This is a genomic window from Flavobacterium cheonhonense (assembly GCF_035671315.1).
GTDB classification, from domain to species: Bacteria; Bacteroidota; Bacteroidia; order Flavobacteriales; family Flavobacteriaceae; genus Flavobacterium; species Flavobacterium cheonhonense.
This window is the reverse complement of record NZ_JAXAVY010000001.1, coordinates 1,268,773-1,326,443: the sequence shown is the minus strand read 5'-3', so window position 1 is coordinate 1,326,443 and position 57,671 is coordinate 1,268,773. Positions and strand designations below refer to the sequence as shown.

The following is a 57,671-nucleotide window of genomic DNA, read 5'->3' as shown; positions in this document are numbered from 1 at the left end:
GTGTTCAGTTTACATGGAAGCACAACAGAAAAATGGACATTTTAATTCGACTATTGCAGACATTTTAAAGAGAAAAAAACTTCATAATTTTGAGTTTACCGGAAATGACAAAATAGACAAAATAACTTTCGAAAAATACAAGAATAATGTTCATCTAATGATGAAATTGAATGACACAACAAAAGTTATCCGGTTTAAATTTAATAAAACCACAAACTATCAGGACTTTATCAATGTTTTTGATGTATGCTTTGTTGAAGGTGCAGATTACTCATATAATGAAAATGATTTGTGGATAAGCAATAGCTCTAAAAGTTTTGAAAAATCTATTAAATAAAAAGCCTGTTGCTAACAGCGGTTGTAAGCTATAGCTGGTTTTTCTTGAGCTGTACTTATATTTTCACGCAATAACTTTTATCTTAGCAGACAGTACGCAGTTCGCTGGCTTAGCAACAGTCGGTTAGCGGCGAAACGTTGTGTGTCATTATAGAAAACCTGTAACTAAACAAAATTTTACATATTATGAGAAATTTATTCAAAACCACTTTTTATGTATGCGTATTTGCATTAGCTGGAATTTTATTTCAAATAAGTTGCTCAAACAGTGACAATGAATCGACAGCTACAATAGTACAGAGTAAAATATTATACAGTCAATACGACTCAGTCAATGGATATACAATTTGGTATTGCAACCTTGATGGAACTAACCCTACTCAAATCCCATTGACATTACCAACTGGCGTAATGTATCAAAATGCCAATTCAAATGCATATGTAAAATTTTCTCCAGATGGACAAAAAGTTTTGTTTGTTGCAAATGACAGCTCTGGTTCAACTCCTACAAATAAAGTATTTTCATGTAATTTAGATGGAAGTAATCTTCAAGCTGTAATTTCACCAAGTAATTCAGACGTTATATTAATTGGTGATGTAAAATAGAAATGCCTAACAGTAAATTCTAAATAAAAGAAAAAGAAGAACGACACACAACACTTGCTAAAACTCATGGCTAGTTTTTCGGTAGATTTTTTCGATTACTTTTCATAATTTCGCTCGGGCGGTTATGGAAAAAAGCTTTCCATAAGCCACCACAAGCTTTAGCAAGGAAACGTTAACGGCAAACATAAACGAAACCACTTAAACCAAAAATTGCTTCAATGAATAGTCATGAAATCTTAAGCTCTAGAATTCTAAATTCACCGGTAGAAATCGTATATCAAGCTTTTGAAAATCCAAAGCATTTAAAAAATTGGTGGGGACCAGAAGGTTTTACAAACACAATTCACGAGTTTGATCTCAAATCTGGCGGAAATTGGAAGCTTACCATGCATGGACCAGAAAAAGGAAACTATGAAAATTCATCTGTATTCCAAACTGTTATACCAAATAAAATCGTAAGCTGGACGCGAAAATCCCAACCGTTATTTGATATGGAAATAGCATTTGAAAAATTGGATGAAAATAAGACACAAATATCATTTAAAATGATTTTTGAAACCGTTGAAGAATGTGAGAAAATGCGAAAGTTTGTAGAGCCTAAAAACGAAGAAAATTTCGATAGGTTGGAAAGAGAAATTAAAAACATAAAGAATGCCAGCCGTTAACCGCGGTCTCGTCGCAATGTCCGGAATTTATTAGCCTCTACTTCATTTTTCACGAAAATATTATAACTTAGTACACAGTAAGCTGATCGTTAGATTCTCAAAAGCTACTAGCCGCGAAACGTTAGCTATTATTTTATCCGAGCGACATCGAAAATCAAGTGAAACTTAAAAATAGATTTAACTGACTCTAAAAAATGGAAATACTAAAGGCAGACATTGAAGACCATGAGACACTGACATCTATTACAAAAAAATCAAAAGCCTATTGGGGATTTTCGGAAGATATTTTGAAAGAATGGGAACATCTATTGACTGTTACAAAAGACTATATTGCAAAAAATAAAGTATATAAACTTGTCCAAAACAATGAAATTATCGGATATTATTCATACTTCTTTACTGACGAAAAAACTATAAAACTTGATAATATTTTCATTCTTCCAGAATTTATCGGAAAAGGATTTGGTAAGATATTAATGAACGACTTTCTAAAAAAAACCAAACAATTGGATATTGACAAAATAACTCTTGACGCAGAACCAAATGCCGAAATTTTTTATAAAACTTTTGGTTTTGAAACAATTGGGAAACTTGAAAGTTCAATAAAAGATAGATATTTACCAATAATGGAATTACAAATTGATAATAAAAACATCAGCTGAAAGTGGTTAGTGTCACTTGCTGGATTTTCTTGGCTTCTACTCAGTTTTTCACGCAAAACCATTATCTTAGCAAACAGTACGCAATTCGCCGGAAACGCCACAGTCAGATAGCAGCGAAACGTTATGCCTCAGTGTAAAAAACCTATCCAAATGAGAACATTATCAATTATATTAATCTTTTGCTTTTGCATATCTTGTAATAAGAATGATTCGAAAACAGTTGAAAAATTGAATGGTTCTGAAAAGATTGACAAAACAGGTAATAACAATAAAATTAAAGATGATAGTCCGGAAATAAAAATTGATCAAAATGAAGTAATGAAAGAAGAAGACATTCTTTTTAATGGTAAGTTTAAAAGATATTTCTCTTTAACCGAATTTGTAAACGTACTTGGGAAAGCTGACAGTATTAAATTAATGTCGGAATTAGAACCATGTTCATATATTTTTGAAAATGAAGATGGAAGTAAAGATATAGACGATAAGTATCTTTACAAAGATGGTTCGCGATATGAAAACAACAAAGAAAAAGTTGCTGTTGATGAATTCAGATTCACCAAAAATAATTTCATTACTTACAGAGGAAAGAAGCTAAATTCATCTACAACCATAAATGATCTAAAAAAACTCTTCCCAAACGCAATTAAGAACATCAAAACTATTGATGTTCATGGAGAAGGAAATCTCCAAGTCATTCAGTTGAGAGAAGATGAAAACAATGTTTCTGATGGGCATATAAATATGTTTATGAGAAGTGGGAAACTATATTTTATACATTGGTGGTTTCCTTGTTAAAACACCGAACAAATAACAGTGGTCATACGCTATGGCTGGTTTTTCATGAGTTGTACTTCTTTTTTCAGGTAAAAATTTTATCTTAACCAACAGTACGCAGTTCGTTGGCTTCGCAAATGCCACTAGCCGCGAAAAGTTAAATGCTATAGGCTTAGTTAACGTTGATAAAACCTTTAACCCTTTTTGACTCACAATTCTTTTCATAATTAATGTGATGATTTATAAATGGTTTATTCTTTCTTTCATAATATTTTTTTTCGACCTTTACAGAGTTAACTTTTAATACATTGATTATGAGAATTTTTATACCAATTATAATGACACTGATTTTCGTGTTTTATGTATTTTACTTAGCTCTAATAAAAAAAGAATTTAAAAGTAAGTTGAAGACTGAAGTTTTGCCCGGAACACTTTTCATTTTAATTTGGGGCTTGTGCTATTTTGCATTTTTTATATGATTTAGTCTTAAGTAAAATCAATCTACAGCATACAACAGCTGTTCGTCGCTATGGTTGGTTTTCTTGAGTTGTACTTCTTTTTTCACGTAAAACTTTATCCCAGCAAACAGTACTAAGTTCGTTGGCTTCGCAAATGCCACTAGCCGCGAAACGTTAGGCGTCATATTAGAAAACCTCGTAATGAACAAAAAAATAAAATTGATTTACTTACTATTTATATTGACTTTTAACTTTTCTTGCGTTGAAAAGAAATCAACCGAAAAAGAAGTATATAAGTCTGAATCAAAAAAGACTTCAGAAACAGATACCTTAAAATTTACTTCAGGAATTCGTGCTGTCTTTCAGGACAGCAAAGGCAATTATTGGTTTGGAAGTCTTCAAGAGGGAGTAGCTGTTTACAATGGCAAATCATTCAAATACTTCACTGTCAATGATGGGCTAACTGACAACCAAATCCATTCTATTCAAGAGGATAAAGAAGGCCATATTTGGTTCAACACACAAACCGGGGTTAGCAGTTACGATGGTTCAAGAATTACAAACCACACCAAATCAAGCAAAGAGAATTATCCAAATGTTTTACCAAATCAAGACAATGAGTCTATGACAAATAAATGGATGAAATCTGACACAGACTTGTGGTTTGAAGCCGGAAATAAAGCCGGAGTGTACAGATACGATGGACAACGATTACATTATTTAGATTTTCCGCCCCAAAAACTGCTCAACCCCTATGATAATTTATTTGCTGTAACTGATATTTCAATAGGCAAAAATAACAGGATATGGTTTGGCACCTACGCAGGTGTCTTCGGCTATAACGGGAGTAATTTTACGATTATGAATGATGAAACATTGGGTTATGACAGAAAAATTGAACCTTTACACATACGAAGTATTTTAGAAGATTCTAAAGGCAGACTTTGGATTGGAAATAACGGAATTGGCGTATTGCTTAAGGAAGGTGATTCAATTATAAACTTCTCAAGCAAGCAACGTTTGATTCATCCCAACAGTAAACGAAATGGAGAAAAATCTCCTAAAGGTACATTAGAACATGTTTTTACCATTGCTGAAGATAACAAAGGAAACATTTGGTTTGGAGACAGGGATGCCGGAATTTGGAAATATGATGGTCATAATTTAGAAAATTACACTATAAAAGACGGATTGACTAATGATTTCGTCCTATCAATTTATGAAGATAAAAACAGTGAATTATGGTTCGGCATGGCAGATGGAAGTGTCTATAGGTTTAACGGAAATACTTTTGAAAAGCAATTTTAAACTACCAATACGCAAACAGTAGGTATGGAATAACACGCTAGAAATTTTAATCAAAAACTCATTTTTAATAAGACATCAATGATGAAAAAATGCTATCTGCTAATGGTTCTGTTGGCCTTAATCTCATGTCAAGAATCTCAAAAAGAAATAAATGGTTTTGGTGGATTTGACATCGGATCTGATTTATCATCACATGAAAAATTCGCTGCCTTGAGAAACACCATGCCGGATGAATACTATTGCAACTCCATAAAACTCTCAGAGGCTATCGGAGAGGTTTCCAACTTAAGCATAACCACTGAAAACGGAAAAATCATTGAAGTTAAATTCTCATCCAGTGAAAATACAAATATTGACAACATTCAAAAACAACTTAAAACACTTAAAAAAGCAGGGAAAGAGGTAAATTTTAACAATGAATTGAATTTCAAAAGTTACACAACCATTGATAAAAAAATTCTTTTTATGGCTATGGAAAACAAAAATGAATTATTGAAAAACGGAAAACCCAAACAAGAATTCATTTATTCAAACAAAAAAACTGTTGATGATGGCCACTAGCTGATAAAATCAACGAACAACAAAGTACCAACGGTAAAAAGTCATTACCCGGAATTGTTCCATTGATTCTCTTCTAACCTTCTAATCACTTTTCTCAAAAAATACTACCTTAGCAATATGTTTGTTGTAGTAACAAAACAAAAAAAAGCGATTAATCAGGCTAGCAGTAGCAATCATCAAAGAAAATCGAAAAAGTCTAAAACAAGTTTTTACAGTCTAAATACATAGAAAATGAAACGGAACGAAACCCTTGCCGACCGACTCAGAGAAGTTTTACTGGATGGCTATTGGATTGCCAATACCAATTACAAAAAACAAATCCAAAGTATTACTTGGGAAGAAGCTACTCAGAAAATCGGAACTCTGAATACTATAGCAGCACTCACCTTTCATATTAATTATTATTTGGCCGGACTTCTAAGTGCATTCGAAAAAGGAAAATTGGAAATCAGCGACAAGTACAGCTTCGACTTACCACCCATACAATCAGCCTCAGAATGGGACCAAATGGTAACCGAATTTTTAACCAATGCTGAAAAATTTGTTGCAACAGTAGCACAAATGAATGATGCGCATTTCGACGAACCGTTTATTGATGAAAAATACGGCACTTTACTCCGAAATATTGAAGGCGTAATAGAACACAGCTATTATCATTTGGGACAAGTTTCTCTAATTAATAAAATGATACAAGAATCAAAAATCTAAATCTCTTACAACCTATTGTACAATAACAGCAGGATTACTAAAAAATCAAATTATGGCACTCATCAATCCACACATCAACTTTAACGGAAACGCAGAAGAAGCCTTTCTTTTTTACCAATCTGTATTTGGAGGGAATTTTACGAAACTTATGCGCTTTAAAGACTTGTCGAGTCCGGAATTTCCCGTACCGGAACACGAAGCAGAGAAAATAATGCTCATCGCCTTACCTATTGGACCTAACGAATTATTGGCCAATGATGTTCCTGAGATTTTAGGCAAAACAAACGAAAATGAAAACAGAAGCAAAATTTCAGTCAGCACCCAAAGCAAAACAGAAGCCGAAAAACTATTTTATGGTCTTTCCGAAGGAGGTCAAGTTGAGATGCCTATCGCTGATAGCCCATGGGGAACGTACTTCGGCATGTTCCGCGACAAATACGGCATAGAATGGATGATAGAATTCAATAGCGCTAACCTCTAAAAAATGTTATTATTTATGAAAAGAAGCTGGATAATTGTATTCCTGATTTTATGCTGCTTTCACAACGCAAACGCACAAAAAAGCAACGCTGAAAAAATAATCGGTTGTTGGACCTTTAAAACATTTGAATTTGTCAACCCGGATGAATTTTCGAAAGAGATTATCAAAGAAGCGCAAAATACCGAAGTTTGTTTTGACACTAACGGCAAATTTACCTCAACTAAATCCGGTGCAAATGCCTTTACTATTACCGGCGTTTACAGCCTTTCTGAAGACGGAAAAACACTTTCTCAAAAAAGAGATATTGCGACCGATGGCATTGATGAAGATGCTGAAATTGTTGTACTCGACGCGGAAAATCTGACTTTCAAACTCGAGTTCGGAACGATGCTGTTACAACGAAAAAAATAAAATTCGTCAAAATAAAACAATACACTAACAGCCATGAAAACTTCCGAAAAACAACAGCCCGAAACCATTACTTTTATAGGGAAACAAATTTCATTTTGGTCACGATTTTTAAAAAAAATCACCCCGATTGTACTACTATTGGCTTTTTTGGCCTTCCGAATTTATTCAAACGAACGTTATTCGGAAAACAATAAATTCTATTGCTACATTTTTATAGCAGTTTGTTTTTTAGTAGGCCTTTACTATCATGTTCGAGACATCAGAACGGTGGTAACTGAAGTCCGTATTTTTGATGACAAATTTCAAGTATTAGGACAGGATTTCAATAAGAAGTTCAAAGATGTTTTGCTAATAAAAGAGACCTCTATAGAGCTGAAACAAAAAGAGAAAAGCGATAAAATATACCTTGAGATATATTCCAATGACAAATATTATTACATCAACAACTATTCTGATTGGGATAAAGAAACCCTGGTAGCTTTACTGCGAGAATTTAAAAACCGTACAAACAGAACCATATTTGGCATAGCGCTGTTGCCTGAAGTAGATAAAAATCTGTCGCAATACTAAAACGAAGGCATAAAAGTCACATTTTTTTCAGAAAATTAAAAAAACCAACTAATTAAGCTGCTCTTGAAAAATTTCCAATAAAAATTCAGCCGATATCATTTTGGTCGGTGAAACTTCCATCGCTTTCAACACCCGCTTTATGGCATGCGGATTCAAGCCCATATTGATACCGATTTCATGAATCTTGATTTGCTCTCTTTCGTGCAAAACGCCGTCGCAGTGCATCAATAAAGCCAAACGATAAAATTGCTGAATCCGTTCAAACTCCGATTTGATTACTTTGGGATAATTTTCCTCGTGAAATAAACCTTTAAAGTCATCTTGGCTGATTTGCAACTCTTCCGCTATCATTGATAAGAATAAATACTCTCTTTCATGCAAACGACCGTCCACCACGGAAAAAGAAATCATTTCGGCTAATAGGGCTAATTTTTCTTCATATTTGTTCATGTTCCGGATAAGTTTTTGGCTAAAATAAAAATTTTTATAAAACCTTAGTAATTTATTGTGATGCAGGACGACTTAGTTTTTGTTACTTTTACACTTTAAAATAAAAATCATGAAATACCTTAAAACACTGATTATATTGTTTTTATTGGCGTCGGCGAATACTTTTGGCCAATACTATAATGGTCTTGACCGAAGAATTGGTGCCACACCAACCAACCAACAAGGGCCAAAACAACCCACTCCCAAAGAAATTGAAGATAGCAGAAACCAACAAATCGAAAAACAAATGCTTCGTTTAAAAGAAGATTTGAAATTAGACGATCTGCAATACATTGCCATCAAAAACGAAATCCTGAAAAGCTACAAAGAAGTTGATATTTTACTCAAAAAAGAGTTTAGTGACGAAGACAAAAACAATCAAATGAAAGCCATACAGGAAAACACAGAAAAAACGGTTTTGAGCTATCTCAATGCCGATCAAAAAGAAAAGTACATGGCTTTGAAAACAGAAAAGCCAAAGAAAAAAGACGATAAAAAGAAAAAGAAAGAAACTGAAAAAGCCACTGAATCCAACAATTAATCTCTTGAAAACATTTGTATTATTGTTATGCTGCTTGATTCAAAGCTTCACATTCGGTCAAGAAAGTACGGCCGGTAAAAATGTTTCCACTTTTTCTATTGCATCACCTGAACTTAAAACCACCAAAAAAATTTGGGTTTACCTGCCAAAGGGTTACGAAACGTCTGCTCAAAAATACCCGGTCATTTACATGCATGATGCCCAAAACTTATTTGACAGCCAAACTTCTTATGTGGGTGAATGGAATGTAGATGAAACGCTGGACAGTTTAAATGCCAAAGTCATCGTTATCGGAATTGAACACGGTGGTGAAAAACGCATAGACGAACTAACGCCCTTTAAACACGAAAAATACGGTGGTGGCCAAGCTAATGCTTACTTGGACTTTATTGTCAATTCCTTAAAACCTAAGATCGATGCTACTTATCGCACCAAAACCAACGCGAAAAACACCGCTATGATTGGAAGCTCTTTGGGTGGTTTGGTAAGCTTTTACGCCGCTGTTAAATACCCTGAGGTATTCGGTAAAATCGGTTGTTTCTCACCTGCTTTCTGGTTTGGCCGAAAAGAAATGAACGAGCTTTTAAATCAAACCGAAAAGTTTGACACAAAAGTTTATTTTCTGTGCGGAGACAACGAAGGCGATGCCGATGTAATTACCGATTTGGAAAAAATAGAGTATTGGGTAAACACCAAACGTTGTGAGTGCAAAAAAAAGAACAAGAAAGTAATTGTCAAAGGTGGACAACACAACGAAAAATTATGGCGTGAAAGTTTTAAAAAGGCGTACCTTTGGCTCTTCTAATAAACCGAGTAAGCGAGCGCCTATTCACAATAAAAAACCATTAAAAACTTAGTCACTTAGCTACTCAGTGACTCAGCCACTAAAAAAAATGAACAACAACGATATTTTCAAAAAACTCCGTGTCGCTTTACAATTGCGAGACGACCAAATAGAAGACATTTTAAAGTTAGTCGATTTTCGCATGTCGAAAGGTGAAATCGGTAACTTTTTCAGAAATGCCGACCATCCCAAATACGTGGAATGCGGCGATCAGGTATTGCGAAATTTTTTGAATGGCTTAGTCATTCATCTTCGCGGTACGAAAGAAAATCCGAAAAATGCTATGGATGTCATCAAGCAAAACCAAACAGCGGTAAAAAATAAAACCACTGAAAAGCCAAAAACGGAAATAAAACCCAAAATATCCGTAAAGAAAAAGCCTTTTAACCCTAAAGAAAAAAAGGCAACCCCCAAAATACAAGTGGTTGAAAAAGTCCAATATAAGAATGGTAAAAACAAAAAATCCTGAGCATACACTCAGGATTTTTTTATTCCAGCAATAAACGCTTCTGTTCTCTGGCTAATAAGGTATTTTTCAGCAACATGGCAATGGTCATTGGTCCGACACCTCCGGGAACAGGCGTAATAAAAGAAGCTTTCTTAGACACATTTTCAAAGTCGACATCACCGGTAATTTTGTAACCTCTGGGATCAGTCTCATCCGGAACGCGGGTAATACCCACATCAATAACCACCGCATCGTCTTTAATCATCTCTGCTTTTAAATAATTCGGAACGCCCAAGGCCGTAATGATGATATCGGCTTGCGTTGTGATTTGCGCTATGTTTTTGGTGTAACTATGGGTCAAGGTAACGGTAGAATTCCCGGGAAATCCTTTTCTGCCCATCAAAATACTCATTGGGCGACCAACGATATGGCTTCTACCGATAACCACAGTGTGTTTTCCTTTGGTCTCAACATTATAACGTTCGAGCAATTCTAAAATTCCAAACGGTGTAGCCGGAATAAATGTACTCATATCTAAAGCCATTTTACCGAAATTCTCCGGATGAAAACCATCTACATCTTTACTGGGATCGATGGCCATTAACACTCTTTGCGTATCAATTTGTTTAGGTAACGGCAACTGCACAATAAAGCCATCTATGTCATCATTTTCGTTGAGTTCGATAATTTTCTTTAGCAATTCGGTTTCCGATGTAGTGCTTGGCATTTTGATTAAAGTCGACTCAAATCCCACCAATTCACAGGCCTTTACTTTACTGCCAACATAAGTCAAACTCGCACCATCATTCCCTACAATAATGGCCGCCAAATGAGGAACTTTCTCTTTGTTGGCTTTCATCTTGTTGACTTCAGCGGTGATTTCCGTTTTGATGTCGGCTGCTGTTTTTTTTCCGTCTAATAATTCCATAGTTGTTGTTTCGGGTTAAAGTTTCGGGTTTAAAGTTGTTTAAACCTAAAACATAGTAGTTAGTTGTAATCTATTAAAAAAATTAAGGTTCAAAATTTCACACTCGAAATTTTAAACCTTAACTGATTTATCTCATTCCTTTCATGCCGCCCATCATGCGCATCAAGTTTTTCCCGCCACCGCCTTGCATCATTTTCATCATTTTGCTCATTTGGTCAAACTGCTTCAGCAATTGGTTCACTTGCTCGACTTTCGTCCCCGATCCTTTGGCAATACGGGTTTTGCGTTTCATATCAATAATGGCTGGTTTGGTTCTTTCTTGTGGTGTCATCGAATGGATGATGGCTTCTATGTGTTTGAAAGCATCGTCTTCTATCTCCACATCTTTCAATGCTTTTCCGGCACCGGGTATCATTCCAACCAAGTCTTTCATGTTACCCATTTTTTTCACTTGTTGGATTTGCACCAAGAAATCGTCAAATCCAAATTCGTTCTTGGCAATTTTCTTTTGCAATTTTCGGGCTTCTTCTTCATCGTATTGCTCTTGCGCTCTTTCTACCAAGGAAACCACGTCTCCCATTCCCAAAATACGATCGGCCATACGGGAAGGATAGAAAACATCGATGGCTTCCATCTTTTCACCGGTACCGATGAACTTAATCGGTTTATTCACCACCGATTTAATAGAAATGGCAGCACCACCACGCGTATCACCGTCTAATTTGGTTAAAATAACACCGTCAAAATCCAAACGATCGTTGAAGGCTTTAGCCGTATTAACAGCATCTTGACCGGTCATGGAATCGACCACAAACAAAGTTTCGTGAGGTTTGATGGCCGAATGCACATTGGCAATTTCGTTCATCATTTCTTCATCGATAGCCAAACGTCCGGCAGTATCTACTATCACTACATTGTAGCCTTTAGATTTGGCGTACTGCAACGCATTTTGCGCAATTTGAACGGCATTTTTATTTTCAGGTTCGGAATAAACTTCCACCCCGATTTGGTCACCAACCACGTGCAACTGATTGATAGCGGCCGGTCGGTAAATATCACAAGCCACTAAAAGCGGTTTCTTTCCTTTTTTGGTTTTCAGATAATTGGCTAATTTTCCGGAGAAAGTGGTTTTACCTGAACCTTGTAAACCCGACATCAAGATTACTGAAGGTGTTCCGGATAAGTTGATACCAGTAGCATCGCCGCCCATTAATTCGGTCAACTCGTCTTTAACGATTTTCACCATTAATTGGCCCGGCTGTAAAGTTGTCAATACGTTTTCGCCTAAGGCTTTGTCTTTAACTTTAGTGGTAAAATCTTTGGCAATTTTAAAATTCACGTCGGCATCCAACAAGGCGCGACGTACTTCTTTAAGGGTTTCCGCTACATTGACTTCCGTAATCTTCCCATGCCCTTTGAGGATGTGTAATGCTTTATCTAATTTATCACTTAAATTATTGAACATAATGTGGGTTTGTTTTTATGAAGTGCAAATTTAAGAATTTGATTTCGAACTTTCAGCACAGTAGAAATAAAAAAACCATCCTTTTTAAGGATGGCTTCTGTAGTATTTTAAATAAAAATCGAAGTTTAATTTTTGGTAAAGACTAAAGTGTCTGTTCCACCGTTACCACCACTAATATCTATTAAAGAAATAGTTGTATCGGAATAGGTTACGATATCCCAGTCGTCGGTCAAGTCGGCAAAATTAGCCGGAGCCGTGAAACCGATATTGAAATCCAAATCGTTACTCGGGCTATCGTCGTTACTATCATCGTTCAAAACAGACCATGTCCCGGTAACCGTATTTGATCCATTAGTAGCGGTTAAAACACCTCCGTTGCTAAAAGTAAAGTTATAACCGGTGAAGTGATTGGTTTCATCTGTTCCGGAATCAACATAACTGGTTACTCTCCAAGTACCTTGTGTTGCCGCATTAATTACCGGTGTAGGATCTTGAGAGGAAGACGAATTATCGTCTGAGCTGCACATTGATGCTACATTAAGCATAAATAGGCAAAATAACATTGGGATTAAAATTACTTTTTTCATGTTCTTTTTTTAGTTAAAGTTAGTATTCCATTTTAAAAATTGTACCATAAAAAAGATGACTGAAAAAATGAGTATCCATATTATCAATTGATTGATAATATAATTGGGTTTAATTTTTTCTTGTGGTACTAGCGGGTTATTAATTTGTGGGGCGTTTTCTAAAAATTTTCTGTGAAATATTTTCATATAAAACTTAATTAACGCTTAATTTTTCTTGAAGGTCAGATAATCGGTTCTGTCACTATGTTGTTTTTTTAGACGAATAATAGTGGTGTTAAATTCGATTACTTTCCATTCGGTTTCGATATATCCCAATTGAGAACCATCAAAGTGCAAGTCCAACTTTTGGTAGGTTGCCTCGGTTTCCAATTCCCATTCGCCGTTTATAGTTTGGTTATTTTTAACAGCCGTTACTGTTTCATCAGTATTGAAATCGAAATCAAAATCTTCATAATAATACGTTTCATCTTCTTCATCATAATAGCAATACTGAATGAACCAAGTGCCCGAAGTTAAAATGGAAGCCAAAGCAGAACTTCCGGAACCACCTGAGTTGTCGTCATCACAATCGTCTATGGCTTCGTCTATAAAATTTTCCAATTCGCTATTGGAATTAATTGTCACAGTTTGCCCGTAAGAATCAACAGCCGAAATAGGATAATTAATGGCTACGTAAATATTGCTGCTCAGGTTATTCAAGAAATTAAACAAACCGCTGTTACTGGTTATGGTAACAGTATTGGCCAATTGATTATTACTGTCGTAAATATTAATCTGAATAGGATAAACCAAACTGATACAATCAATTTCATCAAAACCATCATCATCGTCACACGAATCCAAAACATCCTCCAAATCATCAGCGTCTGTTAACACTTGCGTTTGAAAATTTTGAAAACGAATCGTAATCGGATACACAAAATTGACTAAATCATCATCATTGGAGTAAGCGTCAATGGCATCTTGAACCAATTGGTAATCGGACGCATCAGCAACCGTGATTTGATTCCCGTTCACTATTACAGTTACCGGTAACTGCACACTAAAACAACTGCTGCTGTCTAGAACATTGTCTAAAGAAGTCGGATTTTGCGACGTTCTGATAAGCAATCCTGCAATAGGAGCGCTTCTTTCAAAACTTTGTGTGGTATCCTGTACTACCGTTTCTTCTTCTTTCTGACAACTGCCGAAAAAGAGAATTGAAATAATAAGGATGGATCTCAAAAAAACGTTCATAATTGTTGTGAATTAATCTGACTTTGAAAGTAAAACATTAGATTTCAAAAATACCCTACTTTAGTCAAAAAAAATAATTATTTTTACCCAAGTTCAAGTAAGCCCATTTATGTCAACAGAGGAAATTTCAGGTATTTGTAAAGAAGCCGTTTTTTCGACCTTTTTTAAAAGCCACGCCAAAGCGTTGAGGAATTACTTATTCTATAAGTTTGGCAATGAAGACCAAGCGGAAGACATTACACAAGATGCCTTTATTAAGTTATGGCAAAACTGTGCGGATGTTCCTGTGGAAAAAGCAAAGTCTTACATATATACAATTGCCAATAACGCTTCGTTGAATGTAATTGCCCACCAAAAAGTAGTGTTGAATTACGCTAAAAACTCGGGGAAAAGTGAATTGACAAATGAGAATCCCGAATTTATACTCGAAGAAGATCAATTTAAAACCAAATTAAACAACGCCATTCAAAACCTAAACGAAACACAACGAGTGGCCTTTTTGATGCACCGCATAGACGGAAAAAAATATGCAGAAATTGCAGCAGAACTCGAAATTTCGGTGAAAGCTGTTGAAAAAAGGATCCACTTGGCTTTGGTAGAATTGCGAAAAGAATTCGACCACTTTAAGTAGGGTTTGATAAAATCAATATGTTTTAGTATCGAAATGCTATAAAATCATGGAAGAAAATTACCCATTAGCAAAATGGCTCAGCGGAGAAATGACCGAGGCGGAATTGAAAGAATTCCAAGCCCAACCTGACTATGCGTTGTACGAAAAAATCAAAAAACACTCTTCATCGTTAGAAGCACCTGCCTTTGACGAAGCTGCAATATTGACTACAGTTTTAAACAGTCCGAAGAAAGAAGTAAAAACAATTTCATTCACCCAACACTGGCTGTTTAGAGTAGCTGCGGTATTGGTAATTAGTTTAGGATTATTTTTTACCTACAATAACTTTTCCGCTGCTACAGAATTTGCCGAAAATGGAAATCAGAAAAACTTCTTTTTACCTGACAATTCTGAAGTAGTATTAAATTCCGGTTCTGAAATTCAGTATAAAAAATGGAATTGGGAGAGCAACAGAACACTGGATTTGGAAGGAGAAGCTTATTTTAAAGTAGCCAAAGGAAAAAAATTCGAAGTGAATACTGCTTTAGGAAAAGTAACAGTTTTAGGAACACAGTTCAACGTAAAACAACGCGACAATCGTTTTGATGTTACTTGTTACGAAGGAAGAGTTAAAGTAAACTATAACCAAACTGAAATTGTCATCACCAAAGGAATGAGCGTGTCTTTTGAAGATGGCAAGATGATAACATTACCGGAAAGTACAGCACAAAATCCGGAGTGGCTTTCACATGAATTGGCCTTCTATCAAGAAGATTTAAAAGCGATTGTAGGTGAAATAGAAAGACATTTTAATGTTACATTAGAGCTCAAAGCAGCTAATAACAATCAACTGTTCACCGGGATTATTCCTGCGAAAGATATTAATATTTCTTTGGAGATATTAGCCACAACTTACCATTTAAAACCTATTAAAGTCGATAGCAATAAATACATTTTAGAAAGCTTGGATGCTCTATAAAAGATGCATTTTTTTACTCTTTTTTTGCCTCTTTTCTTTGTTGGGTATCGCTCAAAAAGACAGGAAGGAGATTCCATTGAAAAATATTTTGGGTCTGATAAGCAAAGACCACCAAGTTCGTTTCAGCTACATTGAAGACGAAATTGTGGTATATGCCTTAACACCGCCGGATAAAAATTGGTCTTTAGAAGAAAAAATAAACTACCTCAAACGCATCACGCGACTACAATTTAAGCGCATCAGCGAAAAATATTTCACTATTTATGATGATAAGAAAGTCGACAAACCCTTGTGCGGATTCCTGATTGATGCCGTTTCAGGAAAAGGAATTGAAAATGCACTAATCAAGATAGAAAAAACAGACTTCACCACATTTACCGAGGCTAATGGTCATTTTACGATTCCGAAAATATCTTCAGAAAAAATCCAAATCCAACACCAAGGCTACCAAACCTTCTCCATTTCACCGGAAGAATTGAATGTTCCTGATTGTCCGAAATTCCGACTGCAGCCTATCTTGCAAAGTTTAGACGAAGTAATAACACATCGCTATTTAACTACTGGAATCAGCAAAAAAAATGACGGCACTATAGTCATCAAACCCAAGAAATTCGGATTGTTACCGGGCTTAATCGAGCCTGATGTATTGCAAACCATGCAACAAATTCCGGGTATCATCAGCATTGATGAAACCATCTCCAACATCAATGTTCGCGGCGGTACTCACGATCAGAATTTATTTTTATGGAATGGCATTCGCATGTTTCAAACCGGGCATTTTTTCGGATTGATTTCGGCTTTTAATCCGTCGCTAGCCCAAAATATTACAATCAGTAAGAACGGAAGTTCTGCTTTTTTTGGCGAAAGCGTATCGAGTTTGATCGACATTTCATCACAAGCCGGCAATACTGAAAACACCAATGCCAGTTTGAGTTCTAATATGATTAGCGCTGAATTTTATTCAAAAATTAAAATCTCAGACAACTCCAATTTTACATTCTCAGCCAGACGATCACTAACCGATATATTTCAATCGCCTACCTATCGCAGCTATAGTAACCGCATCTTTCAAAACACGGTAATCACCGATTTAACAACCAATGCTATCGTGGGTTACAAAAGTAATGTCGACTTTTACTTTTACGATATTACCGCTCAATTTGAACAAAAAATCGGTACTAAACACCAATTCAATATCGATGTAATAGCCATTGAAAACACATTGAAATTCGACCAATCAACCGCTACTTTAAGTAAAAACAGCGCGTTAGAACAAGAAAGTTTTGGCGGAAGTTTGCAATGGAAAACCAATTGGAATGTGAATCACAGCACGGAGTTTAAAGCTTATTTTTCGGCTTACGACTTAAATTCGACGAACCAAACTTTGGAGAGCAATCAAATTTTAGCACAAAAAAATAAAGTAATGGATTATGGGTTTCAAATTAGAAACACCAACCGAATAAACGATCAGTTCACCATCAATACAGGATACCAACTCAATGAAATAGGCGTAACCAATTTTGACGAGATCAATTTACCGCTCTTCTCTCGAACCATAACTAATGTCCTTATTTCGCACGCCGGAATTGCCGAAGGTGTGTATGAAACCGAAAGTAAAAAAACCTTCATTCGAGGCGGACTTAGAGCCAATTATTTTGATAAATTCGGACTGTTTTTGGCCGAACCGAGATTGCAGTTCAGTCAGGCGTTGGGAAACCATTGGCGCTTGGAAATCTTGGGAGAGCAAAAAAGCCAAACATTGTCACAAATAATAGATTTACAACAGGACTTTTTAGGAGTTGAAAAACGACGCTGGACACTAGCCAACGACCAAAGTATACCGGTTCAAAAGAGCAATCAGTTGTCGGTTGGCCTCAGCTTTAAAAAGAACAATTGGTTGATTACTATAGATAATTTTTATAAAAAAATTACCGGAATCACCAGCAGTAGTCAAGGTTTTATGAATCAATTTGAGTTGGAAAGAGCCATCGGCGACTACCAAGTTTTAGGAAGTGAATTTTTAATTCAAAAATCATTCAACCGTTTTTATACTTGGTTGAGTTATGCTTATAACGACAATAAGTACGATTTTAAAACACTCAACAGCACTTCTTTCCCCAACAACTTCGAAGTGACACATGCCGTTTCTTGGGCTGCAATGTATGAGTGGAAAAAGGTCAAACTGGCATTAGGCGCCAAATGGCATACCGGAAGGCCAATCACCACGCCTACCACTTTCACCGTTACAGAAGCCAATCCGACTATTGTTTACAATGCGCCAAACAACGAAAAATTAAAAGACTATTTTCAGGTTAATTTTTCAGCTTCAAAAGAATGGCGTTTGGGCGCTACGACCCGTTTACAAACATCGGCTTCGATTATGAACTTATTAAATACTCGAAACAGTATTAACCGATTTTACAGAGTGAACACTACGGACAATTCGGTGGAAAGTGTAGACACCTACTCGCTTGAAATGACGCCGAACTTGAATGTTAAATTTACATTTTAAAAAAGCGATTGAAACCTCAACCGCTTTTTTAAGATTATAGTTTTTGAAAGGTAAGATAATCAATTGTCCCTGTTTCCAAGTTTTCGTCTTTTAAGCGTAGCTTAGTTGCGGTACTTTCAATAACATACCAATCGTCTGAAATGTTAGTGAACCTAGGCTCAACACTGGTTAAAGCCAAGTTAACAACCAATACCGGATCGCCATCAAAACCTTCATCAACTACACCCCAACTTCCTGCTACCGGAGTAGTTCCTGTATTGGATAATGACACCGTTATAGCGTCAAAGTCGAAAACTATACCATTATAATCCGATGTTTTCAGATTGTTTTGATAGGTAAACTGACTTATTTTCCATGTACCTGAAGTCATCGAATCAATGACTTTAGCTTCATTTAATAAAGGAACATCGATGGATTCGTCACAAGAACCAAAAACCATTACCAATGCCAATAATAAGATAGATTTTATTTTCATATAAATAAGTATTACATTCTTTCCGGAACATCTATTCCTAGAAGTTTGAACGATGATTTTATAGTTTGTCCCACTTTTTGAGAAAGTTGCACTCGGAATACTTTAGTAAGCAAATCTGTTTCGCCTAAAATAGATACCGATTGGTAAAACGAATTGTATTCCTTAACCAAGTCGTAAGTGTAATTAGCAATTAAAGCCGGACTGTGGTTGTGAGCCGCATTTTGGATAACTTCGGGGAATAATTCCAATTGTTTTAGCAATTCCTTTTCTTTTTCGTGCAACACTATTTCGGTGATGTCTTGCATCAAACTAAAATCACTTTTTCTAAGTATCGATTGGATACGAGCATAAGTATATTGAATGAACGGACCGGTATTTCCGGCAAAATCAACCGATTCTTCCGGATTGAAAAGGATTTGTTTTTTTGGGTCAACTTTTAAAATGTAATATTTCAAAGCGCCCAAACCGATCGTTTTGAAAAGTTGGGCTTTTTCGGTCTCGCTATAACCGTCTAACTTACCCAGTTCTGTGGCAATTTTTCCTGCTGTTTCGGTCATTTCAGTCATCAAATCATCGGCATCTACAACCGTTCCTTCGCGAGATTTCATTTTCCCCGATGGCAATTCTACCATACCGTAGGACAAATGGTATAAGTTTTCGGCCCAGTCAAAACCGAGTTTTTTCAGAATCAAAAACAACACTTTAAAGTGGTAATCTTGCTCATTTCCAACCGTGTAAACCATACCGCCAACATTAGGGAAATCTTTAACGCGTTGGATGGCTGTACCAATATCTTGTGTCATATAAACGGCTGTACCGTCGGAACGCAATACAATTTTTCGGTCTAAGCCATCTGCTGTTAAATCAATCCAAACCGAACCGTCGGGATCTTTCTCGAATATGCCTTTTTCCAAACCGAATTGCACAACTTCTTTGCCCAACAAATACGTATTGCTTTCGTAATAGTAACTGTCGAAATCGACACCTAAATTGGTATAGGTTTCGGCAAAACCGTCGTAAACCCATTGGTTCATTTTTTTCCATAGGGCTACTACTTCAGCGTCACCGGCTTCCCATTTGCGGAGCATTTCCTGAGCTTCTAGGATAATCGGCGCTTGTTTTTTGGCATCCTCTTCTGAAAACCCTTTAGCGATTAATTCATGGATTTGAGCTTTGTATTCTTGATCGAATTTTACATAAAAATTCCCAACCAACTTATCGCCTTTTAATTGGGTAGTTTCAGGCGTTTGCCCTTCGCCGAATTTTTGCCAAGCCAACATCGATTTACAAATATGAATACCTCTATCGTTGATGATTTGAGTTTTGTAAACTTTTTTTCCTGAAGCTTTAATGATTTCGGCAACTGAGTAACCCAACAAATTATTTCTCACGTGTCCGAGATGCAATGGTTTGTTAGTATTAGGTGAAGAATACTCCACCATTACAGCTTTTTCAGTAGCAGTAGGTGTGACAAAACCAAAAGTATTGTTGCTTTTAATTTGGTTGAAAAAAGACAAATAATAGTTATCAGATACTACTAAGTTTAAGAAACCCGAAACTACATTAAAACGCACCACTTCCGGAGCATTAGCAACCAAGTAATCCCCGATTTTTGTGCCCATTTCTGCCGGATTGCCTTTGATTTGTTTCAACAACGGAAACAACACCATCGTGATATCTCCCTCAAACTCTTTCCTTGTCAATTGAAATTCTACCCTTTCGATGGCAATTCCGAAAAGTTGTTGTACAGCAGTTTCAATGTGATTGGTTAAAATTTGAGTAAGCTTCATAATATTTCATTTTAGGTTGGCAAAGATAAACATTAGAAAATAATTTCTGAGGCAATGATTTAAATATAAAAAGTAGATTAAAAAAGATATTTTTGTAAGTATAATCACTTATTATTAATTAAATTTGTGCATTTCATCGATTTTTTTTGCATTTAAACGATAATATATTTCATATTTGTTGTGTCAAAATCCCCAAGTCATGAAAAAACTAATACTATTAATCGGAATCTTATTCACAGCCATTGGGTTTTCACAACCCATAAATGTAAGTACCACTAACTACACGGTTCCACAATTGGTTAATGATGTTCTCATCAACACCTCTTGTGTTAATGCTACGAATATTACGTGGAGTACCGGAAGTAATTATGGTTCAACCAACGGAATTGGATTCTTCCAAAACACCAATCCTAACTTCCCTATGCAAAGCGGGGTTATATTAAGTACAGGAAATGTTGCCAACGCACCTGGACCTAACAATACACTACTTAGCGATGGTAGTCCGGCTTGGCCAGGCGATTCGGATTTAGAAAATACACTTGCTGCTGCTGGCGTTAGTTTGGTGTCTAAAAACGCTACTGTATTAGAATTTGATTTCGTTCCTAGTTCCTCTTTCTTTAGCTTTGATTTCATTTTTGCATCAGAGGAGTACGGAAACTTTCAATGTCAATTTTCTGATGCATTTGCTTTTTTATTAACTAATACTACAACAGGAGTTACTACAAACTTAGCCTTGGTACCAAATACCAATTTACCTATTTCTGTAGTAACCATCAGAGATTATTTATACAACTCTTCTTGTCCTTCTGCTAATGCACAGTTTTTCGGATCGTATAATGGAGGTTCTCAAGCCGCTTCATCAGCTATAAACTTTAACGGTCAAACAACTCTTATGACGGCAGCATCAACTTTAGTTCCGGGAGTTCAATACCACATCAAATTGGTTATAGCAGACCGTTTAGATCCACAATCGGATTCGGCTATCTTTATTTCCGCTAACAGCTTAAACATTGGTCAAGATGTTTTAGGACAGGATTTAACAATAGCTAATAATACTGCTTTATGTCATGGTTCTACTCATACTATCAATACAGGATTGAACGCATCAAATTTTACGTTTGAATGGAAAAAAGGCAACACTATTCTTACCAATGAGACAGGACCAAGCTTATTGATAAGCCAACCGGGAAACTATTCGGTGACTTACACCAATATTTTAAGTCCGTGTTTACCAACAACCAATAGCGTGGTGATTGAGTATTACCCTCAAATAAATGCACAAAACCCAACAAATCTTTACAGATGTGATACAGGTAATACCACTTATAACTATAACCTTGATCTTAATACTGCTGTTGTAAAAACCGGATTAAATGCTAACACCATTGTTACCTACCATCCTTCTCAACAAGATGCCGAAAACAACACTAACACATTGCCGCTTAATTACACTGGTACACCGGGACAAACTGTATTTGTGAGAATCCAAATGCCTAATACTAATTGTTACACCGTTAGATCATTTCAGTTACTAACATCTCCGGCACCAGTGGCTTATCAGGCTCCAAATATTACTGCTTGTGCCAGAAGATCAAATTCTGAAAGTGCTTCAATTAACTTGACTCAACAAATTCCAATAATATTAAACGGACAATCAACCACTGCGAACTCAGTGTCATTTTACACATCGCTAAATAATGCCAACAGCGGATCAAATCCAATGACCGGAAATCTAAGCAATATTTTACTTACCAGCACAACAATATATGTTAGAGTACAAAATGTTACTGACACATCTTGTTTTTCAATAACTAGCTTCACAATCACAATTTTACCATTACCAATTGTAGACGTATTACAACCTGTTGTGGTTTGTGATTCTTATACGCTACAACCACTAACTAATGGAAACTATTTCACACAAATGAATGGTCAGGGAACAATGTTGAATGCCGGAGATATAATTGATGAGACGACTACCATTTACATTTTCAATCAACCTAATGGCCCGGGCACATGTGGCAATAACAGTTCGTTTACCATTACTATTATTGATCCAAATTCAATCTCGCCAACAGATGTAACAAGTTGTGGAAGCTACACTCTAGCCCCAAGACAATACGGAAGTTATTTCACTCAACCCGGAGGATTGGGTTCTGAAATTCCGTCTGGAACTGTAATATCAACAACTCAAGTGATTTATTTTTATTTCAAGACAGATATAGCTCCATTTTGTGAAGTAAACACTGATTTTACAGTTACTATCATTCCTTCTGTGGAAGTAGGAACAAGAAATGACATATTCGAATGCACTTCTTATACTTTACCGGAATTAACTGTTGGGAAGTATTATACACAACCTGGAGGAAATGGTACAGAAATCCCTGCAGGAACTGTAATCACTTCTAATCAAACAGTATATGTTTATGCCACTAGTGGCGGTTCTTCGCCTTGTACAGATCAAGATAGCTTTAACATATTTATTGGTATCAACCAACCGGCAGATATCAGTCAGTGTAACGGCTATACTTTACCGGCTTTACCGATTGGGAATTACTTTACTGCACCAATGGGAGGCGGACAAATGATACCGGCTGGTACCGTAATCAACAACAATACTACTATTTATATTTTTGCACAAGTAAGCAGCGACAGTACTAACTGTACTGATAACTTATCGTTTAACATCAGTATTTCTCAACCTGAGGTTGATGAATTAGATGATGTAACGCTTTGTGAAACTTATACTTTACCGGAATTAACCAACGGAGATTACTATACCGGATCAGGGGGGACAGGAACAATGCTTAGTGCTGGAGATGTTATTACCACCTCACAAACTTTGTACATTTTCAAAAGATTAAACGCTGCTTGTTTTAATCAATCTAGCTTTGATATCACTATCAATCCGCTACCTTTAATTGATTCAAGATCCGACATCGATATTTGTGACCAATATGTATTAACACAATTACAAAATGGCAACTATTATACAGGTCCTAACGGAACCGGAACATTATTACCGGCCGGAAGTGTTATTACATCATCACAAAGAATTTACATTTTCGCTATTTCAAACACGACTCCTGCTTGTACTGCCGAAAACAGTTTTCAAGTTAATGTTTTCTCCACTACAGCTGACAGTTCCGCTAATGTAACAGCTTGTGACGCCTATACTTTACCTTCATTATCTGCTGACAACAATTATTACACCCAACCCGGAGGTCCTAATGGTAATGGAACTCAAATTAGTGTCGGAACAGTAATCACAACCTCACAAACAATTTATATCTATAAAGAATCGTTGATTCGTACATCATTCTCTTGTTCTGATGAAAACTCATTTACAGTAACTATCAACCAAACACCGGTTATCCCGGCAGTATTGGATGTGGCTGCATGTAATTCGTATACACTACGTCCGTTAATAGTTGGAAACTACTTTACAGGACCTAACGGAAGCGGAACTATGTTACAAGCGGGAGATGTTGTAACTACTAGTCAAACTATGTACATTTATGCTCACACAAATACAACACCGGATTGTTCAAGCGAAACTAGTTTCAATATAACTATTTTCAATGTTGATGATGCACCTAATGTAAGTATTTGTCACAGCTATACCTTACCGGCTTTGACTATTGGAAATTATTATACAGGACCCAATGCAACCGGAACGCAATTAACTGCCGGTGCTACAATTTTAGCAACACAAACAATTTATGTATATGCTATCTCTCCATATTTACCAAGATGTGCTGACGAGAGCTCGTTTACAGTAACAATCATAGATACTCCGGTAGCTAATCCAACTCCGGTAGCATTGAGAACCGTTTGTGATGAAGACGGAACCAATGATGGTGTAACCAGCTTTGACTTAACTACATTATCTGCTACTATATTAGGAACACAAACCGGAAATGAATTTACCATTGCCTACTATGAAACTGCAGCAGATGCAGCAAACCAAGTTAATGCAATAACCTCAACTACTTTAACCAATGTATTTGTTCGTGTTACTAATACTTTAACAGATAGCTGTTTTGATATCAAACCAATCAGTATCATTGTGAATCGCTTACCGGAACCATCACCGGTTGGAGGCATCATTTGTTTTGATTTAGATACACAAACCTTGCTAAACCCATACACCATGTACAGCGGATTTTCTTCAACTACCCATACTTTTGTTTGGGCTAATGAAGCCGGAGAAACTGTAGGTACTAATGCCAATTACACTGCCATTTTACCGGGAACTTATACCTTAGTGGCTACTAGTAGAGCTACAGGTTGTGCTTCTGAACCAGTGACCGTAGTGGTTACCCCTTCTGAGCCAGCTGAAATTACTTATACAGTAGATGACGAATTCCAAGACTTACAATCCATCACTGTGACTGCTACCGGAGAAGGTGACTACGAATACCAATTGGACAACGGAAACTTCCAAGACAGTCCAACATTTGAAGATGTAACTTCAGGTATGCACTTAATTACCGTAAGAGATAAAAACGGTTGTGGTATAGCTACTTTACCGGCAGTTGTTATCAACTATCCGAAATATTTCACTCCAAATGGAGACGGCTATCACGATAATTGGAACATCAGAGATTTAAGAGACCAACCAAGTGCAGTGGTAACCATTTACGACCGTTACGGAAAAGTACTGACTCAAATCAAACCTAACGGAAACGGTTGGGACGGAACTTACAACGGTAACATGATGCCTTCAGACGATTACTGGTTTAGTGTAACTTATACGGATGAAAATCAAGTAAATCAAGAATTCAGAGCGCACTTCGCCATGAAGCGCTAATCATAAAGCCCCCCTTACCTACTAAAAAACTCTCAAAATACTTTTGAGAGTTTTTTTTATTTCTATTGTAACAAATCGGTTTTTTAAGAGTCTACTTACTCGAATTAAATTAACAACTGTTGAAGTTTAGGGGAAACAAATTAGCTTCAACAAAAAATCATCAAACAAAAACGAAAATGAGACTTAAATTATTAGTACTGTTATTGGTAAGCAACTGCGCCTTTTTAACCGCACAAACCAATGGAAATCAGGGCGTAATTAACGGAAAGGTAATCGACAAAAACACCAAACAACCGGTTCCGTATGTGAACGTGGCTGTGATGGAAGACAACAAAATCGTCACCGGAGGCCTTACACAAGAAAACGGAAACTTTACCATCAAAGGATTGGCTTTGAAAAAATATACTATTGAAATTCAATTTATAGGCTATAAAAAAATCACTCAAGAGGTAACACTCTCTGAAAACAATAAAACAGCTAACTTAAATACTATTGCCATCGAAGAAGAGGCGGTTCAATTGGCCGGTGTAGAAATAGTGAAAGAACGTTCGACCATCGAACAAAAAATCGACCGAAAAGTGGTAAACGTGGGCAAAGACCTCATTGCTTCCGGGAACACTGCTTCGGAAATTTTGAATAATGTCCCAACCGTTAGTGTTGATCCACAAACCAAAGAACTGAGTTTAAGAGGCAATTCTAACGTAAGGGTTTTGATCGACGGGAAGCCATCCAACATCGATGCAGCTCAGTTGTTACAACAAATCCCGTCTTCCTCTATCAAACAAATCGAATTGATTACCAATCCTTCTGCCAAATACAATCCGGAAGGCATGAGCGGTATCATCAACATTATTTTACACAAAAACTCGCAAGAAGGTTTCAACGGAAGCATCAATTCGGGTGTTACCTTTGGCATCACTCCGAAAACCAATTCGGCTTTAAACCTGAACTATAAAGTAGGGAAAGTAAATTTCTACACTAACTATGGTTTGAACCACGGTAAAAATGCCAACGAAGGTTACATCAACAGTTACCGCCCTTTGTTTGAGAACAAACAAGAATTTGGTGGCGACAATCTCAACACTTCACACTTGGTAAAATTGGGTATGGATTATTACATCGATGAAAAAAACACCATTTCATTTTACACCAATCAAAACCTGGTAAACGGGAGTGGCGATGGATATACCAACATCAACTACGATAGTCTTTTACTGAGAGATTCTCAACAATTGTCTTATTCTGAAACAGACAATTACACCCAAACTTACGATTTGGCCTATAAACACGACTTTGCCAAAAAAGGCGAAACCTTAGATTTTCAAGCCAATTTTTCCAATACCGACAGTCCGGAAAACTCCGATTATATCTTCAATCAAGTCAATCCAAACTCAACGCGAGTGACTACCAATGATATTGAAAGAGATACCGATTACCTTCAAATCAATTTAGATTACGTGAACCCTTTATCGGAAACGGTTAAATTGGAAGTGGGTGCCGAAACCCGTATCCAAAAAATCACCAACAACTTCGACGAAACCATCAGCGAGCCTTCGGAAACCTATAACCGTGTTGGAAATTCCAACTTTGTTTTCACCCGAAACATTCATTCCTTCTATACCAATATCGGTAAGCAATGGAAAAAATGGAGCGTACAAGCCGGCGTTCGTTTAGAACAATATGAAATCGATGGCGATTTCGAAAATGTAGTGACTTCCACTACTCCATCAGAAAACATCAACGATCGAAGTAACATTGAAGATGATATTTTTGCGATTTATCCATCATTGTTTTTCAATTACAAAGCGTCTGACAAAGACTCGTTTAACTTTAACTTTTCGCGTCGTGTTGACCGACCAAGTATCGGACAAATCAGTCCTATCCGCGAATGGACTACACCTTTAGTAGAATCCAGAGGAAATCCGACCTTGGAACCGCAATTCACCAACTCGTTTGAGGTTAACTATACCCGTACCACCAAAATCGGTTCGGTAACGGCCGGTGTATTCTACCGTCAAATCAATGATGAAATCGGAAGAGTGATTTACAAAAACCCGGACAATGTGAACCAAGACATCATTTCTTATGACAACTTCGACGACAACAATACAGTTGGTACCGAAATCTCGGCTAATTTAAAACTAGCCACTTGGTGGTCTGTAAATGCAAGCAGCGATGCCTATTTCAGAACCGTGAAAGGAACTGTACAAAATGCGAATACGCAAGCACAAGAAAGAGCGGAAGCCGATGTAGTGGCCTTCAACATTCGTATGAATCACAACTTTGTAGCTACCAAAAAATTACGCTTCAACTTATTCGCCATGTACCGTGGCAGAGATCTAGGCTTACAGTTTGAAAGAGAGCCAATGTACCGCATGGATATCGGTTCTACTTACACCATTTTAAAAGGAAAAGGAAGTATTACAGCGCGTTTTAACGACGTATTTGAAACCATGAACTTTGCCTTCGATGGTAATATTCCGTACCGTCAGACCGGCGCTTTCTATTGGGAAAGTCAAACCTTTTATGTTGGATTCAACTATATGTTTGGCGGCGGCAAAAACAGTGCTATGCAACGCAAACAAAGAGATCAAAATGAAACCCAAGGCAGTGGTGGCCTTTTATAAACACCGCAAATAAATTATAGATTAGTTGTTACAAAAAAGCCAAACAAAAAATGTTTGGCTTTTTTTATAATTAAACTGAATTTCTTACCATTTAATAATAGCACTTGCCCAAGTAAAACCACTACCGAAAGCCGCTAACACTACCGTATCACCTTCTTTAATTTTACCTTGTTCCCAAGCTTCGGTCAATGCAATCGGAATAGATGCTGCCGTGGTATTCCCATACTTTTGAATATTATTGAAAACCTGATCATCCGTCAATTTAAACTTTTGCTGAATGAACTGTGAGATTCTCAAATTCGCCTGATGCGGAATCAACATATCTATATCTGACACCTGTAAATTATTGGCTTGCAAGCCTTCCATAATCACTTCGCTAAAACGAACAACGGCATTTTTAAACACAAATTGTCCGTTCATGTAAGGGAAATAACTCTCGTCATCCGGATTGTTTTCGGCAATGATATCGGTTACCCAACGCTTGCCCATACCCGGAGCAATCACAGTTAACTCTTCTGCATGTTGCCCTTCTGAATGCAAATGAGTGGATAAAATGCCTTTGGTCAAATCTTCCTCTCTGCTCAAAATAGCGGCTCCTGCTCCATCTCCAAAAATCACTGAAACACCTCTACCACGAGTAGTCATATCTAATCCTGTAGAATGCAACTCAGAACCGATAATCAAAATGTTTTTATACATACCGGTTTTAATGTACTGATCTGCCACAGAAAGCGCATATACAAATCCGGAACATTGATTTCTCACATCCAAAGCACCTACTGTACGCAAACCTAAATCGCGTTGCACTAAAACGCCGGGACCCGGAAAATAGTAATCCGGACTCAATGTAGCAAATATGACAAAGTCGATGTCGCTTTTATCAATTTTAGCTCTTTCTATGGCTACTTTGGCAGCTTTAACACCCATTGAAGTGGTGGTATCTTCACCTCTTATAACATGTCTTCTTTCTTGAATGCCGGTTCGCTCCTGAATCCATTCATCATTGGTATCCATTATTTTGGATAAATCATCATTGGTAACAACATTATCCGGAACGTAAAAACCTAAACCTGTGATTTTTGAGTGGTACATATCTTTCGTTATTTAATAAAATCAGAACCGCAAATTTAAGAATCTTATAATTCTAATTACCATTTTTAGATTCTAATTTAGATATCGACAAAAAAACTGCCAATACGAAAAGTTGTCCGTAGCGGTAACTTAAAAAAATGTTCCTATTTATTGTAACCGAAATACCGTAAATTCGACCTACTTTAAAACAATCATAAACTTTAAGCATATGAAATTACGCTTTACTTTTCTGTTCTTACTCGGATTAGGATTTTCAGCATTAGCCCAAGAGAACCTTACCTTTCAAAAACCCTCAGCCGAAATTTTAGCTTTAGCCGATTATGAGCGAGCACCGTCGGTAAGCATGGATTCTAAAAAAGAATACATGTTGCTTAGCTATCGCAATACCTATAAAACGCTGGACGATTTAAGTCAGGAAGAAATGCGTTTGGGCGGTTTGCGCATCAACCCTATTACCAATATTTCGAGTACGGTGACTTACGTTAACAACTTAAAGTTGAGAAAAGTCAGCGATAAAGTCGAAACACAAGTGGCAGGCTTACCGCAAAATGCCCGAATCACTAACATTTCTTGGTCGCAAAACGAGAAGAAAATCGGTTTCACCAATACCACCAATACCGGTGTAGAACTTTGGGTAATTGATGTAGCCACGGCAACCGCAAAAAAAATTACCGAAGCCAACCTCAACGCCAACTTAGGAAGTCCATACAGTTGGATGAAAGACAACGAAACGCTTTTGGTGAAAATGTTACCGAAAAACCGTCCGGCGCTAATAGACAGCAAAAAAGATTTACCGAAAGGACCAACGGTTTCCACCAGCGACGGTTCGAAATCACAAAACAGAACCTATCAGGATTTGTTGAAAAATAAAACCGACGAAGCCAATTTCGATGCCTTAGTAACTTCTGAATTATACAAAGTTTCCTTATCCGGAAAAACCGAATTATTCAAAGAAGCCGACATTTACGCCGGAGAAAGTTTCTCGCCTGACGGGACTTATTTGATGCTAACCACCATCCAAAAACCTTATTCCTACATTGTACCGCTAAGCCGTTTTCCACAAAAATCAGTAGTTTACGACTTGAACGGAAAAGAAATTAAAGTGGTCAACGAAGTGCCGTTAACAGAAGTAATGCCCAAAGGTTTTTCATCTGTTAGAAAAGGCAAAAGAAGTATGAATTGGAGAGCTGATAAACCGGCAACCCTTACTTATGTAGTAGCCTTAGACGAAGGTGATCAAGCGAAGAAAGTAGATTTTAGAGATGAAGTTTTCACTTGGGATGCGCCATTCAACGCCGAAGCCCAATCGGTTTTAAAAACACAACAACGTTTCAGCGGCATTATGTGGGGCAACGAAACTATCGCTATTGCATACGATGATTGGTACGATACCCGAAACCAAAAAGTGTATTTGTTCAATCCTTCTAATTCGAAACAAGCGCCTAAAGTAATTTGGGACCGAAATTCCCAAGACATTTACAGTGATCCGGGAAATTTTGAAACCAAAAAAAACCAATACAACCGTTATGTTTTGGCCATCGAAAATAACAATGCTTACTTAATTGGTGACGGATTTACCAAAGAAGGTCAGTTTCCTTTTATAGACGAATTCAATTTGACTACACTGAAAACGAAACGATTGTACACGTCTAAAATGAAAGACAAAAAAGAAGATTTACAGTCGATAGAAGATTTCAAAAAAGGCGATGTTTTGGTGCAAATCCAATCGAAAAACGACTTCCCGAATTATTACTTCCGCAACATCAAATCGGGTAAACTGACGCCGATTACCAGTTTCAAAAACCCGTTTGAAAGCATTAAAAATGTCTACAAAGAAGTAATTAAATACAAAAGAAAAGACGGCGTGGAATTGTCAGGAACGCTCTATTTACCTGCCGGTTACGACCGAACAAAAAAAACAGAAAAATTACCATTATTGATCTGGGCTTATCCTGAAGAATTCAAGGACAAAAACAGCGCCGGACAAAGCAACAAAAACCCTAATGAATTTACGTTCCCGAATTACGGTTCATTCATTTATTGGGTTACTAAAGGTTATGCCGTATTGGACGATGCTTCATTCCCTATCATAGGCGAAGGCAAAACCGAACCTAACGACACTTTTATGCCGCAGCTGATTGCCAATGCGGAAGCTGCCATTGATGCCGTGGATGGCTTAGGTTACATCAATCGTAAAAAAGTGGCGATTGGAGGCCATTCTTATGGCGCTTTTATGACGGCTAATTTATTGACGCATTCCAATTTATTTGCTTGCGGTATCGCCCGAAGCGGCGCTTACAACAGAACGCTGACTCCTTTTGGTTTCCAAAGCGAACAAAGAAATTATTGGGATGTTCCTGAAATTTACAACGGCATGTCGCCTTTCATGAACGCCGATAAAATGAAAACGCCTTTATTGTTGGTTCACGGCGATGCCGACAACAATCCGGGAACGTTTACCTTGCAATCGGAGCGTTATTTCCAAGCCTTGAAAAACTTAGGTGCGCCGGTAAGATTGGTTTTATTGCCTAAGGAAAGTCACGGCTACGCTGCCAAAGACAATATTTTACACCTGCTTTGGGAACAAGACCAATTCTTGGAAAAATATTTGAAAAACTAAACCGTTAACCCTATTTACTGAAAACCTCAAGGTGAAAGCTTTGAGGTTTTTTTGTAACTACACATTCTCAGTTTTTTTGAAAAAAAATCATTATTTATTGTTTATCAATAAATTTTTATTATTTTTGACTCGTAATTCAAAATCTAAAAAAATGGAAATCAGAATCACTACCAAAATGATGCTTCAAATTTTACATGTATTGTCATGGATAATTTTTATCGGTTTATGCGTTGAAGCCGGCAGTTTTTTGTTCAATGCTATATTCACTGTAGCTTTCAATCCGTTAGCTGCCGATTATTTCAAGCTTACGGAACTGTACCAATACGACTACGGTTTTTTCTTAACCCAACTCTGTTTAGGATTTATAGTGGCCGTTTTGAAAGCCTTATTATTCTTCTTAATTGTCAAAATATTACACGATAAAAAACTGGATTTTTCTAAACCTTTCAGTCAAGCACTTGTTAAGTTTGTTTCTAACTTGGCCTATCTGACAATTTTCATTAGTTTTTTCTCCAATTGGGGCGCTAATTACGCCAAATGGTTAGCCTCTAAAGGCATTAATATGCCGGACATCGCTGATTTAAAATTAGACGGAGCCGATATTTGGCTATTTATGGGCGTCGTCCTTTTAGTCATTGCCCAAATCTTCAAAAAAGGAGTAGAAATACAAACCGAAAACGAACTAACCATCTAAGTTATGGCGATAATTGTTAATGTAGATGTCATGATGGCCAAACGAAAAATGTCGTTGAACGAGCTGTCGGAGAAAGTCGATTTAACCCTATCGAATCTTTCTATTTTAAAAACCGGCAAAGCCAAAGCCATTCGGTTCAGTACGCTCGAAGCCATTTGCAAAGCTTTGGATTGTCAACCGGGCGATATTTTAGAATATGTAGCCGAAGAAAAATAAAGCGTATTTTAAGAAGTAATCGCCAGATAAACAACAGTTCCCGACGGAAACAAATCCGTACTATCGAAGAAGATTTTCTGTCCATCGATTTCAGCTTCCACCAAATAATGACTGCCTTTATAGTAGCAATGGGCAACTGTAGCCGGTAAATCCGATTGGGAAACCACATGTAATTGGTGCGGATAAACATAGCGCTTGCTGCCATTGAATTCAATTTCATTCACATCACCAAAAAGTGAGGCGATGTATTTACTAGTTGGATTTCGATATAAATTTTCAGGCGAATCGGAAGCGATAATCTGCCCGTTCTGCATCACCAGAACTTCATCGCCAAACGATAACACATCAGAACTATCGTGTGTGGCAACTATAGTAGTAATTTGTTTTGCTCTCAGATAAGCAAATAATTTTCGACGCAAACTGTTCTTTCTGAAATTATCAATATGGCTGAACGGTTCGTCTAACAACAATACTTCGGGTTCCAAAGCCAAAACACGAGCCAAAGCCACACGTTGCATTTGACCACCGCTTAAATATTTGGCTTTCGTAGTAGCAAATTCGGTCATTTCGACAATCTCTAACAATTCGGCTATACGAGCTTGTTTGGCATCGGCATAAATGTTCGACAAGTATTTCCCAACGTTTTCTGCTACGGTGATAAAAGGCATTAAATCAAAATCTTGTGCCAAGTATTTCATGTATTCCATCCCGGGAATTAAATGGTATTTTGGTCCGAGCACTTCATTATCGTTCCAAAATATTCGCCCTTCATCCAAGTCATACAAACCATAAACGAGTTTGAGCAAGGTACTTTTCCCGCAACCGCTTTCGCCTATAATGGCAAGATTTTTACCTTTCTCCAACTGAAAAGAAAGATTGCTGATGGTGGTTTGGTCTAAATAGGCAAAGGAAATGTTTTGGACTTGTAGCATGTTGATTTTCTGAAAGGCAAACTTACGAACTTTATTAAAAAGATAAGAGCGACAAAACTCAAACGTGGAGCGTCGCTCTTATCAACCTAACCAATAAATAAACAATTTTTAATGCGGTAAATATTTTTCAAACGACTTAGTGTCGATGCGTGCTTTTAAATCGTGTAACAAATTGTACAAGCCGAAAAAGGTTCGGTTGATGTACAAGAAATGCTTAGAACCTCTATTGCCGTTCATCTTTCGGAGTTGGGTATCTTTAGAAAACTCTTCTCCCATTTGGGCAATTTTCCCAAAGAAATCCTCGTCCGAGAAATCGAACGCATCTCCGTGAAACGGCTGCGTGAACAAGCTTAATAAGTCGTAGAATATTTTGGTAAAATAATCAATTTCTTTTGGGCTGTCGTCGTGGCGCAATATTTCGAGCTCGTATAATTTTTCATTGAACAACTTCGGATTATTGATGACTTCCGGTTTCGCCAATTCGAAATACGGAACATAAAATTCTTCCGGTACGTGTTTGATGCAACCAAAATCTATCGCCACCAATCGGCCTTCGGCATCAATCAGGAAATTCCCGGGATGCGGATCGGCGTGTACTTGCTTCAAATGGTGCATTTGGTACATATAAAAATCCCATAACGCTTGCCCTATTTTGTCGCCTTTGGCTCGATCTTCATTATGTGAAGCAAACTCCGACAAATGCTCACCTTGAATCCATTCCATCGTTAAAATCTTCTCCGAAGAATATTCAGGATAGTATTTCGGGAAACGCAAATTATCAATTTGACCACACCATTCGGACACTTCCAGACTTTGCTTTAATTCTAACACATAATCGGTTTCTTCCAATAATTTGTCTTCCACTTCTTTGAAATACTTATCGGAATCTTTCCCTTTGATGTTAAACATTCTGATGGCAAACGGTTTGACCAAAGCCAAATCAGAACTTATACTTTCCGCCACTCCGGGATATTGGATTTTCACAGCAAAATTTTTCCCATCCTTGGTTGCTTTGTGTACCTGACCGATACTCGCGGCGTTCATGGCGTCCGGAGTGAAGGAATCATATAAGTCTTCAGGGTATTTCCCTAAATATTTTTTGAATGTTTTACGAACCAAGGGCGCAGACAAGGGCGGCACCGAAAACTGCGACAATGAAAACTTTTCTACATAAGCCTGTGGCATGATGCTTTTATCCATACTCAGCATTTGAGCCACTTTCAAAGCACTGCCTTTGAGGTTTTTTAAGCCATCGTAAATGTCTTCGGCGTTGTTTTCGTTCAGCTTGTCTCGGGTTAAAGACGGATTGACCATTTTTTCGCCATAATAGGCTACATAATTGGTTCCGACTTTAAGTCCGGTTTTAACTAACTGTCCTGCCCGCTCAATCTTTCCGGTTGGAATTTTATCTAAGGTTTTCATTTATTGCATTTTTTCTTTCCAAAGAAACTTGCCCAAATCGAACAAACTTTCCAAGGGTTTGGTATTTAATAAATCGACTACCGTGTTTACCGATTTTTCAATCAACACATCCGTCTTTTCAAAACCTTTCGATGTATCGTCCATCCAAAATTTCAATAAGAATAAGAACTGTAGCCATGCGCCTTCAGCGTAAACAGGTTCGGTTACTCTCGCCACTTTCCCGAATGACTCTGAAGGCTCTGACTTAACTTTATCTACGATATATTTTTTAAAATGGTTTCGGAATTCCTTCAATTGTTTCAAATTCTTCAACCCTTCATGGTTTTCTTTTAGTGCATACATCACATAACTTCGGTTCAAGGTTAAAATTTCAAAGAGCGTGAAGTATAGAGTGAGTAATTTATTTTTATCTGTGTAGCTTTCAAAAGCTGCTTCTTTTTCAATAGTTGCCACGGCATTCTCAAAAAACTTCACCCAAATGTCCTGCTTAACCGCCTCTAATGAACCGAAGAAAGCATAAAAATCACTTTCCTCTATATTGTTATTCTTGCAGAAGATATAAGCATTTTTTGGTGCTTCATTGTTTTCCAATACTTCATTCATGTACAACGAAATGATGGCATTGTCATCTACTGTATTCTTTTTTGATTTTGTTTTTTTTGCTGTGGCCATGGTATTCATTTTTAGAACAGTGTAAATTTAATAACGTTTAACTATTTTTAAAAATTATTAAACAAAAAGTTTTGTTAAATGTTGTTCAAAAAAATTGAAATCAAAAGAAAAGCGCTCCTTTTTGAGGAACGCTTTTGACTATTCAGAAACTCAGAAAAACTATTTTCCGGCTTCTCTTTGCGCGTCTTGAACCATTTTTTCGTTGGCAGTGATGGCAAATTCCACACGACGGTTTTTGCTTCTACCATCCGGTGTATCGTTAGTAGCAATCGGATCAGCGATTCCTAAACCGGAAGTCACAAATCGTGAACTTGCCAAGCCTTTTCCAACCAAATATGCCTTAACAGAAGCGGCTCTTTGCTCCGACAATGTCAAGTTATACTCCGGAGTTCCGGTGCTATCCGTATAACCGTAAATTTGAATATTAGTATCCGGATACTGATTGAAAACCGGCACCAATTTATCCAAGTTGGCTTTAGCTGCTGCCGTTAAAGTAGATTTATTGGTGTCGAAACGCACCGCATTTTCTCCTAACACCAAACGAATTCCTTCGCCTACTCTTTCTACTTGAGCGCCCGGTAATGCAGTTTCAATTTCACGGGCTTGTTTGTCCATTTTAGTTCCGATTACACCACCGGCAACACCACCAATAACGCCGCCTAACACAGCACCTAAAGCACCATTTCCGCCTTTACCGATGTTATTCCCTAAAATTCCTCCTAAAACCGCACCACCAACGGCACCGATAGCCACGCCGCGTTGTTGGTTACTCGTATTTTTTACAGTTTCACAACCGGTAAAAACCGTTGATACCATCAATACTGTTCCTAAAATAATAGCTGTTATCTTTCTCATCTTACTTAATTTATTTTGTCAAATTGATACACTACTGCCGTCATTTTACCGGCCACATTGATTTGGTCTACTAACTGAAAGGATTTTTCAGTTTGATTGGCAACTCTTAACACATAACCCGATTTTACGGTTTTGGCTTTGGCTTCGTCTAAAATTTTTAACACAAATTCGCCTTCTTTGTTGATGAACCAAGTAATAGGAGTAGAATAAGCCGTACAACTCGGACTGTTTAAAGTCAAACTTCCTTTGTTACTCATGGAAACGAACTTCCACTTGCTTCCAATAAAACATTTAGAATCCGCTAAATCAAAAGAAGTTACCTTGATAACTTCAGAACCGGGATAGTTTACGGATGAGATTACCCATTCGCCTTTGATGGCAGTTTGAGACTGAGAATCCACCTTAGTACTCGTAGCAGAATTTGTCGATTTACACGACAAAATCAAGACCGATAAAATACTGATTAAAATAATTTTTTTCATACCTAACAAGTTAAAATTTGTTGATTACAAAGATACTGCTCTTTTTGAATGCGGTTTATAAAATTATCCTAATTCATTGTAGAATTCTTTCTACGTCAATTTGTCATATTACTGTGGAATGGTATTGCTTTTGAGTATCTGAAATACAAAATTGTATAACCTAAAATTTTAAATATGACAACAGGAAAAATTAATGTATCAGTAGAAAACATCTTTCCGCTAATTAAGAAGTTTTTATACAGCGACCACGAAATTTTCTTGCGCGAATTGGTATCCAATGCTACGGATGCTACTTTAAAATTAAAACATTTAACCAATATCGGCGAAGCCAAAGTAGAATATGGCAACCCGATTATTGAAGTTAAGATTGACAAAGAAGGTAAAAAATTACACCTCATCGACCAAGGTATCGGTATGACCGCCGAGGAAGTGGAAAAATACATCAACCAAGTGGCTTTTTCCGGAGCTGAAGAGTTTTTAGAGAAATATAAAGATTCTGCCAAAGATTCCGGTATCATTGGTCACTTCGGATTAGGTTTTTACTCGGCTTTTATGGTAGCCGAAAAAGTGGAAATCATTACCAAATCATACAAAGACGAACCGGCAGCCCATTGGACTTGCGATGGCAGTCCGGAATTCACCTTAGTGCCTCACGACAAAACAGACCGAGGTACAGAAATCATTTTACACATCGCTGAGGATTCGTTGGAATTTTTAGAAGAATTTAAAATTCGCGAATTGTTGACCAAATACAACAAATTTATGCCGGTGCCGATTAAATTCGGAACCCGTAAAGAAGCGTTGCCAAAACCGGAAGATGCGGGCGATGATTACAAAACGGAATATATCGACGTAGACAACATCATCAACAACCCAAGTCCGGCTTGGACTAAGCAACCGGTGGATTTAACCGATGAAGATTACAAAAATTTCTACCGCGAGTTGTATCCGATGCAGTTTGACGAACCGTTATTCAACATTCATTTGAATGTAGATTATCCGTTCAACTTGACCGGAATTTTATACTTCCCTAAACTGGATGCCAACTTGCAAGTGCAAAAAGATAAAATCCAGTTGTACCAAAATCAGGTTTTTGTAACCGATAACGTGGAAGGCATAGTACCTGAATTTTTAGTGATGTTACGCGGTGTGATTGATTCACCGGATATTCCGCTAAACGTTTCTCGTTCCTACTTACAAGCCGATGGTAACGTGAAGAAAATTTCGAATTACATTACCCGTAAAGTGGCCGATAAATTGAAATCGCTCTTCAACGAAAACCGCGAAGATTTTGAAAGCAAATGGAACGACATCAAAATTGTGTTGGAATACGGCATGTTGTCGGAACCGAAATTCTATGAAAAAGCGGGCGACTTCGTATTATACCCAACCGTTGACGGTAAGTTTTACACTTTAGCTGAATTGAAAGAAGCCATCTCAGCCAATCAAACCGACAAAAACGGAAAATTGGTAGTGCTTTATGCTTCCAACAAAGACGCACAACACAGTTATATTGAAATCGCCAAAGAAAAAGGCTATGAAGTGTTACTGTTAGATTCGCCTATCGTGTCGCATTTGATTCAGAAATTAGAAAGCGATAATGAAAACTTGACGTTCACTCGAGTAGATTCTGACCATATCGACAAATTGATTCAGAAAGAAGACACTCAAATTTCGAAACTATCCGAAGAAGAATCAACACAACTGAAAACCGTTTTAGAAGAAATTGTACCGAAAACCAACTATACCGTTCAGTTGGAAGCCATGGACAGCCAAGCAGCGCCATTTATGATTACCCAGCCTGAATTCATGCGTAGAATGAAAGAAATGAGTCAAACCGATGGCGGCGGCATGTTCGGCATGGGCAACTTCCCGGAAATGTACAATTTAGTGGTGAATACCAACTCGGATTTAGCTACAACTATTTTAAATACGGCTGATAAATCGGCTCAGGAAAGTTTGGTAAAACAAGCGCTCGACCTAGCGAAAATTTCTCAAGGCTTGTTAAAAGGCGAAGAATTAACTGCTTTTGTCAAAAGAAGTTTTGAGTTGATTAAATAGTATTAAGAGGAAAGTATTAAGACAAAACCTGTGAGTGGGAACTTGCAGGTTTTTTTATTCAATGTATTTCCCGAACTTCGTAATTCATAATTCGTAATTCATAATTACTCATGACACTCTCCATAGAAACTCCTGCCCTATTATTTTCAGCCACATCATTGATTTTGTTGGCTTATACCAATCGCTTTTTGACTATTGCGCAAATCGTTCGCAGTTTGAAAAAACATTACGACGAAAACCACACGCGAAGCATACTTTTGCAAATCAAAAACTTGAACCTGCGCCTTTCATTGATTCGCTATATGCAGCTTTTTGGTGTATTGTGTTTGTTCTTGTCGGTATTTGCCATGTTGTGTTTGTTTATCGATTGGCATACCGCAGGCATTTACCTTTTTGCCGCCAGTTTATTGTGTTTACTGACTTCCTTAGCCATATCGTTTTGGGAAATCAGCATTTCGGTGACAGCCTTGCGCTTGCATTTGAGTGATTTGGAAGAGGAAGAAAAGAAAAAGTAAAAACTTACAATGTTTTTTATATCTTTATTGATGTCAAACAGTTAACCAAAACCAATATCAATGAAGATAAAATTACTACTTCTTTTTTTACTGACTTTTGCCACAATCATAGCTAAACCGAAAGAAAAAACTGCTGTAAACCCCGCCATTGGTATAATGATGTCCGGCAATAATTTTGGTGGAGGCGTTATATATTCTATAAGTATTAAAAATATAGGCGAAGAAACCTTAACCAACATATTTGTCACTGAAGGACCAACTACTTTTGGAATGACTTTCCAATTTGGAACCATAGCCAGTTTGGCTCCCGGAGAAGAAGTTACCGGTTTAATAGCCCAAAAATACGGCGCTGGTTGTTATGATGAAAGTCAAGTAATCGTTCATGCCACATCTTCTTCGACCAGTGCCGAAATAACCGACCTGTCTTCAGATCCATTTTCATACAACAACTTCGGATTACCGGGTAGCTATTACAATGATTTTCCTACTATAAGATCATCTTTTGTTTACATTAATTGCACTCAGGAAGGAGTTTACCAAGACTTAAACAATAATTCGATAGTCGATGTTGGTGATGTTATCAACTACACCTACAACATTTCCGGAGGATCGTATGGCGGAGAAATTTACGATAGTAATGCTATTGTAGCTAATCCTACTTTTACAAATAATTTCTATTCCACCACTGGAATACACTATATCACTCCGGAAGAAGCTGCCTTAGGCTATGTATACAACACTTCCTATATAATAGCATTTGGTCCTTGTGATGTAGGCGGTTACTTCAGTGATCAATCTTATTGTCCTTGTCCAAATCCCAGCAACGCCAATATTATCACTCCGTTAACGAGTTTATTACCTAACACTATATCCGGAAGTGTAAAGTTCAACACCAATAATGACAATTGCACTACCGGAACAAATTTCAGGAACCGAAGAGTAAGCACTACAGACGGAAATTTAACTTACACCAGCTTTACCAACACCAATGGTGATTACCAAATTTTAATTCCGAATACCGGAAATTATACTACATCGGCATTGACGAATTTGAATGCCAACTTTTCTTCTAATCCTGCTACAACAACCACCCAAAGTTTGGGTTCCGGTGTAAATTATACCAATAATGATTTCTGCATCAGTTCGGCAAACAATTACACCGATTTAGGAGTTGTCATGCATTTAATCAATGAGGCTATTCCGGGTAACACAGCCAATTACAGAATTTGGTATACCAACCAAGGAAGCACTAACCTCAGCGGCAGCATAGTTTTAACCTACGATAACGGAAAATTGAGTTTTACTACAGCTTCTCCATCCCAAAACAGCACTACTGCGAACACTGTCACTTGGACATACAGTAATTTACTGCCGTTTGAATCAAGGTACATCAACCTCTCTTTTGCAGTAGGTATTCCGCCAACGGTAAACATGAATGATTTACTGTCTTTTACGGCTGTAGCCAATCCGATTTCGGGCGATAACAATACCGCTAACAATATTTTTTCATGGAATCAAATTGTGAGAAGCTCTTACGATCCTAACGATAAAACAGTGATTCAAGGCGCTACCATTACTCCGGCTCAAGGCAACGATTATCTGGTTTATGTTACCCGTTTTCAAAACTCGGGAACGGCAAACGCGACTACAGTAGTTATTAAAGAAACTTTGGATGCTAATTTAGACTGGAATACGTTTGAACCCATAGCGTCCAGTCACACTGCCAACATACAATTGCGTAACGGTAACGATTTGACGTACACATTCTCTAATATCAATTTACCTTATGAAAGTGCCAACGCACAAGCTAGTCAGGGTTGGATGTCTTATAAAATTAAACCTAAAGCTAACTTTGCTGTGGGAGAAATAGCCAGTTCTGAATCAGATATTTATTTCGATTACAATCCGCCTATCATAACCAATACTGTAACGACTGAAATGGTAGCATTGGAAGTTGTGGAAAACATTCGAGACAACTTCAGTATTTTTCCAAATCCGGCTTCCGGAGATTATCTGACCATCAAAACAGAAGTTCCTATGAATGCACTATATGATATTTATGACATTAACGGAAAATTATTGCTAAAAGGAACTGTTCAAAATTTGGCTCCAATTGACATCCATTCGTTCCAATCCGGATTTTATTTCGTCACTATCAACACCAATAGAGGAAAAGAAACATACAAACTGATTAAAAACTAACATAAAAAAATCCCGAGTGTACCTCGGGATTTTTTAATTATTTACTCAAGTACATTTTTCTTCTGCTGTACAACTCGTAGAACTGATCATCTTTTAAATCGTCTATAAACAAAATGCTCTCACCGGTGGATTTCATTTCCGGTCCGAGGGCTTTGTTTACATTCGGGAACTTACTGAAGGAGAACACAGGTTGTTTGATGGCATAACCGCTTAGTTTCGGATTGAAGGTGAAATCAGTCACTTTATTTTGACCTAACATGACTTTTGTAGCATAATTTACATACGGTTCGCCATACGCTTTTGCTATAAAAGGTACAGTACGTGACGCTCTCGGATTGGCTTCAATAATATAAACGATATCGTCTTTGATGGCAAACTGGATATTGATTAAACCAACCGTTCTTAAAGCCAAAGCTATTTTCTTCGTATGGTCTTTGATTTGTTGCATCACGAATTCACCCAAATTGAACGGCGGCAAAGTCGCATTCGAATCGCCCGAGTGTACACCACAAGGTTCAATATGCTCCATAATCCCGATGATGTATACGTTTTCGCCATCGCAAATCGCATCCGCTTCTGCTTCAATGGCACCGTCTAAATAATGGTCGAGCAACAATTTATTCCCCGGTATGTTTTTCAGCAAATCGATTACGTGTTCTTCCAGTTCTTGTTTGTTGATGACAATTTTCATCCCTTGTCCGCCCAATACATAAGAAGGACGAACCAACAATGGAAAATCCAATACATCGGCTAAAGCTGAGGCTTGATCAGCATTTTCGGCTACGCCAAATTTAGGGAACGGAATTTTTAGGTCTTCCAACAACTCGGAAAATCTTCCTCGGTCTTCCGCCAAATCCAGGGCATCAAATGAAGTGCCTAGTATTTTGATTCCGTAACGATCTAACTTTTCAGCCAGTTTTAACGCGGTTTGTCCGCCCAACTGAACAATCACACCTTCCGGCTTTTCGTGGCGAATGATATCGTAAATGTGTTCCCAAAATACCGGCTCGAAATACAACTTATCAGCTGTATCAAAATCGGTCGACACCGTTTCCGGATTACAGTTGATCATGATGGTTTCGTATCCGCATTCTTTGGCGGCTAAAACGCCGTGTACACAGGAGTAATCAAACTCAATCCCTTGTCCGATACGATTAGGTCCGGAACCTAAAACGATGACTTTCTTTTTATCGGTAACGATACTTTCATTGCTTACCAATCTTTGACCGTCGGCAGTTTGAATTTCGGCTTCGAAAGTGGAGTAATAATAAGGCGTCATGGCTTTGAATTCGGCCGCGCAAGTATCTACCAGTTTGTACACGCGATTGATGTTCATTTCTTCGCGCAATTTGTAAACCTGACTTTCCAAACAACCCATCATGTGGGCAATTTGACGATCGCCGTAGCCTTTTTGTTTGGCTTCTAGGAGTAATTCCTTTGGTAAGGTATCCACTTTGTACTGGGAAATTTCTCTTTCCAACAAGTACAACTCTTCGTATTGTTTTAAGAACCACATATCGATTTTGGTGATTTCGTGGATACGGCTCAACGGAATGCCCATGGCAATCGCATCGTAAATCACGAATACTCTGTCCCAACTTGCAAAAGTCAGTTTTTCGATAATTTGTTCGTAATTTTTATAGCCTTTGCCGTCGGCACCAATTCCGTTTCTTTTGATTTCCAAAGATTGGGTCGCTTTGTGCAAGGCTTCTTGGAACGAACGTCCGATTCCCATTACTTCTCCAACGGATTTCATTTGCAAGCCCAAAGTTCTATCGGAGCCTTCAAACTTATCGAAATTCCAACGCGGGATTTTAACGATAACGTAATCTAAGGTCGGCTCGAACAAAGCGGAAGTCGACTTGGTGATTTGGTTTTGCAATTCGTCTAAATGATAGCCTAAAGCCAATTTGGTGGCGATTTTTGCAATTGGATAACCGGTTGCTTTAGACGCTAAAGCGGAGGAACGAGATACACGCGGATTGATTTCAATGGCTACAATATCTTCTTTTTCATCCGGCGATACGGCAAATTGTACGTTACAACCTCCGGCAAAATTCCCGATAGAGCGCATCATCAAAATGGCCATATCACGCATTTTTTGGAAAGTCGTGTCGGACAATGTCATAGCCGGCGCTACCGTAATCGAATCTCCAGTATGTATGCCCATCGGGTCCATATTTTCGATAGAACAGATGATGACCACATTGTCGTTTTTATCGCGCAAGAGTTCTAACTCATATTCTTTCCAACCCAATAAAGCCTTATCAATTAAGACTTCGTGTATGGGCGAAGCTTCTAAACCACGGGTGAGTAAATCGTCGAAATCTTCTTTTTTGTGTACAAAAGCCGCTCCGGTTCCGCCCAAAGTAAAGGAAGGACGAATCACCAAAGGAAAGCCAAATTCTTGCGCGATTTCTTTTCCTTTTAAGAAAGAAGTCGCGGTTTTGGCCGGTGCGGTAGGTACGTTTATTTTTTGCAACAATTGTTTGAATTGCTCGCGGTCTTCGGTAATATTGATGGCGTTAATATCAACCCCAATTAACCTCACGTTGAAATCTTGCCAAATCCCTTTTTCGTCGGCTTCCAGACACAAGTTCAAAGCCGTTTGACCGCCCATAGTAGGTAGCACTGCGTCAATTTGCGGGTGCTCTTTCAGGATTTGGATAATGGATTTAGTAGTCAATGGTAATAAATACACATGATCAGCCATGCTGGGATCGGTCATAATCGTGGCCGGATTGGAGTTGATCAAAATGACTTCGATTCCTTCTTCTCTGAGCGAGCGAGCGGATTGTGAACCGGCGTAGTCGAATTCGCAAGCTTGTCCGATAACGATAGGGCCTGAACCAATAATTAAAACCGATTTGATGGAGTTGTCTTTAGGCATTGTAGTTAGATTTTTAGACTTCTTAGATTGTTAGATCATTAGACATCTTAGAAAGTTAGTTAGTTGTGTTGTTGTATTTGGTTCTAGCCCCGATTGTCCCGAAGCTTCGGGAGAAATCCTTTTTATTTGCCATACTGAGCGCAGTCGAAGCATAAAAATAAAAAGATTGTAGCGAACAGCGGGAAATAGCTCCTGAAAATTATCAATATTTATGAACAGGTTTAAAAAAAAGCCGCTACTAATAAAAGTAACGGCTTGATATTGATTGATAAAGAATCATTATTTTTTGTGTCTTGGTTCACAAGATACAGTCAATTTATGTCTTCCTTTAGCTCTACGACGCGCAAGGACTTTTCTTCCATTTGCTGAAGCCATTCTGTCCATAAATCCGTGTTTATTTCTTCTTTTTCTTTTCGATGGTTGAAACGTTCTTTTGCTCATTGCTGTATATCTTTAAAATCGTGTAATATTCTGTTCAGGTTGGTTCTTTCAAAACCGAGTGCAAATATACAAACCTTTTTTTTTCCGACAAGAACTTTTTTAAAAATATTTTTAATTCATTTTACTACCTTTGTGCCACAAAAATTTTAAAGACATGTTTCACAGATTTATTAAATTAATTATAGCGGCTTTATTGGTTGCCACAGCCATTTGGCAATTTACGGAAAGTAATATCGGCAATGGTATTTTCTTGATTTTACTGACTGCCATTCCAATCTTTTTGTACTACAAGAACGAATTTATTTTAATGGCTTTCCTAAAACTGAGAAAACAGGATTTTGCCGGCGCCAAAAATTGGTTGGATAAAATTAAAAATCCGGAAACGGCTTTGGTGAGAAAACAACAAGGCTATTACAACTACTTACACGGTTTAATGACTTCGCAAACCAATTTACACCAATCGGAGAAATACTTCAGAAAAGCGATTGAATTAGGTTTGAGTATGGATATGGATTTAGCGGTTGCCAAACTCAACTTAGCCGGAATTGCCATGTCGAAAAGACGCAAAATGGAAGCTACTACTTTGCTCAATGAAGCTAAGAAACTCGACAAACAAAATATGCTGAACGATCAGATTAAAATGATGAAAGAACAGTTGAAAAAGATTTAATTAGACTTCTTAGACCGTTTAGACCATTTAGACAATAAAAAACCATCCTAACATAATTAGGATGGTTTTTTATTTTTGTGTCTAAGTAGTCTAATTTTCCAAGAATCTAAGAAGTCTCCATTAATAGCCTTCCAGCGGAATTTCAATTTCATAGCGCTTTTTGGTTGGGTTGACCAACTTTTTATCGCGCAACCATGGATTGTGGATTTTCAAGATTTTATAGTTAATCCCTTGTGCAATGGCAAATCCTGTTAAATCGGTGATTGAACTGTCGACCGCTACTTTTTTGGTTGGGATTTGGGTGTACAAATCGCTGGTGTAAATACTAAAACCATATTTAGCCGGTTGGCGCATGATCTCCTTCAGTGCCAATATGCGGAATACGTAACGCGAAGTTTCTTCGGTTAGTGCCAAATCGTAGTAGTTGGTTACTTTTTGTTCGTCTATTCTTTTGGTGATGCCGTTCATACCGCCGTTATAGGAAGCGGCTGCTAAAGTCCATGAACCGAATTTTTCTTTGGCAGCTAATAAATAACGACAAGCCGCTTCGGTAGATTTTTCCAAATGGTATCTTTCATCGACTATGTCGTTTACCTCCATGCCTTTTTCTTTAGCAGTTTCAGGCATAAATTGCCATACACCACGTGCTCCGGCAGAAGAAACAGCATTAACCAAACCACTTTCGATTACAGCTAAATATTTAAAATCATCCGGTACACCGTATTTGGCTAAAATCGGTTCTATAATAGGAAATACGCGATTCGCTCTTTTGATAATAAGAGCCGTTGTAGCATCGAGATTGGCATTAATTAACAATTCTCTGTCCAAGCGCTCGCGAACATCGGAGATTTGTAACGGTGCTTTTTCGCCCGCAAAATCAACTTCGGTCGGGAAGTACATGGCAGAACCTTCGTGTAGTAATTTTTCTTTTTCAGTTCCGGAAATCCCGTAAACCAGAACGCCGGACAATACCCCTATGGCCAGCACGGATACTAAGATTTTATTCGTTTTCATAACCCTAAATTTTTGAATTGCAATGACAATTGCGTTGGAATCGTAAAGCTACAAAAAACGAGCCTAAACGACTACTTCTCTAAGATAATTTTAGGTAAATTTTCGTTCAACCATTTGTACTTGCTTAAAATCATGATGTGCGTTCCGCCTTTTACCGGGATATATTCTTTGATGTATTTGGGTGGAAAAACCTCATCAGCATCGCCGTGGATGTGAATAATTTCTGGGTCGATGTCTTTTCGTTCCCAATGGATGATTTGCTCAATAGCCCAATCCAGATAGTGTTTGTTTCGAACCGACAAAAACTTTTCATACAATGCCAATCGTTGTTTGATGATGGAAGAACCAAAAGAGAACTTCATCAGCGACTCGATATTTTCGAACAATTGCGTAGGTATAAGTTTGTATGCCTTAGTGGTTTTGGCGATTTTAAAACGACGCGGAAATTCGGCATTGGATTTTACACTCGAAATGATGATTACTTTTTTAGGTTGTAAAAAAGATTTCATTTCCTGAACCAAAATACCGCCGAAAGAAACACCAATCAATACCGGATTTTCATGGGTAACTTTTTGAGCCATTCGCTTGGCATAAGCAGTTAAACTCTCGCGTTCCAAAGGGATTTCCCATTCCAACAAATGCATTTCAAAAAGGTCTTTCGGCAGTTGAATGCGCTCAAAAATAGTAGGACTGGCTGCCAAACCCGGCATGAAGTAAACGTGTATTTTAGTCATTATTTAAGCTAAGACTCGTTAATTATTCGTAAATTTGCCTAAAAATAATCCTTTTATTTTACTTGATGATGAACACAACGTTAATTTCAGAAAAAATGGAAATTAAAGATAACACCTTTGCTCGGCAGTTTGAAACACTGGTTGACGGTAAATTAATTTCTGTTGAATATTCGTTTCAAGAGAAAAAAATATTCCTGACCAGAATTAATACTTTTGACGGCTTTAATGATGATGAATTGATTAATGAATTACTGAAAAATATTATGGAAATCGCCTACGAACGCAAATTAAAAGTGGTGCCGATTTTACCTAAAATTGCCCTTTTCTTCAGAAAAAATACAACTTACAGAGATTTGTTACCTCCGGGAATTAAAATCTAATATCAAAATACTTTTATAGTAAAGTCGCTCTCAAGGCGACTTTTTTTATGGATTTTAGTATTTTTATCCAATGAACACAGCTGACTTCCGACAAGAAATAATTCACTACTTCGAAAACATCGACAAATACTACGGTTCCAAAACCGAAATTACGGAAGGATTGTGCACTGATATACATAATTTAGACGCCAACCACACGACTTGGAATCTCTCCGAATTCGAACTGATTCGTTCCGCCTACCGCAACACCGGTGATAAGTTCATGATGGAAGGCAGCAATATGTATTACGAAATATCAGCCGATAGAATTGTAGCCTTCCAGCAATTGGGCCGACACAAATTTGAATTCATAGAGCAATACAGTGAAACCGTATTCCGCATTACCAAGATTCGTTTTCACTATAAATATTAAAAAGGAACTGAAATGTTTTCGGCTAAAAACCCATAAAAATAGGCACTTTCCACAATCAATAACGCCAATCTTAAGATTGCCTTAATTTTTTGGCATCAATTTTGGATGAGCTGAAAACAAAAATAATTTCCTTGGCAAATCCGGAATGCTGACCATTATTTTTAGTTAAACCATCAGTATTAATTTTTCTAAAAACTTATTCCCATGAAAAAAGTTCATTTTTTTTCAGCAGTCCTTGTCATGCTTATTTTTGCCGGCTGTAAACAAGGCTCCTTGCAATACGAAGCGGCTGCAGACACCACAGCAGTGGAAGCCGCCGACAGCGAAATCCTGCTACCCAATCCTGACGATGCAGTAACCACCAACGAAAACACGGAAAGCTATGCCGAACTCATAGAAAACCCTTTCGAATCGCCAAAAACTGCTCCTTTATCGACTTTCTCCATCGATGTTGACAATGCAGCTTACACAAACATCCGACGTTTCCTCAATAACGGTCAACCCGTTCCGAAAGATGCGGTTCGCGTGGAGGAAATGGTCAACTTTTTTAAATACCAATACCCGCAACCGGTTGATGAACATCCTTTTTCCATTAACACCGAATACAGTCAGAGTCCTTGGAATGCTAAGCACAAATTGTTGCGCATCGGTTTACAAGGCAAAAACATCCCAACTTATAATTTACCGGCGTCCAATTTGGTATTCTTAATAGATGTCTCCGGTTCAATGAGCGACGAGAATAAACTGCCATTACTGAAAGAATCGATGAAAGTCTTGGTAAAAGAATTACGTGCCAAAGACAAAGTTTCAATTGTAGTCTATGCCGGTGCAGCAGGTGTAGTTTTAGAACCTACCTCGGGTGAAGACAAAGAAACCATCATCGAAGCTTTTGACAACTTGAACGCCGGAGGCAGCACAGCCGGAGGCGAAGGCATTGAGTTGGCTTACCAATTGGCCAAGCAAAACTTTATCAAAGACGGCAATAACCGAGTGATTTTGGCCACCGACGGCGACTTCAATGTGGGGAAATCTTCCGACGCCGACATGGAAGACTTGATTGAAGAAAAAAGAAAATCGGGCATCTTCTTAACCGTTTTAGGTTACGGCATGGGCAATTACAAAGACAGTAAAATGGAAATCTTAGCCGACAAAGGCAACGGCAATTATGCTTACATCGACAACATACAAGAAGCCAATCGCTTTTTAGGAAGAGAATTTAAAGGTTCTTTATTCGCCATTGCCAAAGATGTAAAAATCCAAATCGAATTCAACCCGAAACACGTACAGGCTTACCGATTGATTGGTTATGAAAACCGAAAACTAAAAGCCGAAGATTTCAAAAATGACGCGGTTGATGCCGGAGAATTGGGCAGCGGACACACCGTTACCGCATTATATGAAATTATTCCGGTTGGAGTAGACAGCGATTTTGTGCCTTCGGATTTGAAATATACGAAAGTTAAAACCGATAGCGAAAGTCAGTATAACGAAGAACTCGCCACCATTAAATTCCGCTACAAAAAACCGGATGGCGAGAAAAGTATCGAAATGATTAAAACCATAGCCGATCAAGCGATAAGTTTAGAGCAAAGCTCAAGAGATTTCAAGTTCAGCAGCGCAGTGGCTTGGTTCGGACTGAAATTGAGAGATTCCAAATACCTCTCCGAAAAATCAACCGACGCCATCAAACATTTGGCACAATCCGGTTTGAGTTATGACGAAGATGGTTACAAAGCCGAATTCATACGATTGGTCGAAACCGTCAATTAATCCCAAAAAGAAACCCTGATTTTTACAATCAGGGTTTTGTATTTATACGGTAACGTTGGTAAAAGCCATGCGGACAGCGCCGTCTTCATCGATGTGTGTGAGCTGAATTTCGTGTAAGGTATTAACCAATTCCGGATTCCAAGGCGTTTTTACTTTGACGTAGTTTTCGGTAAAACCGTGAATGTAGCCTTCTTTGTTTTCGCCTTCAAACAAAACCGTTCTGTGCGTACCAATCTGACTTTCGTAAAAAGCACGGCGTTTTTTCACCGATAAGCCACGAAGCATTTTACTGCGTTTTGCTCTAACGTTCATCGGCACTACACCGTCCATCAAAACGGCTTCGGTATTGTCTCTCTCCGAATACGTAAACACGTGCAAATACGAAATATCCAACTCGTTTAAAAAGTGATAAGTTTCTAAGAAATGCTCATCCGTTTCGCCCGGAAAACCAACAATTACATCTACACCGATACAAGCATGTGGCATTACTTCACGGATTTTATTTACCCTGTCAACATACACTTCGCGCAAATAACGGCGTTTCATTTTCTTTAAAATATCGTTACTGCCGCTTTGCAACGGAATATGGAAATGCGGCACAAAAGTGCGGCTTTGTGCTACAAACTCGATGGTTTCGTTTTTCAACAAATTCGGTTCGATTGAAGAAATGCGCAAGCGTTCGATACCTTCCACTTCGTCTAACGCTTTGACCAAATCTAAGAATGTATGTTCGTGTTTTTTGTTGCCAAATTCACCTTTACCGTAATCTCCGATGTTTACGCCGGTTAGCACAATTTCTTTGATGCCCTGTTGGGAAATTTCATAGGCATTTTTCAATACGTTATCCAATGCATCGCTGCGAGAAATACCTCGGGCCAACGGTATGGTACAATAAGTACACTTGTAATCGCAGCCGTCTTGTACTTTTAAAAACGCACGAGTTCTGTCGCCTATAGAGTAACTGCCGACATAAAAATCGGCTTCTTCGATTTCGCACGAATGCACTTCGCCCATTTGGTTTTTGGACAAATCGTTGAGATAATCAGTGATTTTGAATTTTTCGGTAGCACCCAAAACCAAATCGACACCGTCAACAGCAGCCAGTTCTTCCGGTTTTAGCTGGGCATAACAACCAACTGCGGCCACAAAAGCATTATCGTTAAGCTTCAGCGCTTTTTTCACCACTTGTTTGAATTGCTTATCGGCATTATCCGTGACAGAGCAAGTGTTGATGACATAAATATCAGCCACTTCTTCAAAGTCAACCCGTTCAAAACCTTCGTCTTGGAAATTTCTCGCAATAGTAGAGGTTTCAGAGAAATTCAATTTGCACCCTAAAGTATAAAAGGCGACTTTCTTTGCTTCGCCAGTTCGCTGACGCTCGTGTTTATTTTCCATAAGTAAGCTCAATTGATGAAATCGTTGTCAAAAATTGAGGGTACAAATATACTCAGATATTTTATGTTAGTTAAAAAGCAATGTGAAATTTAATTAACTTCATCTGTTGAATTGCCGATATTATCAATGGAATCGATTTCAACTACTTCGGATTTCCATTTTTTATCTAAAATCAAATACAAAATATAACAGGATAAAAGACCTACAGGGATATCCATAAATCGAATCACTGCATTATTTTCAAAATCAATTCCCCAACCAAAAATCTCATTTAAAACACCTAACAACAAACCAACAAAGAGCGATCCACCAACATAAACCAAAATTCCGAACCAACCATTATGTTTGGATTTATTGTATCCAACAGCGAGTTCTGAAAATTTCTTCCAGATAAAATAAAAAAATAATATACTCAACATAACCTACTCTTTTCTGTATTTCTGTGTTATTTCAAAAACGTGTTGTAAAATGTTTGCATCTTCTTCGGTAAAGGCTACATTGCGACGTGCCATTACAATTTTAGCCGTTTGAAAAGCCTTATTGGTCATATAGGTAGTGAAACCGGATGCGCCGCCCCAAGAGAAACTCGGCACAAAATTGCGCGGAAAGCCCGCTCCGAAAATATTGGCAAAAACCCCGACAACCGTTCCGGTGTTGAACATGGTATTGATACCACACTTGCTGTGATCTCCCATCATTAGACCGCAAAACTGCAAACCGGTTTTGGCAAAACCTTCCGTTTCATAGCTCCACAAACGCACTTCTTCGTAATTATTTTTCAAATTTGAGTTGTTGCTGTCGGCACCAATATTGCACCACTCGCCCAACACGGCATTGCCTAAAAATCCGTCGTGTCCTTTATTGGAATAACCCATCAAAACAGAGTTACTCACTTCGCCGCCGATAACCGAATGCGGACCAACCGTGGTGGCGCCATAGACTTTGGTGGCCAATTTCACCCTACCCGATTCGCACAAAGCAAACGGACCACGAATGACAGAACCTTCCATGATTTCGGCATTTTTACCGATATAAATCGGTCCGGTTGAGGCGTTTAATGTCACAAACTCCAACTTAGCGCCTTCTTCAATAAAAATATTTTCGGGAGCTATTACATTAACGCTTTTAGGAATGGGTTGCGAATGTCTGTCTTCGGTAATGAGTTCGAAATCTTCGCGAAGCGCCGCATCGTTTTTAGCAAAAATATCCCAAGTGTTTTCTATTTTGAGGCCATCTTCGGTATATTCGATGATTTCATAGGCATCAAAATCGACTTCCTCTTGGGTATCGTTGGTGTAAAAAGCCACTACTTCATCACCTTGGAAAATGGCTTGATTTTTTTCCAAACTCTTGACCAATTCAACCAATACTTCATTGGGTAAAAAAGAAGCGTTAACCATCACATTGTCTTCCATTTCTACCATAGGAAATTTTTCCGAAAGGTATTCCTCTGTTAAAGTAGTAGTGGTATACCCAAGGTATTTTTCCCATTTTTCACGTATGGTTAGTATCCCAACGCGAATATCGGCAACCGGTCGGGTAAACGTAAAAGGCAACAAAGCGTTGCGTACCGTTCCGTCAAAAAGTATATAGTTCATTGCAATTGCGAATTAAAAAAGTTGCGAGTTCAAAGTTTGTAAAAAAAATCCGTTCGGCAAGGTTTCGGAGCAAAGTTTATTGTATAAAAAAACCACTCACTTTCGTGAATGGTCTTCCTAAAATTTGAACACTGAAACTACTATTTTGCGTGTTTAGCGTATTTGCTTTTGAATTTATCAATACGTCCAGCAGTATCGATAAGTTTAGATTTACCTGTATAGAATGGGTGAGAAGTTCTAGAAATCTCCATTTTGTACACTGGGTATTCAACACCTTCGTGAACGATAGTTTCTTTAGTTTCTACTGTAGATTTAGTGATGAACACATCTTCGTTTGACATGTCTTTGAAAGCAACTAATCTGTAATTTTCCGGGTGAATTCCTTTTTTCATGATAAATCTTTTTATGTTTTTGAAGTAGTTCGTTTTGAAGCTTTCTACTCGAAAGGTGTAAACTGGCTACAACTTTTACTAATTTGTTTTTTAATTTGAGTGTGCAAAAATACAATTTTTTTGTAATAATCAAAGACAAGTGTAACTTTTTTTAATTGTTTTCAACTTACTGCTAAGTAATCGCGGAATTACTATATTTGTTAATTAATTTTTTACAATCAATTATGGAAAAAACTTCGTCAAAAAGCCTGATTCTCAGCTACGGATTCTTATTAGGATTAGTAAGTATTTTAATGTCTGTTCTTAAATATGTCCTGTCAAGCAACTATTTGGAGAAAAATTTCTTCGAAACGCTGGCGGGAATTTTGATTACTGTTGCCTTAGTCGTGCTTCCTATTTACTATTACAGAAAAAACAACAACGGTCTTTTGTCGTTGAGTCAATCCATCAAAATTGGCTTAGGTGTTTCTGCTATTGCCGGAATTATCGGAGCGATTTACTTCTTCGTATTTGCCAATTACATCGAGCCTAATTTTGCAGATAACTTGATGAATGTGCAAATGAAAGAAGCGATGGCCTCTAATCCGAATGTTTCCGAAGCACAAATGCAAGAAGGTATGGAAATGGCCAAAGGTTTTATGATGCCAATGTTTTATGCCATGGTAATCCTTTCAAATTTATTTTTCGGATTAATCATTTCATTAATTGCAGGTCTGGTTTTAAGAAAGGAATAAACTAAATGAATTTATCCATTATCATTCCGCTTTTAAACGAGCAGGAATCTTTACCCGAATTACACCAATGGATTGTCAAAGTCATGACAACCCACAATTATACGTATGAAGTTATCTTTATAGACGACGGAAGTACCGATAACTCTTGGCAAATTATTGCCGATTTATCCAAAAGCAATCCCAATGTAAAGGGCATTCAATTTTTAAGAAACTTCGGAAAATCACAAGCCTTGCACGCTGGTTTTGCCAAAGCCAAAGGCGACGTAGTCATTACCATGGATGCCGATTTACAAGACAGTCCGGACGAAATTCCGGATTTGTACAATATGATTATGCAACAAAACTTCGACTTGGTTTCAGGCTGGAAGAAAAAACGTTACGACTCAGTTGTTGCCAAAAATTTACCTTCTAAATTATTTAACTGGGCGGCTCGTAAAACTTCGGGCGTTTATTTGAATGATTTCAATTGCGGATTGAAAGCCTACAAAAACGTAGTCATCAAAAATATAGAAGTTTCCGGTGAAATGCACCGCTATATTCCGGTATTGGCCAAAAATGCCGGTTTCGGAAAAATCGGTGAGAAGGTTGTTATCCATCAAGCCCGAAAATACGGCGAATCCAAATTCGGCATGAGTCGTTTTATCAATGGCTTCTTGGATTTAATTACGATTTGGTTTTTGTCGCGTTACGGCAAAAGACCGATGCACTTGTTTGGAGCTGTTGGTGTATTGATGTTTGTCATCGGATTTTTAGCTACCGGCGCCATTATAACACTAAAATTAATCAAACTCTATTCAGGCTATCACACCATTTTAGTGACCGACAATCCCCTATTCTACATCGCTTTAACGGCCATGATATTAGGCTCACAATTGTTCCTTGCAGGATTTTTGGGAGAAATCATCCTGAGAACCAAAAACAACGAAGAGCGTTATAAAATTTCGACTGAAGTAAATTTGTAATTTATTTCAAATATAATATCCACAATATGCATATCGATCAATCCATATTAGACAAAGTGAACGAATGGTTGACACCAACCTTCGACAACGATACTCAAAACCAAATCAAAGAAATGATGACCACTTCTCCCAAAAATTTGGAGGAGAGTTTTTATAAAAATTTAGAATTCGGAACCGGCGGTATGCGAGGTATTATGGGCGTTGGCACCAACCGAATCAACAAATACACTTTGGGTAAAAACACCCAAGGCATTTCAGAATACTTAAAAAAATCGTTCCCCGGAGAAGACTTAAAAGTGGTCATTGCCTACGATTGTCGCCACAACAGCGATACTTTAGGAAAAGTAGTAGCCGATGTATTTTCGGCCAATGGCATTAAGGTTTTTCTTTTCTCAGAAATGCGCCCTACTCCGGAACTTTCTTTTGCATTAAAACACTTAAACTGCCATGCCGGAATTGTTTTAACGGCTTCACACAATCCGCCGGAATACAATGGCTACAAAGTATATTGGCAAGACGGTGGGCAATTGGTTCCACCACAAGACGGTGAAATCATTGAAGTAATTGAACGCTTAAAATACAGCGAAATTAATTTTGAAGCCAATGAAAGTTTAATCGAATACATCAGCACAGAAGTAGATGAAGCTTTTGCCGAATCAACAGTGGCCAATGCGAGTTTTAATACCTCGGCTTCTGCTAAGGCGGGATTAAAAATTGTTTACACTTCGCTGCACGGTACATCTATTAAAATGGTGCCGAGTGTTTTAGCCAAAGCCGGTTATACTGATGTGAATATCGTACCGGAACAAGCAGAACCCAATGGGGATTTCCCAACCGTAGTTTCGCCTAACCCGGAAGAACCGGAGGCATTGACTATGGCGTTAGCGTTGGCGGAAAAACTAAATGCGGATATTGTTTTCGGTACCGATCCTGACAGTGACCGATTAGGTGTAGCGGTTCGTGACACACAAAACAATATGCTATTGCTCAACGGAAACCAAACCATGGTTATTATGACGCATTACTTGCTGGAGCAATGGCAAAAAGCCGGCAAAATTAACGGCAAACAATTTATCGGTTCTACTATCGTGTCTACGCCTATGATGTTGGAGTTGGCTTCAGCTTACAACGTAGAATGTAAAGTAGGTTTGACCGGTTTCAAATGGATTGCCAAATTCATCAAAGATTTTCCTGAATTACAATTTATAGGTGGCGGAGAAGAAAGTTTTGGTTTTATGGTAGGCGATGCCGTTCGTGATAAAGATGCCGTAGGTGCTATTTTATTAATGTGTGAAATTGCCGCTCAAGCGAAAGAAAACAACAGCTCGGTTTACGAATACTTGCAACAAATGTATGTGGATTACGGTTTTTACAAAGAACACCTGATTTCACTGACCAAAAAAGGTATTGAAGGTGCCAACGAAATCAAACAAATGATGGTTGACTTGCGTGAAAATCCTTTAGCGGAAATCAACGGGCAAAGAGTTATTATGGTAGAAGATTACCAAAACGCCACGGCTAAAAACTTATTAAGCGGTGAAGTAGAAACGCTAACGGTACCAAAATCCAATGTATTAATTTACTATTTGGAAGATGGCTCGAAAATTTGTGCCAGACCAAGCGGTACGGAACCGAAAATCAAGTTCTATTTCAGTGTCAATTGCGCTATTGAAAGTTTGAGTGACCTACCGGAAGCGGAAAAACAATTAGACCAAAAAATTAAAAACATCATCGCTGAGATGCAGCTGAACTAATGGATGACAATTTAAAAAAGATAATTCCTTTTGCTAAGAAGTATAAGAGTAACGTTGTTTGGAATGTTTTTCACAACATCTTATATGCGCTTTTCGGCACTATAGGAATGGTCATGATTTTTCCGGTATTGAAAGTACTTTTCGGCAATGAAGAAAAAGTAACACAATTACCAACTTATCAAGGAATCGGAAAGTTAGACGACTATCTGAATGATACTTTATTTTACTACGTAAACTACTTTTCAGAAACGCACGGTCCTAATTATGCTTTGCTATTGACCGTTTCGATTGTTGTGGTAACTTTCTTGTTTAAAAACTTGTTTGGTTATTTAGGTCTGCAAAATTTAACCAAATTAAAAACAGGCGTTTTGCGAGATTTGCGCGAAAAAATGTTTAAAAAAATCATTGAATTGCCGGTTCCGTACTATTCAGAAAAAAGAAAAGGCGATGTTATGGCGCGCATGTTGGGTGATATCAACGAAGTGCAAAATTCGTTTTTCATGGTTTTGGAGCTCATCATTAAAGAGCCGCTTACTATTGTTTTCTCCTTGATTGCGATGATTAACATCAGTTGGAAGTTGACGTTATTTGTGTTCATTTTCATCCCGGTTTCCGGTTTTATTATTTCTAAAGTTGGAAAATCCCTGAAGTCTAAATCGAAAAGAGCGCAACAGGAAAACGGTCATTTGATTTCGGTGGTAGAAGAAACGCTGTCAGGGCTAAAAGTAGTGAAAAGCTATAATGCCGAAAATTATTTTTCCAATACATTCAACGAATCCATCAATCGTTTGTACAATCTCACCAACAGTATCGGAAAGAAAAACAACTTAGCTTCTCCGTTATCTGAATTTTTGGGAATTGTAGTCATTTCGATA

General features: G+C 37.8%; 54 protein-coding genes (2 of these 54 only partly in view). 33 read left to right on the top strand and 21 right to left on the bottom strand.

The features are described from left to right. From SK086_RS05800 to SK086_RS05750, 11 genes are all read left to right on the top strand, one after another. A protein-coding gene (locus tag SK086_RS05800; protein ID WP_324690416.1) for a hypothetical protein crosses the window boundary here: on the top strand, positions 1–337 show its 3' portion. It extends 104 nt beyond the left edge of the window; only the last 337 of its 441 coding nucleotides appear in the window; its start codon lies off the left edge, out of view; it ends in the stop codon at positions 335–337. 185 nt (positions 338–522) lie between these two features. Continuing rightward, entirely contained in the window at positions 523–942 is a 420-nt protein-coding gene (locus SK086_RS05795) for a TolB-like translocation protein (RefSeq protein ID WP_324690415.1), read from the top strand. 218 nt (positions 943–1,160) lie between these two features. Further along, positions 1,161–1,607, top strand: coding sequence for an SRPBCC family protein (locus tag SK086_RS05790; protein ID WP_290862972.1), 447 nt, complete (start codon positions 1,161–1,163; stop codon positions 1,605–1,607). A gap of 194 nt (positions 1,608–1,801) precedes the next feature. Continuing rightward, a complete protein-coding gene (locus SK086_RS05785; protein WP_324690411.1) occupies positions 1,802–2,269 on the top strand; it encodes a GNAT family N-acetyltransferase in 468 nt (155 codons plus the stop codon). Between the two features lie 150 nt (positions 2,270–2,419). Then, positions 2,420–3,064 carry a hypothetical protein gene (locus SK086_RS05780; protein ID WP_324690410.1) on the top strand — a complete coding sequence of 215 codons (645 nt, stop codon included), beginning with the start codon at positions 2,420–2,422 and terminating at the stop codon, positions 3,062–3,064. Positions 3,065–3,702: 638 nt separating this feature from the next. Continuing rightward, positions 3,703–4,809 carry a ligand-binding sensor domain-containing protein gene (locus SK086_RS05775; protein ID WP_324690409.1) on the top strand — a complete coding sequence of 369 codons (1,107 nt, stop codon included), beginning with the start codon at positions 3,703–3,705 and terminating at the stop codon, positions 4,807–4,809. Between the two features lie 78 nt (positions 4,810–4,887). Further along, positions 4,888–5,370, top strand: a complete 483-nt coding sequence (locus SK086_RS05770) for a hypothetical protein (protein WP_324690408.1) — start codon at positions 4,888–4,890, stop codon at positions 5,368–5,370. Positions 5,371–5,601: 231 nt separating this feature from the next. Beyond that, entirely contained in the window at positions 5,602–6,078 is a 477-nt protein-coding gene (locus SK086_RS05765; protein WP_324690406.1) for a DinB family protein, read from the top strand. Between the two features lie 52 nt (positions 6,079–6,130). Then, entirely contained in the window at positions 6,131–6,559 is a 429-nt protein-coding gene (locus tag SK086_RS05760; RefSeq protein WP_324690404.1) for a VOC family protein, read from the top strand. 15 nt (positions 6,560–6,574) lie between these two features. Further along, on the top strand, positions 6,575–6,970 hold the full coding sequence (locus tag SK086_RS05755) for a hypothetical protein (RefSeq protein ID WP_324690402.1): 396 nt from the start codon (positions 6,575–6,577) through the stop codon (positions 6,968–6,970). A 33-nt stretch (positions 6,971–7,003) separates the two neighbouring features. Continuing rightward, complete coding sequence (locus SK086_RS05750) at positions 7,004–7,540, top strand: hypothetical protein (RefSeq protein WP_324690400.1); 537 nt, start codon at positions 7,004–7,006, stop codon at positions 7,538–7,540. Between the two features lie 48 nt (positions 7,541–7,588). Here SK086_RS05750 and SK086_RS05745 read toward each other — a convergent pair whose 3' ends face one another. Further along, positions 7,589–7,999 carry a TerB family tellurite resistance protein gene (locus tag SK086_RS05745; protein WP_324690446.1) on the bottom strand — a complete coding sequence of 137 codons (411 nt, stop codon included), beginning with the start codon at positions 7,997–7,999 and terminating at the stop codon, positions 7,589–7,591. Between the two features lie 100 nt (positions 8,000–8,099). On the opposite strand from SK086_RS05745, the gene SK086_RS05740 reads away from it, so the two are divergent. The 3 genes from SK086_RS05740 to SK086_RS05730 all read left to right on the top strand — a co-directional run bounded on the left by SK086_RS05740 (position 8,100) and on the right by SK086_RS05730 (position 9,883). Then, the gene (locus SK086_RS05740; RefSeq protein ID WP_324690398.1) at positions 8,100–8,570 is read left to right on the top strand and encodes a hypothetical protein; all 471 of its coding nucleotides are present in this window, start codon (positions 8,100–8,102) and stop codon (positions 8,568–8,570) included. A gap of 4 nt (positions 8,571–8,574) precedes the next feature. Continuing rightward, positions 8,575–9,375, top strand: a complete 801-nt coding sequence (locus tag SK086_RS05735) for an alpha/beta hydrolase (RefSeq protein WP_324690396.1) — start codon at positions 8,575–8,577, stop codon at positions 9,373–9,375. Between the two features lie 88 nt (positions 9,376–9,463). Further along, positions 9,464–9,883: a DUF1456 family protein gene (locus SK086_RS05730; RefSeq protein ID WP_324690394.1), complete on the top strand. Its 420-nt coding sequence runs from the start codon at positions 9,464–9,466 to the stop codon at positions 9,881–9,883. 19 nt (positions 9,884–9,902) lie between these two features. On the opposite strand, the gene SK086_RS05725 is transcribed toward SK086_RS05730, so the two are convergent. The 4 genes from SK086_RS05725 to SK086_RS05710 all read right to left on the bottom strand — a co-directional run bounded on the left by SK086_RS05725 (position 9,903) and on the right by SK086_RS05710 (position 14,066). Continuing rightward, positions 9,903–10,790, bottom strand: a complete 888-nt coding sequence (locus SK086_RS05725; protein ID WP_324690392.1) for a bifunctional 5,10-methylenetetrahydrofolate dehydrogenase/5,10-methenyltetrahydrofolate cyclohydrolase — start codon at positions 10,788–10,790, stop codon at positions 9,903–9,905. Positions 10,791–10,917: 127 nt separating this feature from the next. After that, positions 10,918–12,255, bottom strand: coding sequence for a signal recognition particle protein (gene ffh / locus SK086_RS05720; protein WP_324690390.1), 1,338 nt, complete (start codon positions 12,253–12,255; stop codon positions 10,918–10,920). Positions 12,256–12,380: 125 nt separating this feature from the next. Next, positions 12,381–12,842: a hypothetical protein gene (locus tag SK086_RS05715; RefSeq protein ID WP_290873196.1), complete on the bottom strand. Its 462-nt coding sequence runs from the start codon at positions 12,840–12,842 to the stop codon at positions 12,381–12,383. Between the two features lie 204 nt (positions 12,843–13,046). Continuing rightward, positions 13,047–14,066, bottom strand: a complete 1,020-nt coding sequence (locus SK086_RS05710; RefSeq protein ID WP_324690387.1) for a hypothetical protein — start codon at positions 14,064–14,066, stop codon at positions 13,047–13,049. Between the two features lie 121 nt (positions 14,067–14,187). On the opposite strand from SK086_RS05710, the gene SK086_RS05705 reads away from it, so the two are divergent. From SK086_RS05705 to SK086_RS05695, 3 genes are all read left to right on the top strand, one after another. Continuing rightward, complete coding sequence (locus SK086_RS05705; protein ID WP_324690386.1) at positions 14,188–14,709, top strand: RNA polymerase sigma factor; 522 nt, start codon at positions 14,188–14,190, stop codon at positions 14,707–14,709. Positions 14,710–14,755: 46 nt separating this feature from the next. Beyond that, positions 14,756–15,667 (top strand): FecR family protein, encoded by a 912-nt coding sequence (locus SK086_RS05700; protein WP_324690385.1) that lies wholly within the window; start codon positions 14,756–14,758, stop codon positions 15,665–15,667. Positions 15,668–15,755: 88 nt separating this feature from the next. Next, complete coding sequence (locus SK086_RS05695) at positions 15,756–18,179, top strand: TonB-dependent receptor (protein ID WP_324690384.1); 2,424 nt, start codon at positions 15,756–15,758, stop codon at positions 18,177–18,179. Positions 18,180–18,213: 34 nt separating this feature from the next. On the opposite strand, the gene SK086_RS05690 is transcribed toward SK086_RS05695, so the two are convergent. Together SK086_RS05690 and argS are read right to left on the bottom strand one after the other, a co-directional pair. Beyond that, positions 18,214–18,654 (bottom strand): hypothetical protein, encoded by a 441-nt coding sequence (locus tag SK086_RS05690; RefSeq protein WP_324690382.1) that lies wholly within the window; start codon positions 18,652–18,654, stop codon positions 18,214–18,216. An 11-nt stretch (positions 18,655–18,665) separates the two neighbouring features. Continuing rightward, positions 18,666–20,444 carry an arginine--tRNA ligase gene (gene argS, locus SK086_RS05685; RefSeq protein WP_324690380.1) on the bottom strand — a complete coding sequence of 593 codons (1,779 nt, stop codon included), beginning with the start codon at positions 20,442–20,444 and terminating at the stop codon, positions 18,666–18,668. Positions 20,445–20,643: 199 nt separating this feature from the next. Here argS and SK086_RS05680 point away from each other — a divergent pair, with 199 nt between their 5' ends. Further along, a complete protein-coding gene (locus tag SK086_RS05680) occupies positions 20,644–25,257 on the top strand; it encodes a T9SS type B sorting domain-containing protein (protein ID WP_324690379.1) in 4,614 nt (1,537 codons plus the stop codon). Between the two features lie 176 nt (positions 25,258–25,433). Further along, entirely contained in the window at positions 25,434–27,884 is a 2,451-nt protein-coding gene (locus tag SK086_RS05675; RefSeq protein WP_290873171.1) for an outer membrane beta-barrel family protein, read from the top strand. 84 nt (positions 27,885–27,968) lie between these two features. Here SK086_RS05675 and SK086_RS05670 read toward each other — a convergent pair whose 3' ends face one another. Continuing rightward, positions 27,969–28,976 (bottom strand): 3-oxoacyl-ACP synthase III family protein, encoded by a 1,008-nt coding sequence (locus tag SK086_RS05670; RefSeq protein ID WP_324690378.1) that lies wholly within the window; start codon positions 28,974–28,976, stop codon positions 27,969–27,971. Between the two features lie 208 nt (positions 28,977–29,184). On the opposite strand from SK086_RS05670, the gene SK086_RS05665 reads away from it, so the two are divergent. The 3 genes from SK086_RS05665 to SK086_RS05655 all read left to right on the top strand — a co-directional run bounded on the left by SK086_RS05665 (position 29,185) and on the right by SK086_RS05655 (position 32,506). Beyond that, positions 29,185–31,596 carry a prolyl oligopeptidase family serine peptidase gene (locus SK086_RS05665; protein ID WP_324690377.1) on the top strand — a complete coding sequence of 804 codons (2,412 nt, stop codon included), beginning with the start codon at positions 29,185–29,187 and terminating at the stop codon, positions 31,594–31,596. Positions 31,597–31,747: 151 nt separating this feature from the next. Further along, on the top strand, positions 31,748–32,290 hold the full coding sequence (locus SK086_RS05660) for a DUF2975 domain-containing protein (protein ID WP_324690376.1): 543 nt from the start codon (positions 31,748–31,750) through the stop codon (positions 32,288–32,290). 3 nt (positions 32,291–32,293) lie between these two features. After that, positions 32,294–32,506: a helix-turn-helix domain-containing protein gene (locus SK086_RS05655; RefSeq protein WP_324690375.1), complete on the top strand. Its 213-nt coding sequence runs from the start codon at positions 32,294–32,296 to the stop codon at positions 32,504–32,506. 8 nt (positions 32,507–32,514) lie between these two features. Here SK086_RS05655 and SK086_RS05650 read toward each other — a convergent pair whose 3' ends face one another. The 5 genes from SK086_RS05650 to SK086_RS05630 all read right to left on the bottom strand — a co-directional run bounded on the left by SK086_RS05650 (position 32,515) and on the right by SK086_RS05630 (position 36,869). Beyond that, positions 32,515–33,438: an ABC transporter ATP-binding protein gene (locus tag SK086_RS05650; RefSeq protein WP_324690374.1), complete on the bottom strand. Its 924-nt coding sequence runs from the start codon at positions 33,436–33,438 to the stop codon at positions 32,515–32,517. Between the two features lie 108 nt (positions 33,439–33,546). Continuing rightward, positions 33,547–34,860 carry an ABC1 kinase family protein gene (locus tag SK086_RS05645; RefSeq protein WP_324690372.1) on the bottom strand — a complete coding sequence of 438 codons (1,314 nt, stop codon included), beginning with the start codon at positions 34,858–34,860 and terminating at the stop codon, positions 33,547–33,549. Beyond that, complete coding sequence (locus tag SK086_RS05640; RefSeq protein ID WP_324690371.1) at positions 34,861–35,532, bottom strand: TetR family transcriptional regulator C-terminal domain-containing protein; 672 nt, start codon at positions 35,530–35,532, stop codon at positions 34,861–34,863. Positions 35,533–35,691: 159 nt separating this feature from the next. Then, complete coding sequence (locus SK086_RS05635; RefSeq protein ID WP_290873146.1) at positions 35,692–36,387, bottom strand: OmpA family protein; 696 nt, start codon at positions 36,385–36,387, stop codon at positions 35,692–35,694. A 5-nt stretch (positions 36,388–36,392) separates the two neighbouring features. Next, entirely contained in the window at positions 36,393–36,869 is a 477-nt protein-coding gene (locus tag SK086_RS05630; protein ID WP_324690370.1) for a hypothetical protein, read from the bottom strand. A gap of 174 nt (positions 36,870–37,043) precedes the next feature. Here SK086_RS05630 and htpG point away from each other — a divergent pair, with 174 nt between their 5' ends. The 3 genes from htpG (at position 37,044) to SK086_RS05615 (ending at position 41,647) form a co-directional block, all read left to right on the top strand. Beyond that, entirely contained in the window at positions 37,044–38,930 is a 1,887-nt protein-coding gene (gene htpG, locus SK086_RS05625; RefSeq protein WP_324690369.1) for a molecular chaperone HtpG, read from the top strand. 110 nt (positions 38,931–39,040) lie between these two features. Then, entirely contained in the window at positions 39,041–39,445 is a 405-nt protein-coding gene (locus SK086_RS05620) for a DUF2721 domain-containing protein (protein WP_290873137.1), read from the top strand. Positions 39,446–39,505: 60 nt separating this feature from the next. Further along, the gene (locus tag SK086_RS05615; protein WP_324690368.1) at positions 39,506–41,647 is read left to right on the top strand and encodes a T9SS type A sorting domain-containing protein; all 2,142 of its coding nucleotides are present in this window, start codon (positions 39,506–39,508) and stop codon (positions 41,645–41,647) included. A gap of 37 nt (positions 41,648–41,684) precedes the next feature. On the opposite strand, the gene carB is transcribed toward SK086_RS05615, so the two are convergent. Both carB and rpmH read right to left on the bottom strand, forming a co-directional pair. Then, a complete protein-coding gene (gene carB / locus SK086_RS05610) occupies positions 41,685–44,537 on the bottom strand; it encodes a carbamoyl-phosphate synthase large subunit (RefSeq protein ID WP_324690367.1) in 2,853 nt (950 codons plus the stop codon). A gap of 279 nt (positions 44,538–44,816) precedes the next feature. Beyond that, positions 44,817–44,978 (bottom strand): 50S ribosomal protein L34, encoded by a 162-nt coding sequence (gene rpmH, locus SK086_RS05605; protein ID WP_007136275.1) that lies wholly within the window; start codon positions 44,976–44,978, stop codon positions 44,817–44,819. 154 nt (positions 44,979–45,132) lie between these two features. Here rpmH and SK086_RS05600 point away from each other — a divergent pair, with 154 nt between their 5' ends. Then, on the top strand, positions 45,133–45,648 hold the full coding sequence (locus tag SK086_RS05600) for a DUF2892 domain-containing protein (protein WP_324690355.1): 516 nt from the start codon (positions 45,133–45,135) through the stop codon (positions 45,646–45,648). A 120-nt stretch (positions 45,649–45,768) separates the two neighbouring features. Here the strand turns inward: SK086_RS05600 and SK086_RS05595 are convergent, their stop codons facing one another. Further along, on the bottom strand, positions 45,769–46,662 hold the full coding sequence (locus tag SK086_RS05595) for a lytic transglycosylase domain-containing protein (protein WP_290875350.1): 894 nt from the start codon (positions 46,660–46,662) through the stop codon (positions 45,769–45,771). A 71-nt stretch (positions 46,663–46,733) separates the two neighbouring features. Then, a complete protein-coding gene (locus SK086_RS05590) occupies positions 46,734–47,396 on the bottom strand; it encodes an alpha/beta hydrolase (RefSeq protein ID WP_290875352.1) in 663 nt (220 codons plus the stop codon). Between the two features lie 95 nt (positions 47,397–47,491). Here SK086_RS05590 and SK086_RS05585 point away from each other — a divergent pair, with 95 nt between their 5' ends. The 3 genes from SK086_RS05585 (at position 47,492) to SK086_RS05575 (ending at position 49,958) form a co-directional block, all read left to right on the top strand. Then, complete coding sequence (locus SK086_RS05585; RefSeq protein WP_290875354.1) at positions 47,492–47,776, top strand: GNAT family N-acetyltransferase; 285 nt, start codon at positions 47,492–47,494, stop codon at positions 47,774–47,776. 70 nt (positions 47,777–47,846) lie between these two features. Beyond that, positions 47,847–48,188 carry a hypothetical protein gene (locus SK086_RS05580; RefSeq protein ID WP_324690352.1) on the top strand — a complete coding sequence of 114 codons (342 nt, stop codon included), beginning with the start codon at positions 47,847–47,849 and terminating at the stop codon, positions 48,186–48,188. A gap of 204 nt (positions 48,189–48,392) precedes the next feature. After that, positions 48,393–49,958, top strand: a complete 1,566-nt coding sequence (locus tag SK086_RS05575) for a vWA domain-containing protein (protein WP_324690351.1) — start codon at positions 48,393–48,395, stop codon at positions 49,956–49,958. A 42-nt stretch (positions 49,959–50,000) separates the two neighbouring features. Here the strand turns inward: SK086_RS05575 and mtaB are convergent, their stop codons facing one another. The 4 genes from mtaB to SK086_RS05555 all read right to left on the bottom strand — a co-directional run bounded on the left by mtaB (position 50,001) and on the right by SK086_RS05555 (position 53,346). Continuing rightward, on the bottom strand, positions 50,001–51,356 hold the full coding sequence (mtaB, locus tag SK086_RS05570) for a tRNA (N(6)-L-threonylcarbamoyladenosine(37)-C(2))-methylthiotransferase MtaB (protein ID WP_324690350.1): 1,356 nt from the start codon (positions 51,354–51,356) through the stop codon (positions 50,001–50,003). 89 nt (positions 51,357–51,445) lie between these two features. After that, positions 51,446–51,775 (bottom strand): hypothetical protein, encoded by a 330-nt coding sequence (locus SK086_RS05565; protein WP_324690349.1) that lies wholly within the window; start codon positions 51,773–51,775, stop codon positions 51,446–51,448. Positions 51,776–51,778: 3 nt separating this feature from the next. Further along, the gene (locus SK086_RS05560) at positions 51,779–52,954 is read right to left on the bottom strand and encodes a GlmU family protein (RefSeq protein WP_324690348.1); all 1,176 of its coding nucleotides are present in this window, start codon (positions 52,952–52,954) and stop codon (positions 51,779–51,781) included. Positions 52,955–53,094: 140 nt separating this feature from the next. Further along, positions 53,095–53,346 (bottom strand): type B 50S ribosomal protein L31, encoded by a 252-nt coding sequence (locus SK086_RS05555; protein ID WP_290875361.1) that lies wholly within the window; start codon positions 53,344–53,346, stop codon positions 53,095–53,097. Between the two features lie 224 nt (positions 53,347–53,570). Here SK086_RS05555 and SK086_RS05550 point away from each other — a divergent pair, with 224 nt between their 5' ends. The 4 genes in view from SK086_RS05550 to SK086_RS05535 are tightly spaced (at most 26 nt apart) and all read left to right on the top strand, a layout consistent with a single transcriptional unit that may run on beyond the window. Continuing rightward, positions 53,571–54,080: a DUF4199 domain-containing protein gene (locus SK086_RS05550; protein WP_290875363.1), complete on the top strand. Its 510-nt coding sequence runs from the start codon at positions 53,571–53,573 to the stop codon at positions 54,078–54,080. A gap of 5 nt (positions 54,081–54,085) precedes the next feature. Beyond that, positions 54,086–55,042, top strand: coding sequence for a glycosyltransferase family 2 protein (locus SK086_RS05545; protein ID WP_324690345.1), 957 nt, complete (start codon positions 54,086–54,088; stop codon positions 55,040–55,042). 26 nt (positions 55,043–55,068) lie between these two features. Next, complete coding sequence (locus tag SK086_RS05540) at positions 55,069–56,796, top strand: phospho-sugar mutase (protein WP_324690343.1); 1,728 nt, start codon at positions 55,069–55,071, stop codon at positions 56,794–56,796. Beyond that, positions 56,796–57,671 carry the start of an ABC transporter ATP-binding protein gene (locus SK086_RS05535; RefSeq protein ID WP_290875369.1) on the top strand. The gene runs 954 nt beyond the window's last position, so only the first 876 of its 1,830 coding nucleotides appear in the window; its start codon is at positions 56,796–56,798; its stop codon lies off the right edge, out of view. The genes SK086_RS05540 and SK086_RS05535 overlap by 1 nt, the downstream gene beginning before the upstream one ends.

Coding starts and splice junctions, on each gene's coding strand:
- SK086_RS05795 (WP_324690415.1), top strand. CDS start 523: ATGAGAAATTTATTCAAAACCACTTTTTATGTATGCGTATTTGCATTA.
- SK086_RS05790 (WP_290862972.1), top strand. CDS start 1,161: ATGAATAGTCATGAAATCTTAAGCTCTAGAATTCTAAATTCACCGGTA.
- SK086_RS05785 (WP_324690411.1), top strand. CDS start 1,802: ATGGAAATACTAAAGGCAGACATTGAAGACCATGAGACACTGACATCT.
- SK086_RS05780 (WP_324690410.1), top strand. CDS start 2,420: ATGAGAACATTATCAATTATATTAATCTTTTGCTTTTGCATATCTTGT.
- SK086_RS05775 (WP_324690409.1), top strand. CDS start 3,703: ATGAACAAAAAAATAAAATTGATTTACTTACTATTTATATTGACTTTT.
- SK086_RS05770 (WP_324690408.1), top strand. CDS start 4,888: ATGATGAAAAAATGCTATCTGCTAATGGTTCTGTTGGCCTTAATCTCA.
- SK086_RS05765 (WP_324690406.1), top strand. CDS start 5,602: ATGAAACGGAACGAAACCCTTGCCGACCGACTCAGAGAAGTTTTACTG.
- SK086_RS05760 (WP_324690404.1), top strand. CDS start 6,131: ATGGCACTCATCAATCCACACATCAACTTTAACGGAAACGCAGAAGAA.
- SK086_RS05755 (WP_324690402.1), top strand. CDS start 6,575: ATGAAAAGAAGCTGGATAATTGTATTCCTGATTTTATGCTGCTTTCAC.
- SK086_RS05750 (WP_324690400.1), top strand. CDS start 7,004: ATGAAAACTTCCGAAAAACAACAGCCCGAAACCATTACTTTTATAGGG.
- SK086_RS05740 (WP_324690398.1), top strand. CDS start 8,100: ATGAAATACCTTAAAACACTGATTATATTGTTTTTATTGGCGTCGGCG.
- SK086_RS05730 (WP_324690394.1), top strand. CDS start 9,464: ATGAACAACAACGATATTTTCAAAAAACTCCGTGTCGCTTTACAATTG.
- SK086_RS05725 (WP_324690392.1), bottom strand. CDS start 10,790: ATGGAATTATTAGACGGAAAAAAAACAGCAGCCGACATCAAAACGGAA.
- ffh (WP_324690390.1), bottom strand. CDS start 12,255: ATGTTCAATAATTTAAGTGATAAATTAGATAAAGCATTACACATCCTC.
- SK086_RS05715 (WP_290873196.1), bottom strand. CDS start 12,842: ATGAAAAAAGTAATTTTAATCCCAATGTTATTTTGCCTATTTATGCTT.
- SK086_RS05705 (WP_324690386.1), top strand. CDS start 14,188: ATGTCAACAGAGGAAATTTCAGGTATTTGTAAAGAAGCCGTTTTTTCG.
- SK086_RS05700 (WP_324690385.1), top strand. CDS start 14,756: ATGGAAGAAAATTACCCATTAGCAAAATGGCTCAGCGGAGAAATGACC.
- SK086_RS05690 (WP_324690382.1), bottom strand. CDS start 18,654: ATGAAAATAAAATCTATCTTATTATTGGCATTGGTAATGGTTTTTGGT.
- argS (WP_324690380.1), bottom strand. CDS start 20,444: ATGAAGCTTACTCAAATTTTAACCAATCACATTGAAACTGCTGTACAA.
- SK086_RS05680 (WP_324690379.1), top strand. CDS start 20,644: ATGAAAAAACTAATACTATTAATCGGAATCTTATTCACAGCCATTGGG.
- SK086_RS05675 (WP_290873171.1), top strand. CDS start 25,434: ATGAGACTTAAATTATTAGTACTGTTATTGGTAAGCAACTGCGCCTTT.
- SK086_RS05670 (WP_324690378.1), bottom strand. CDS start 28,976: ATGTACCACTCAAAAATCACAGGTTTAGGTTTTTACGTTCCGGATAAT.
- SK086_RS05665 (WP_324690377.1), top strand. CDS start 29,185: ATGAAATTACGCTTTACTTTTCTGTTCTTACTCGGATTAGGATTTTCA.
- SK086_RS05660 (WP_324690376.1), top strand. CDS start 31,748: ATGGAAATCAGAATCACTACCAAAATGATGCTTCAAATTTTACATGTA.
- SK086_RS05655 (WP_324690375.1), top strand. CDS start 32,294: ATGGCGATAATTGTTAATGTAGATGTCATGATGGCCAAACGAAAAATG.
- SK086_RS05650 (WP_324690374.1), bottom strand. CDS start 33,438: ATGCTACAAGTCCAAAACATTTCCTTTGCCTATTTAGACCAAACCACC.
- SK086_RS05645 (WP_324690372.1), bottom strand. CDS start 34,860: ATGAAAACCTTAGATAAAATTCCAACCGGAAAGATTGAGCGGGCAGGA.
- SK086_RS05640 (WP_324690371.1), bottom strand. CDS start 35,532: ATGGCCACAGCAAAAAAAACAAAATCAAAAAAGAATACAGTAGATGAC.
- SK086_RS05635 (WP_290873146.1), bottom strand. CDS start 36,387: ATGAGAAAGATAACAGCTATTATTTTAGGAACAGTATTGATGGTATCA.
- SK086_RS05630 (WP_324690370.1), bottom strand. CDS start 36,869: ATGAAAAAAATTATTTTAATCAGTATTTTATCGGTCTTGATTTTGTCG.
- htpG (WP_324690369.1), top strand. CDS start 37,044: ATGACAACAGGAAAAATTAATGTATCAGTAGAAAACATCTTTCCGCTA.
- SK086_RS05620 (WP_290873137.1), top strand. CDS start 39,041: ATGACACTCTCCATAGAAACTCCTGCCCTATTATTTTCAGCCACATCA.
- SK086_RS05615 (WP_324690368.1), top strand. CDS start 39,506: ATGAAGATAAAATTACTACTTCTTTTTTTACTGACTTTTGCCACAATC.
- carB (WP_324690367.1), bottom strand. CDS start 44,537: ATGCCTAAAGACAACTCCATCAAATCGGTTTTAATTATTGGTTCAGGC.
- rpmH (WP_007136275.1), bottom strand. CDS start 44,978: ATGAGCAAAAGAACGTTTCAACCATCGAAAAGAAAAAGAAGAAATAAA.
- SK086_RS05600 (WP_324690355.1), top strand. CDS start 45,133: ATGTTTCACAGATTTATTAAATTAATTATAGCGGCTTTATTGGTTGCC.
- SK086_RS05595 (WP_290875350.1), bottom strand. CDS start 46,662: ATGAAAACGAATAAAATCTTAGTATCCGTGCTGGCCATAGGGGTATTG.
- SK086_RS05590 (WP_290875352.1), bottom strand. CDS start 47,396: ATGACTAAAATACACGTTTACTTCATGCCGGGTTTGGCAGCCAGTCCT.
- SK086_RS05585 (WP_290875354.1), top strand. CDS start 47,492: ATGGAAATTAAAGATAACACCTTTGCTCGGCAGTTTGAAACACTGGTT.
- SK086_RS05580 (WP_324690352.1), top strand. CDS start 47,847: ATGAACACAGCTGACTTCCGACAAGAAATAATTCACTACTTCGAAAAC.
- SK086_RS05575 (WP_324690351.1), top strand. CDS start 48,393: ATGAAAAAAGTTCATTTTTTTTCAGCAGTCCTTGTCATGCTTATTTTT.
- mtaB (WP_324690350.1), bottom strand. CDS start 51,356: ATGGAAAATAAACACGAGCGTCAGCGAACTGGCGAAGCAAAGAAAGTC.
- SK086_RS05565 (WP_324690349.1), bottom strand. CDS start 51,775: ATGTTGAGTATATTATTTTTTTATTTTATCTGGAAGAAATTTTCAGAA.
- SK086_RS05560 (WP_324690348.1), bottom strand. CDS start 52,954: ATGAACTATATACTTTTTGACGGAACGGTACGCAACGCTTTGTTGCCT.
- SK086_RS05555 (WP_290875361.1), bottom strand. CDS start 53,346: ATGAAAAAAGGAATTCACCCGGAAAATTACAGATTAGTTGCTTTCAAA.
- SK086_RS05550 (WP_290875363.1), top strand. CDS start 53,571: ATGGAAAAAACTTCGTCAAAAAGCCTGATTCTCAGCTACGGATTCTTA.
- SK086_RS05545 (WP_324690345.1), top strand. CDS start 54,086: ATGAATTTATCCATTATCATTCCGCTTTTAAACGAGCAGGAATCTTTA.
- SK086_RS05540 (WP_324690343.1), top strand. CDS start 55,069: ATGCATATCGATCAATCCATATTAGACAAAGTGAACGAATGGTTGACA.